We start from the raw sequence: 57,671 nt of genomic DNA, 5'->3' as shown, positions 1-57,671 counted from the left end.
CCGGCGCTCGCAAACGCGATGCGGGGCCGGCGATGATGCGCTGTTCCACGATTCCGGACGGCGGTCCCATCCGCTGGGAGGAGTGCAGCTTCGAGCGGATCGCGGCGATCCGCGACGCCGGCATCGACATGGCGATCCTGCCCGTCGGCGCCACCGAGCAGCATGGGCCGCACCTGCCGTGCGGGGTCGACAGCTTCTCGGCGGAAGCTGTGGCGGAGGGCGTTTCTGCCGCGACCGGCGTGCCGGTGCTGCCGACGCTGCGCTATGGCTGCTCGCCCGGCCATTCCCGCAAGTGGCCGGGCACCATCTCGCTCAGGCCCGAGACGCTGTCGAAGCTGGTGCTGGAGATCGCGGACTGGGTCGCCGCCGCCGGGTTCACGCGCCTTCTCATCCTCAATGGCCACGTCACCAACTGGGCGCCGCTGCGCTGCGCGCTGGAGAACATCCGTTCGGACCTGCCGTCGACGCGGGTCGCGCTCCGCTCGATCTGGGAGATCTCGGCCGGGATCCGGGCGATCTACGAATATGACGGCGGCACCAACTGGCACGCCAACGACGCCGAGACGTCGCTGATGCTGCACCTGAAGCCGGATCTCGTGGACATCGGCCAGGCCATTGATGAGCCCAACCGGGCGGCCTGCTGCTTCTTTTCCTACACCGTCGACAAGGAGAGCCGCACCGGCACCGTCGGGCGGCCGAGCACGGCGGATGCCGCGTTCGGCGAAGAGCTCCTGTCGCTCTGCATCGAAACCCTCGCGGACCAGGTCCGCGGCGCGCTTGCCGAACATACCCCCCTGGAAGATTGGGACGACCAGTCCCCCGACCTGCAATCAGCCGTCCGCCCGGCCATCCGCCGGCGGACGCTCGACGGAGATCTGTGATGGACATGAAGGCACCGGAAACCGCGTCGGCGGTGAACGACCTGAAGGCGCGCGTGGCGGCCGAGGACGTTCGATACCTGATGGCGAGCTATGTCGACATGCACGGCGTGTCGAAGACCAAGATGGTGCCGGCGCCCCATCTGGAGCACATGCTGGCCGGCTCCGAGATGTTCACCGGTGCCGCGCTCGACGGCGTGCCTCAGAAGGTGAGCGACGACGAGGTCGCGGCGCATCCCGACCCGGATTCGTTCATGATCCTGCCGTGGGATCCCTCGACGGCCTGGCTCGCGAGCGACCTGTGGCTGAAGGACGAGCCGTTCGAGGCGTGCAGCCGCGGCATTCTCAAGCGCCAGACCGCGAAGGCCGCTGAACTGGGCTTCCGCTTCAATCTCGGCATGGAAGCCGAGTTCTACGTGCTGAAGGACAATGCCGGGTTCGACCCGGTGTCGCCGCGCCAGCTTTCAAAGCCGTGCTATGACGCCTCGAGCGTGCTCGACAACATGGAGTGGCTGAAGGAACTCGTCGGGGCCATGAACGGGCTCGGCTGGGACGTCTATTCCTTCGACCAGGAGGACGGGCTCGGCCAGTTCGAGATCGACTTCACCTATGCCGACGCGGTGAAGATGTCCGACCGCTTCGTGTTCCTGCGCATGATGGCGAACCACATCGCCCGCAAGCACGGCCTGTTCGCGAGCTTCATGCCGAAGCCCTACGCCAACCGCACCGGCTCGGGCGCGCACTTCAACATGTCGCTCGCCGATCTCGCCACCGGCGGCAACCTGTTCGCCGACGAGGCCGATCCGCGCGGCTGCGGGCTGTCCAAGCTCGGCTACCAGTTCACCGCGGGCGTGGTGCGCCATCTGCCGGCGATCTGCGCGGTCGTCGCGCCGACGGTCAACAGCTACAAGCGGCTCGTCAAGCAGGGCAGCATGTCGGGCTTCACCTGGGCGCCGATCTTCGCCTGCTACGGCAACAACAACCGTACCAATGCGGTGCGCATCCCGCTCGGCGGCGGCCGCATCGAGCTGCGCTCGGCCGACAGCGCCTGCAATCCCTATCTGGGCGCGGCGATGGTGCTCGCGGCCGGGCTCGAAGGCATCGCCGAAGGCCTCGATCCGGGCGAGCCGAACCGCAACAACATGTACGAGGTCTCGCAGGAGGAACTCGACCGCCGCGGCATCCGCCAGCTGCCGCGCACGCTCGGCGAGGCGCTCGACGCCTTCGAGGCCGATCCGCTGTCGCGCAAGGTGATGGGCGACGGCATGGCGGATGCATGGCTCGCCTACAAGCGCGACGAATGGCTGTCCTACATGGCGCATGTTTCCGACTGGGAGACGAAGCGCTATCTGAAGTTCTTCTGATAGCCTTCGCCGCTCCGGGCACGGCGGCCTTGGCCGCCGGCCTGGAGCCTGTCCCCTTCAGATCGAACCGGACTGAAGGACGAGGATAGGCTCCAAGCATTGAAACTGGAGCGATTTCTGTCGGTCGGATAATCGACATCCGATCGGAAGGCGCTCTGTCGCTGCCCGCTGGCCGGATGTCGCTCCCGGCCGGCGGCCTCCACGTCGCTGGCTGCGGGGCCGCGACGGAAACCGATCAGATCTGGACCACTCCGATATGCAGCAGCCCCTCATCCTTGCCGAGAAGGTTTCCAAGCGCTACGGCGCCGTGGAGGTGCTCAAGGGCATCGATCTCAGCGTCGCGCGCGGCGAGGTGGTGTGCCTGATCGGGCCGTCCGGTTCGGGCAAGTCGACCTTTCTCAGGTGCATCAATCACCTGGAGAAGATCGATTCCGGCGCGCTCTATGTCGACGGCGAGCTGATCGGCTATCGCCGCGAAGGCAACAAGCTCTACGAACTCAAGGACGCCGAAGTCGCCGCGAAGCGCGCGGAGATCGGCATGGTGTTCCAGAACTTCGCGCTGTTCAGCCACATGACGGTGCTGGAGAACATCATCGAGGCACCGATCCACGTGAAGGGCGAGCGCCGGCAGGACGCTGTCGAGCGCGCCCGGACCCTGCTGGAGCGGGTGGGGCTCGACAGCAAGGTTTCGGCCTATCCGCGTGAGCTCTCGGGTGGCCAGAAGCAGCGCGTGGCCATCGCCCGCGCGCTCGCGATGCGCCCGAAGCTGATGCTGTTCGACGAGCCGACCTCGGCACTCGACCCGGAGCTGGTCGGCGAGGTCCTCGACGTGATGCGCGCCCTTGCGGCCGACGGCATGACGATGGTCGTGGTCACGCACGAAATGGGCTTCGCGCGGGAAGTCGGCAACGCGGTTGCGTTCATGGACGGCGGGCGGATCGTGGAATATGGCCCGCCGCGGGCGATCTTCGAGAACCCCCAGCAGGCCCGCACCCAGGCATTCCTGTCGAAGGTGCTGTAACGCGCGTTCAGGCTTCCGGCGGCGAAATCATGCCGACGGGATCGTGCCGGGCCCGATCGTCTCCGCCGGCCCGGACGCCGTTCAGGCCGCCTGTGAAGCGGGGTCGATGACGTGCTCCTCGCCCCAGGCCTTCAGTGCGAGGATGACGGGCTCGAGCGTGCGGCCGCGCGGCGTCAGGCTGTATTCCACCCGTGGGGGCACCTCGGGATAGATCTCCCGATGGATCAGCCCGTTCGCCTCCAGTTCCCGCAACTGATTGGTCAGCGTGCGCTGCGTGCAATGCTTCAGCTGCCGGCGAAGCTCGTTGAATCGCATCGGCCCCGCGAGAAGATGGAACAGCACGACGCCCTTCCACTTCCCGTCGATCAACTGGAGCGTTCCCTCCACCGGGCAGCCGGGACTGCAATCCAGGCTCGAATGACGGATGCGGGCCACGACGGTATCCTTATCTGCACCATGTGCATTTTATGTGCGTTCTTGTGGGGTCCAGCACAACGCCTATCTTCCCCGGCGAGCAACCCGAGCACCACAGGAGGCCATCATGCGGGCTGTCGGCTATCGCACGCCGGGAACGATCGATCGCGAGGATTCGCTGGTCGATATAGAGCTGGAAACGCCGCGCGCCAGCGGGCGCGATCTTCTCGTCGCGGTCAAGGCCGTGTCGGTCAACCCCGTGGACACCAAGGTGCGCACCGGCGCGGTGCCGGCCGAGGGGCAGTGGAAGGTGCTGGGCTGGGATGCCGCGGGTGTGGTCACCGCCGTCGGCGACGCGGCGCAGGGCTTCGCGCCGGGCGACGAGGTCTATTATGCCGGTGCCCTCGGGCGTCCGGGCACCAATGCGGAATATCATCTGGTGGACGAGCGCATCGTCGCCCGCAAGCCGGCGAGCCTTGGTTTCGCCGATGCCGCCGCATTGCCGCTGACCGCGATCACCGCCTGGGAAGCGCTGTTCGACCGGCTCGACGTGAAGACGCCCGTTCCCGGCGCGGCCCCGGCGCTCCTGATCGTCGGGGGTGCCGGCGGCGTCGGCTCGGCCGCGATCCAGATCGCGCGGGCCGTGACCGATCTCACGATCATCGCCACCGCGTCCAGGCCGGAGACGGCCGAGTGGTGCCGGTCGCTCGGCGCCCATTTCGTGGTCGATCACACCCGGCCCCTCGCGGCGGAAATCGCGGCGTTGCCGTTGAAGGCGGCGCCCGCGTTCGTGTTCTCCACCACCAACACCGATGCGCATCTGGCGGAGATCGTGGACCTGATCGCGCCGCAGGGCCGATTCGCCCTGATCGACGATCCCAAGGCCCTGGATATCAACCCGCTGAAGCGGAAGAGCGTCTCCACGCACTGGGAATTCATGTTCACGCGGTCGATGTTCGAGACGGCCGATATCGACGCGCAGGGCAAACTCCTCGCCGAGGTGGCGCGCCTGGTCGATTCCGGCGCGATCCGCACCACGCGCACGGAGACGTTCGGCGCCATCAATGCCGCCAACCTTAAGCGCGCCCACGCCCTGCTCGAAAGCGGCCGCGCGCGTGGAAAGATCGTGCTGGAGGGCTTCGGCGCCTGATCACGCGGGCTGGTCCGCAAGACATCGGAGGCGGTGGCGTAATTCACACAGGTCTCGCCTTGTGGGCTCCGTCACCCCTCGTGAAAACCTTGTCTTAAGTTCGCGTCCATATCCCTTGTGGGTGTCGAAGTCCCATCGGGTTATGCAGCCATGCCAGCTTCCAGCCAGCCTCCGAGATCGCTCGATACCTCGCGCCTGGTTCGTGACGGCGACGGTAGCCAGCCGGTCGGCCGAAGCGATGCCATGAGAGGCGGACAGCCGGAATCCGCATCGTCCGGTGACGCCGTGCCGAGCTGGCTGCGGCCTTTCACCTACGAGGGCAATGCCCGTTTCACCCGCACGCCCGACCGGCTGCTGCGGACGCAGGCCGAGCCGGTGGTGCGGGAGGCCCCGCAGCCGGACGCCGCGGCGGCGGACGAGGCCGAACTGCCGAGCTTCGGCTATCGCGCCTACATGACCGCGTTGCGGGCGGCGTTCTCCGGCCGTCCTTCCGAGGCCGGCGAATCGGCGGAAGCCGGTATCCGGTCCGATGAGCCGGACGCGGCCGAAAACAACCGTGACGATCTCGCGCCGCTGGATGAGGCGGCCGGGGTCTCCGGCATCGTGCTGCCGGCCGACATGCCCCACATCGAGGCGGACGGAGGTGAGGCATTGGACGTCGCCGATTCGCAGGACGTGGGCGACGCGGTATCGCACGACCATTCCGCCGCCACGTCCCTCCCGTCACACGCTGCCGACACCGTTCCGCCTCCGCGGACTGCGACCGAGCCGTCGAACGTTCCCGCCTCCGTGGCCCCCATGGGCGAAGAGGCTCCCGCCGCTGCAGCCGAGGCAAGCCCTGTGTTCCTCTCCGATGCCGAGAATGCGCCGCCGTCCCGTCTGGCGGCGCTGCGGCAGGTCTTTCTCCTCGGTGCGTCCCAGTTCGGACATGCGCCCGCGGTGGAGCAGGATCTGCTGCCGCCGTTTGTCGCCGGCGATCGCGCGATGGTGGCAGCGATGGGTGACGACGCCGACCTTGCCGAAGACGAGCTTGACCACGCCGATCCTGCCGACGACGAGATGACCGACGAAGGCTTTGCCGACGAGGACCTTGTCGACGACGACATGGGCTCTTCCGAGCGCGACGCCGTTTTCGAGAACGCGGACGTCGTGAGCCTCGATATCGACCACGGTGAAGACACGGCGGGGGACGTCACCGTCGCGGCCACGGCGGCGGGTGGCGAAACCCCGACAGCTGACGACGCCGCGGCTCTTGATCGGCCGTCCGATACCGCGCCGGACACCGTCCCGTCCGTTCCCGCGTTTACACCGGCCTTTGCGACCGCGTTTTCCTGGCGGCCTTATGCGCAGACGGTCGTCGTAGGCGGATTCTCCCTGTCGGGGGGCCTTGCGCCGGCTGTCCCGGCTCCGGTGGTCACCGCTGCTCTCTCGCAGCCCGAGGCTTCGGCGCAGGCGCCTTCCTCCGCCGAGGACGAGACCGCCGAGGACGAGACCGCCGGCCCGGCCGCTCACTACGAACTGCCCGATCTGTCGCTGCTCAACGATCCGCCAGAACAGGAACCGGACTTCGAGCTTTCCGAGGCGTTCCTCGACCAGAACTCCACGGCGCTGCAGCAGATCCTGCGGGATTTCGGCGTGCGCGGCGAGGTGATCGACGCCAATCCCGGCCCCGTGGTGACGCTCTACGAGTTCGAGCCCGCGCCGGGTGTTAAGTCGAGCCGCGTCATCGGGCTTGCCGGCGACATCGCCCGCTCCATGAGCGCCATTTCGGTGCGCGTGGCCATCGTGCCGGGCCGCAACGTCATCGGCATCGAGCTGCCGAACCGCCGCCGCAACACCGTCTGGCTCCGTGAACTGCTGGCGAGCCAGGAATATGCGGAGACGCGGACCAAGCTCGGCATCTGCCTCGGCAAGACCATCGGCGGCGAGCCGCTGGTCGCCGATCTCGCGCGGATGCCGCACCTGCTCGTCGCCGGCACCACCGGCTCCGGCAAGTCGGTCGCCATCAACACCATGATCCTGAGCCTGCTCTACCGGCACACGCCGGACCAGTGCCGCCTGATCATGATCGATCCGAAGATGCTGGAGCTCTCGGTCTACGAGGGCATCCCGCATCTGCTGACCCCGGTGGTCACCGATCCGCGCAAGGCCATCATCGCGCTGAAGTGGGCGGTGAAGGAAATGGAGGAGCGCTATCGCAAGATGGCCCGCCTCGCCGTGCGCAATATCGACGGCTACAATGTCCGCATGGCCGAGGCGCGGGCGAAGGGCGAGGTCATCACCCGCCAGGTGCAGGTCGGCTTCGACAAGGAGAGCGGCGAGATCCTCTACGAGGACCAGGAGATGGACCTCGCGCCGCTGCCCTACATCGTCATCATCGTCGACGAGATGGCCGACCTGATGATGGTGGCCGGCAAGGAGATCGAGGGCGCGATCCAGCGGCTGGCGCAGATGGCGCGCGCCGCCGGCATCCACCTCGTCATGGCGACCCAGCGCCCCTCGGTCGATGTCATCACCGGCACCATCAAGGCGAATTTCCCGACCCGGATCTCCTTCCAGGTCACCTCCAAGATCGACAGCCGCACCATTCTCGGCGAGATGGGCGCCGAGACGCTGCTCGGCCAGGGCGACATGCTGTTCATGGCGGGCGGCGGGCGCATCACCCGCATCCACGGCCCGTTCGTCTCGGATGCCGAGGTGGAGCACGTCGTCGCCTTCCTCAAAACCCAAGGCGGCCCGGAATATCTGGACGAAGTGGTGCTCGACGAGGAGGCGGACGGACCGCCGGAGGCGGACGAGCCGGTCTTCGACAAGACCGTGCAGGGAAGCGAGAGCACCGGATCGGGGGGCGACCTCTACGACCAGGCGGTGGCCATCGTCCTCCGCGACCGCAAGGCCTCGACGTCCTACATCCAGCGCCGGCTCCAGGTGGGCTACAACAAGGCCGCCAGCATCATGGAGCGCATGGAGGAGGAGGGCATCGTCGGCCCGGCCAACCATGCCGGCAAGCGCGAGATCCTCATGTCCTCGCGGCCTTACTGACGCGCGCGCGGAGGGCTGCCGGCACCCCCACGCCCTCCGCGCCGCCCAGCCGCTTTATCGAGTAAACCGGCCGCTTCATCGAACGTCGATTGATCCCGTCGGTCTGAAATCTACCCTCGCTGGCAGAATGCAGTTGCTCCCGACGTCCCCGTGGACCGGGAGCCGCGAGCCAGCAGGACATCGATGACCACCCTCACGCTCAATCTGACCAGCACCCTTCAGCAAAGCCTGACCGACACCACGCCGAACGGCGTCTGGGCCTATGCGGTCTATTTCGATGCCAACGGCCTTCCGCACTTCACCACGCTGGTCGACAACGGCTCCCTTGAAAGCGGGGGCGTCTACGATATCGAACTGCCCCAGATGGGCGGCGGCAAGATCTACTTCATCGTCCAGAGCCAGGACACCGCCAACACCAACGACCTGACGTCCCTCCTGACGGGGGAATCGACCATCAACTGGAACAACGCGGCTGCCTGGGATTTCCGCTACGACAGCTTCGAGTTCTCGCTGCTGGGCAGCCCGGGCGACGCCGGCAACCTGACCTCGGTGAACGGGTTCGGGCTGCCGATGGACCTCAGCATCGCCTATCCCGTGAGCAACGCCGCCACCCAGACCCGCGGCTACGGCATCAGCGGCAGCACCCTGTTCTCCGATCTCGGGCAGACGGCAAGCGGCGTGCTGACGACCTACACCTCCGGCGCCCTGAGCGGACAGACCCGGATGGCGATTTCGCCGACGACCTCGGTCGGCAACAACCTGACCACCTATCAGGCGAGCGACTGGAACGCCTATCTGCAAAGCCTCGAGGTCGCCTCTCCCGGCATCACCATCTCGGGTTTCTTCAACGGCGCGCCGGACGCCAACAACGTCTATCACAACGCCGCCTATTTCGCGTACGAGTTGAGCTGGGACGCGACCCACCAGAACATCGACGGCACGGTCGGAACGTTCTGGCTGTCCCCGACCGAAGACAGTCAGGTCAAGGGTTACATTCAGATCACACCGGATCAGCTCGCCAACAGCATCTATTCGACGCTGGGCGATGCCTACATCTACACCAACCAGGACGATGCGACGCCCTACACCATCGCGCACTCGGGCTCCGAGGCGATGAACACCGGTGCCAACACCCAGTGGGGCACCATCTTCACGCAATTCCTGACCGGCTTCTCCGCCGGCTACTTCAATGTCCAGGGCCAGTCGCCCAATGCCGGCGTGACGACGCCGGTCAATCTCAACACCAACATCAACTGGGATCCGACCTACGCGTTCGGCCACTCGCTCTCCGGAACGGCCACGCCGGTCTACATGGATCCCTATTCCGAGGTGTTCTTCTCCAATTCGAACTCCTACGGCTCGAACTATTCCGACAACCTGATGAGCCAGTACAGCCAGGGCGGACCGCTGATCTCGCTCTATGACGGGACGGGGAACGTCGGCAATATCAACATCACCATCTACGACGACAGCGAAACGCCGGCCGGCTACACGGTGCCGAGCATCGCCAACTACATCCCCAATGCGACGTTCGAGCCGGTGGCCGCCAACACCAACGGCCTCAATATCGGCCTTTCCTTCGCCAACCAGACCATGGTGCTGGACGAGAGCGAGGCGAGCATCACCTTCCGCTTCCAGACGGCGGAAGGCGTGTGGTCGGAGGTGGAGCTTTCCGCGTCCGCCAACACCATCACCGGATCGCTCTGGGACGTCTGGACCATCGTGAAGAACGGCGACGGCACCTATTCCGTGAGCGCCGCCGGTTCCGAACAGACAACGGGCTCGCTCCTGATCAACAACATGCCGACACCGCCGTCGGGAGCGGCCTGGTACCAGCTCGTCGTGCACGACACGTCCGACCCCGACGGAACCGCCGCCTCCGCCAAGACCTACAATCTCTACACGACCACCACCGATAGCTCCGGCACGGCGCAGTTCGTCAATCCGGCCTACAGCGCGGGCGCGCTCGCCATCGACGGCCTTGCGCTGATCAACGTCCCGTCTTCGGCGGCCGCGACCACCAACACGTTCTCGCTCGCCTTCCTCTACAGCGGCACCTCGACGGTCGATCCCTCTCTGCTGACGACCAACACCGATCTCGCCGACAGTGCCCCGCAGCCGACGTCGCCGATGGCCGGCGACATGTCGACCGGCACCTTCACGCTGCTCAGCGGACAGGACACGACGACCGACGTCGCCGCCAGCTCGAGTTCCGGCGTTCTGGCATTCGGCTGGACGGGCGTGAACCCCGATTTCTGGTGGCCGACCTCCGAGAACGGTACCAATGGCGGGCCGCCGCCGATCGCCAGCTACACCAATAAGGTCGGTGCCGAGAACATCGCGCGGATCTTCTTCTCCGGTGTGGACGGAGCCTTCGTGAAGCCGGTCGACGCCGTCGCGGATATCGACGGGCAGTGGACCACGCCGACCGTCCAGATGGGCAACGGTGTCTATACCGTCAACATGCGCGAGTACCTGCCGGAATCGCCAGGGCATGCGACCGCGCTGACGCCGCTGTCGAGCGCGCTGACGCTGACCGTCTCGATCCCGACACTGTCCCTGACCCAGGCCGGCCGGAGCGCACTCCTCGTCGACAATACCGGCCATTCCGACGTCCACGGGAACTGGATCCGCTTCGAGGCTTCGGACGCGGCCTCCGGTCTGCCCCATGATGCCACGCTTGTGCTCTACGCCACCGATGCCGACGGCAATCTCATCGGTCGCGACGGCAGCGTCGGCGCCGGCGTGACGCTTGCGGATGCGACGCTCGCGAAGGTCGGCTCGGTGTTCAGCGACACCGGCACCAATCTGCTGACCGGCGCGCAGCAGCTCTATCTCGCCGCCGGCCAGCAGCTTCACTTCGCCGTGCAGAGCGGTTCAGGCACGATCGACATGGCGCCGGACGTCCAGGTCACGACCGACGGTTCCAATGCCGCGACCGTCGATGTCGGTGGCTTCATGCTCACGGCCGAGACCCTGAACGACCTGTCGGCCGCCGCCAACGTCGCCGCCAGCCAGCGCGAAAGCGACCAGCCGCTGCTCTATCTCAGCCACGGCGACGAACTGAAGCTGGAGATCACGGGAAGCGGGGCCAACACCAACAGCCTCGGCTTCGTGCATCTCGACATGGACGCGGCGGGGGGCTGGAGCGTCGACGGCGTCGCCTATGGCGATACGCCGGAGTTCAAGGCGGCACTCACGTCGCATCTCGACGGCGATCTCACCATCGTGCGCGGCGGCGACACGGCGTTCGAGACCACGTGGACGGTCGCGGGCGATGACGGCTACTACGCGCCCGTTCTTTTGACCCAGAACGGCGATATCCTGTTCATTGGAAATGAAAATGTCGGCGGACACGAATACATCCGCATGTACGGCGAGAATACGTTCGCGTTCGAAGACTTGACGTCCGAACAGAACTCTGATTTCGACTATAACGACATGGTGATGAAGATAACCCCCGTTGATCACATTATCTAAGAGCGCTGCGTCGGCCACGGCGTCGGCATCACGATGAGCCCGGCGCGGAAACGAAGCGGGTCTCGGCCCGCGCGGCTGCCGCTTTCGGAGCGGGTTCTGACCGTCCGGTTCCGGGAGGCGAACATTGCCGCATGGCTGTTCATCGCCTCCCTCGGCATCATCACCCGGACCGCGTTCTTCGGAAACCTCTCGGACGCGGTCGTGGTCACCGTGGTGCTCGACACCATCGGCTTTCTGCTGACCTGCCTCGTGCACGTTCTGATCCGCAGTCGGGTGCCGCAACCGTTTCCGACGCTGAAGCTGCTTCCGCTGATCGTGATCGGGGCCGTGCTCGGCGGCATGATCCAGATGGGGGCGGCGGAGGGCCTGCGAAGCCTGTCGTTCGCGCACGGGGAGTTCCAGCGTGCCTTCGGCGGGCGCCATGTTCCGCTGCTCTACTACACCAGCATCTTCCTCGGCTGGGCGCTCGGCTACTTCTGGCTGACGGCCGATGTATCCGCCCGGCTGGAGCGGGTGCGGCGCAGCGAAGCGCAATCGGCCGCCGCGCGGGCGGAGCTGCAGCAACTGAAGGTCCAGCTCGATCCGCATTTCCTGTTCAATGCACTGAACACCGTCACCGCGGAGATTCCGGAGCGCCCCGATGTGGCGCTGGAAATGACCCGGCGCATCGCGGGCTACATGCGCTACTGCCTCGATCACAAGGAACGCTCGGTCTGCTGGCTCTGCGACGAGATCGACGCCGTCCGGTCGTATCTGCGCATCCAGGAACTGCGCTTCGACAGCCACCTGACGTGTACCGTCGACATGGATCCGCAGGCCGAGCACGTGCTCGTGCCGCACCTCATCCTCCAGGGTCTGGTGGAGAACGCGGTCAAGCACGGCCTGCGGCCGGCCACCGGAGCGCCGCTGCGGATCAACGTCTCGGTCCGCCTCGACGCGGACAGGCTCATGATCGTCGTCACCAATCCCGGGCGATACGCGCCCGGCGCGCGGCCGGCGGGGGGGCTCGGCCTCGCCAATCTCCGCCGGCGGCTCCAGCTGCACTATCCCGACGGGCACGATCTTGCGATCATGCAGGACGGCGATCTCGTGTCCGTACGGCTGGTTTTGCGGGGGGCGATATGTTTCGCGTGATGGTCGTCGACGACGAACCGCCGGCGCGCCGGAGCCTCAAACGCCTGCTCGCCGCCCACCCGGACCTCGCGGTGGTGGCCGAGGCGGACTGCCTCGCCGCGGCGACGGAGATGGTGGGCAAGGTCCGGCCCGACATCGTCTTCCTCGATGTCGAACTCGGAGACGGGAGGGGCTTCGAGATGCTCTCCCGCACCGACGACGGGCCCGACGTGGTGTTCGTCACGGCCTACAGCCGCTATGCGGTCGATGCCTTCGACGTCGCCGCGGCGGATTTCCTCGTCAAGCCGGTCGATCCCGAACGCCTCGCCGTCACGCTGAAGCGGCTGCGGGCGCGACGGGCGGAGACACAGCCGCCGCTCGCGGGCGATGAGCCCCGGCTGAGCATCAACATGCCCGGCGAGTATCTGGTGGTGCCGCATTCGCGCGTGCTGTCGCTGACCGCCGAAGGCGATTTCACACGCATTGCCGTGATCGAGCAGCGCGACCGCCTCATTTGCCGGCTCCTCGGCCATTTCGAGACGGAACTGCCGAGCCCACCGTTCTCGCGCCTGAGCCGGTCGCTGATCGTCAACCTCCGGCAACTGCGCAAGATCGATTGGGGCGAGGGCGGCCGCGCCCGCATCGCCCTCGGTCCGGAGGGCCGCGAGATCGCGCTCGGCCGCGCCGCGGCGCGGCGCCTGCGCGAGACGGGAATCGTCTCCTGACATTCGGCTCTTGCTTTACCCGATGCCGTTGTGGCGAGGCCTGAGAGGCGTCCCTTGCCCGCCGCGCGGACGGTGGCAAAGCACGGAGCGAACTGTCATAAGCCTGAAGCGGAGTAACGTGGCGGCCGGGCAAGATGACGGGCAGTGCGATGGAGAGGATCGAGGCCATCCTCGGATTTCATCCGTGGCTGGCGACGGCGCTGTGGGTGGTGGCGCTTGCGGTGACGGCGGCCCTCGTCGGGCTGATCGTCAATGTCGCGCTGGCGCGCTTCCTCAACCCGATGATCGCCGGGATCAGCTTCATCAAGGGCAAGGACGTCGCGGACGCCGGCATCGTCGCGCGGCTGGCCGATGCGGCGCCGGCCATCGTGATCTCGAACTGGATCACGGCGGTTCCGGGGCTGCATCCGGCCCTCGCCCAGATGGTGCGCAACGTCGCCGATGCCGTCACCATCCTGTTCGTCGCCATGGCGGCCGTGGCCGGCCTGCGGCTGGCGGGCAAGCTGTGGCAGAGCCGGCACGCCGCCACCGGCCACTCCATCAAGGGCTACGTCCAGATCGCGGCCATCGTCGTCTATGCCATGGCGACGGTGCTGATGGTCGCCGTCATCATCAACCGCTCGCCGCTGCTGCTGTTGTCCGGCCTCGGCGCCTTGACGGCGGTGCTTATCCTGGTGTTCCAGGACACGCTTCTCTCCCTCGTCGCCTCGGTTCAGCTTTCCTCGACGGATATCGTCAAGGTCGGCGACTGGATCGAGATGCCGTCGATGGACGCCAACGGCAACGTGATCGACCTGTCGCTCTATTCGGTGACGGTCCGCAACTGGGACAACACCTATTCCACCTTCCCGGTGCGCAAGCTCGTCTCCGATCCGTTCAAGAACTGGCGCGGCATGACCGAGGCGGGCGCCCGGCGCATCATGCGGTCCATCCCGATCGACCAGAGCACCGTGCGCTTCCTCGCCGATGCGGACGTCGAGCGGCTTTCCCATCTGCGCCGCATCACCGACTTCGTGGCGAACGAGACCCGCGAGATCGCCGACTGGAACGCCAAGCTCGGCCCGCCCGCCGACATCCCCGCCAACCGGCGGCGCATGACCAATCTCGGCCTGTTCCGGGCCTATATGGAAAGCTATCTCGCCGATCATCCCGGCATCCGCCAGGACATGATGACGATGGTCCGCTATCTGTCGCCCGGGCCCTACGGGATGCCGCTCGAGGTCTATTGCTTCACCGCCACGACGGATTGGAAGGCCTATGAGGCCATCCAGTCCGACATCTTCGATCACCTGACGGCGATGCTGCCGGAATTCGGGCTGAGCGTGTTCCAGTCCACCTGACCGGGGCGGCCGGCACCCCGTCGTTTCAACCGGTCGCCTGACGCGCCAGGCCGGCCATGCGGTGTTCACGCGGGCTCATGTCATAGGCCTTCTGGAACGCCCGGTAGAACACGGACAGGCTTTCGAAGCCGCAGTCGAAGGCGATGTCGGCAACCGACATGCGCGGCTCCGCCTGCAGCCGCCGCGCCGCCTCCCGCACTCGCATGGCCGTCAGCGTGCGCATGAAGGACAGGCCTGTCGGCTCGAACAGCACGTGGATCTGGCGGACCGAGATCCCCAGTTCCCGGGCGACCGCCTCCGGCGAAAGCGCCGGGCGATGCAGGTCGCGGGCCATGATCTCACGGGCGGCGTGGAAGAAGCCGGTGCGCAGCGCCGCCCGGCATTCCGGCATTCCGGCGGGCAGCCGGCCCCGGGCGAGAAGCACGAGCCGCGCGGCGTGCACGACGTCCCGCGCCGGGTCATCAAGGTCCGCTCCCGGGTTCACCAGCGCGGAAAACAGCGCCGTGAGTGGCCGCGCGAACGGAGCGCTCTGCGGCAACAGAGCGGCGTGCAGGTCATGCGCCGCCGCCCCCAGCACGATCTCGCTGTCGATCGGAATCTTCAGGAGCCGGAATTCGAACCCGTCGGACCGCTTCGGGACCGCCTGGAACGGCAGGTTGGAGTGCTGGAGGGTGAGCTGGCCTTCACCCACGCGCTGGTAAGGCTGCCGTCCGGCGTCCAGCCACCCTGGGCCGCGCACGGTCATGCCGATGGACAGGCTGTTCTCGGGCCGGCGGGCGATGTCCGCCGCGCTGCGGCCGATGCGATAGGACGAGGCCTGCATCTCCGAGACCACGGCAGCGCCGCGCTTCCACGCGGCGAATTGCCCGCGGAAGCCGGAACGCTGTTCGCGCTCCAGTTCGATGGTGACCCCGAACAGGGTCTTTCCGCGGACCTCGCACCAGTGATCGAATCGATCCTGGGGGCGCAGGTCGTCCGTGTTGAAGCTGAGCATGATCCGGGACGCGCAATCGAGCCGGCGCTCATTATGCCAGCATTCTTCGCCGGGATCATGTTCAATCCAGCGATCCGCACGCCTCAGGGCTTTGTGAACCGCCGGTCCGGCCCGGGGGCGCGTTCCGGACCGGCGGTTGCACGAAGGCGGACGAGCCGGCCCGACGATGCGGGGAGCCGAAGGGAAGGCGCCGTCGCGGTCATTCTAGCGATGCCCGTGCAGCCTTCTTCCCGCTGCGCGCACGCGCCCCAGCGATGGTTGGGAGAAGAAAAAGCGCCGTTCGGAGAAAAAACCGCGGCGCATGTCACAAGCGGTCCGGCCGCGCCGTCATGTCCGCGTTGGAGCGCTCTCCGATCTGATGGACTCATCAGATCGACGAGAAATCGCTCCAGATTCAAAAGCTTGAGCATATCCCTGCCGTTCAGATCGGTTCGGTCTGAACGGGTTGTGCTCAAGCCCGCTGAAACGGAGATCGGAATGACACCGCGCGTGACGGATCCCTTCAAACTGGCCCCCGCGCCCATCAAGGCCATGATGGACCTCGAGGCCACGCTCAGGGCGAGCGGCCTCGACCACAATCTGCTCGAACTCGTGAAGCTGCGCGCGTCGCAGATCAACGGCTGCGCCTTCTGCATCCACATGCACGCCACCGATCTGCGCAAGCGCGGTGAGAGCGAGATGCGGCTTTACATGCTGAACGGCTGGCGGGAATCTCCGCTCTACACCCAGCGTGAGCGCGCGGCGCTCGCCTGGACGGAAGCCCTCACCCGCGTGGCGGAAACGCACGCGCCCGACGAGGATTACGAGCTGTTGAAAGCCGCCTTCACGGAGGCCGAGCAGGTGAACCTCACCCTCGCGATCGGCGCGATCAATGTGTGGAACCGCCTTCAGGTCGGATTCCGGGTTTCCCATCCGGTGAGCGCGGCCGATGCGGCCGCCTGACGGCGCCACGGCGATCTTCGAGGCGCAGCGGCCGCGGCTGCTGCGCCTCGCCTATCGCATGCTCGGCTCCATGGCCGAGGCGGAGGACATCGTGCAGGACGCCTGGCTGCGCTGGCAGCGGGTGGATGTCGCAGAGGTGGAAACCCCCGCCGCCTATCTCAACCGCACCGTCACCCGCCTTTGCCTCGATGCCATGTCGTCGGCCCGCGCGCGGCGCGAAACCTATGTCGGCGCGTGGTTGCCCGAACCCGTGGCCGAACCGCCGGACGAGGCCATGCGGCCCGACGAACTGACGCTGACCCTGATGCTGGCGCTGGAGCGTCTCTCGCCGCTGGAGCGGGCCGCGTTCCTGCTGCACGATGTGTTCGACGTGCCGCTCGACGAGGTGGCCTCGACCCTCGGCCGCGACGCGGCCGCGGTGCGGCAGCTCGCCTCCCGCGCGCGCCGGCATGTGCGTGAGGCGCGCCCGCGCTACAAGGTCGAGCGGGGTGAGGGGGATCGTCTGGCCCGGGCCTTTTTCACCGCCGCCCAGAACGGCGATGTCGGCGCCCTGCAGGCGCTCCTGGCCGAAAACGTCGTGCTCAGGTCGGATGGCGGCGGCAAGGTGATCGCGTTCCTCAACCCCGTCTCCGGGCTCGCGCGGGTGCTGCGGCTCTATGCCGGCCTTCACCGCAAGCGCATCACCCGCGAAGCCGTCTTCCTGCGCCCGATGTGGATCGACGGGTTGCCCGGCTATGTCAGCCGCGAGCGCGGCGGCATTCTCCAGACCACCGCTTTCGAGATCGAGGACAGCCGCATCGTCGCGATCTACATCACGCGCAATCCCGACAAGCTCGGTCAGATCGTCGGTGTGCTGGACAACACGATACCTCCCGGCCCGTCGCACTGAACCGGCGGGACCTGCCGTCAGCGCCTCAGGCGGCCTGCGAGCAGCTGCCGCAGGGCCGAGAACGCGTCGCGGAAATCCCGCAGGTGGATGATGCCGAGCGAACCGATCAGCCGCGACACCCAGACCAGCATGACGAAATCGACCGCGACCATGGCGATCGCGACGCCCGTCAGTCCGAACGGCCGCGACAGCAGCAGGCAGAGACCGAGCCCGGCAAGCGAGGCGAACAGGAAGAAATAAGCGAAGCCCGCCTGCCGGTTGATCGAGGTCAGCAGGTTCGAAAGCGGCAGCCAGAGGCTGTTGAGCGCCATGCTGAGCGCCATCAGCATCAGGAACGTCAGGTCCGGCCGCACGTGGCCGTGCGTCCAGAGAGAGATGAGCTCCGGGCCGAACAGCGCCGCGCCGGCCATGATCGGCAGGCTGCAGGCGAGGGACAGCGCAACGCTGATCAGCGCGAAGCGCTTCATGCGCGCCCGGCCGTCGGTCGCGTTGGCGATGCTGAACGAGGGCATCATGGCCCGGTTCACCACGAGTACCGCCTGCAGCGCGACCCGTGTGAGCGTGCGGGCCGTCGTGAACACCGGAACGGCCATCGCGCCGTTGGCGAGGCCGACCACCATCGTGCCGCCCTCGATCGTCGCCGCCTGTCCGCCGGTCAAGGCGACCAGCGCGGCGGCGGGCCGCAGCAGGCGCCGGATGTGGGTCGGGGAGGCGCTCCATCCGCCCTCGGCGAGCCACGGTGCCCGCCGTCGCAGGCCGATCATCATGATCACCGACGTCACGCCGCGCACGACGAGGTAGGAAAGCGCCGCGTGGACGATCGATCCGCCGAGGCCGACCACGATCCACGACGCCACCGTCTCGGCAAGATACATCGTGCCGATGATGTAGCTGTTGAGGGCATATCCACCGGTGGCGATGTAGCCGCTGCTGGTGACGCCGTTCTGGATGGTGATGGTGCCGTAGAGCGTCAGGATCATCAGCACGAGTGCGACGCTGCCGCCGGCCCGTTCGTCGTAGGGCGCAAGCACACCGGAGAGGAGGCCGAATGCCAGCACCGCCGCAAGCAGGAGGCACGCAGCATTGATGGCCAGCACCAGGATGCGCACCGCGCGGTAGGTCGCGACCGCGTCGGCGCGTCGGCCCTTGGCGACATGGGCCAGCATCTCGGCGGTCGCGGCCTGGGCGAGGCCGAAATCAGCCACCACCAGATAGCCGGGCACGCTGAACAGCAGCAGCCAGAGGCCGTAGGTATCGACGCCCCAGTACTTGATCAGGATCGGCACGGAGACCAGCTGGCCTATGGCGCGGACGATCTGGACATAGATGTTGGCGCCGGCCCCCCGCAACACCGGAGAGCCGCGCAGGCGGCGAAGACTGACCCCCATTCCCGTGCCTTCCACCCTCCGTGCCGTTCGCCGATATCGTTCCTGTTCCGCCCGGGGATGACGAGGGCGGCAACGGGATCCAGCACTAATTCGTTCGCCGGGGAGGAGCAACGGCGGAAAACGGGCGCCGCGGAAGAACGCCGACGGCCGCGTGAACCCTTCGGGCCGGCCGGGCTTTCCGCGCCGGTCTGCGAGGGAGGTCGTCGATCTTGTCCACGTTCATCACGTGGCTTCTCGCGATCGAGGATTGGATTGGCGAACGGCCGCACGCTACCATGCGGGGGCTTTGCCCGCCGTTGGAGGCTTCCCGGTAGATGTCCGTTTCCAGTTCTCTGAAGTCGCTTCTGACGGTCCTCGTCGGCATCAGGGGCAAGAAGCGGCTCAAGTTCTACCGGTTGCGGCTCCTCGAATTCTTCGGCGGCGAACCCTATACGGGGCTGGCGGGTCTCGACCGCAAGCTGATCGACCACCTGCCCAAGGACAGGCCCGGTTTCTTTATCGAGGCCGGCGCCAATGACGGGGTCGACCAGTCCAACACCTATTATCTCGAGCGGAAGCTCGGCTGGACCGGTCTGCTGATCGAGCCGAGCGAGCACCTGGCCGGCCTCGCCCGGGCTGCCCGCAAGGCGACCGTCGTGCAGGCCGCGCTAGGCGCGCCGGAGGATTCCGGGACCGTGATCTCCTTTCCGTTCGGCGACCTCGTCTCGAGCATCGGCCGCGGATCGGCGACCGCTTCCTGGGGCGGGCTGTTCGGCGAGAATCCGAAGACCGTGACCGCGACAATCCGGACGATGTCGGAAATCCTCGATGAAGCGGGCAGCCCCGCCGTCGACCTGTTGTCCCTCGATGTTGAGGGATACGAGATCCCCGTGCTCAAGGGGCTCGATCTCGAACGCCACCGGCCGCGCCGCATCCTGATCGAGACGGCGGATATCGATGCCGTGCTCGATGTGGTCGGGCATCGTTACGACATGGTCGCCAAGCTGTCCCGCCACGACTACCTGCTGCAAGCGCGCGACTGAGGCCGCCCGAGGAGGGCATCCGGGCAGGATCGCTCCGTGCCGTCGCCCTCCGCCGTGGGGGCGGCGTGCCGCTATGCCTCTCGCCGCGAGACGCCGTCGAGCAGGCGGTAGGCTTCCCGCTCGAACCCGTCGATGATGGCCGACTGCACCCAGCGCTGTTCCGCACGCGCTCGCGCCGCCGCACCGAGCGCGGTCCGCTCCCCGGGATCGTCGATAAGGTGCTCGACGGCCACGGCGAAGGCTGCGGGATCGCCCGGGGGCACCACGAGGCCGCAGCCGTCCACTTCCTCCGCGAGGCCCGTGCCCGGATGGGCCGTGGCCACGACCGGCCGACCCGACGCCAGCATGTTGGTGAGCTTCGACGGCAGCACCAGATCGGCCGCATCCGCGAGCTGCGGCAGCAGGTGCACGGTTGCAAGGCCGAGGAGGTCGCCGAGACGCTCGCGCGGCTGCAGATCCCGGAAGACGACGTTCGGCAGGCCCGCCGCCCTTGATTCGAGGCGGGCGCGGTTCGGGCCTTCGCCGCAGATGACGAAGGTCAGATCCCGGCGGTGGCGCAGGCGCTCGGCCGCCTCGACCACGAGGTCGATGCCCTGCTTGTTGGCGATGTTGCCCGAGTAGAGCGCGACAGAGGGCGTCGACACGCCCCATTCCGCCCGATAGGACGAAAGGCCTTCCAGCGGGCGCACGCCGTCGATGTCGGCCCAGTTGCGGAACTCGACCACGCGATCCGGCGGCACGCCCTTGGCGACGCATTTGCGGCACATCGCGGGCGAGATCGAACTGACACGGTCGAAACGCCCAAGCATGGCCGTCTCGATGCGCAGCGCGAGCCCGAGCAGGCCCTGCCGCTTTACCAGCCCCGTCGCCGCCGCCGCCTCCACCTCGAAGTCCTGGACGTGGATCCAGGTCTTCGCCCCGCATGCCCAGCCTGCGACCTTGGCGACCGGTGCGGAGAGCAGGGAAGGGGCGATCGTCACCACGAGGTCGGGGCGGCGGGCAACAGCGGCGCTCACGGCCGGCAGCAGGGCCGACAGCGCGAAGCTCAGGTGGTGCAGGATGCGCCGCGCGCCGCTCGGCCGGGACGGAACGTAGTGTGCGACGCGGGTGAGATCGACGCCGTTCTCGACGCTCCTGCGCCACCAGCCGTCATGAAATCCCGTCGGCACCGACCAGGACGGATAGTAGGGCTTGCCGGCTACGACCCGGATTCGGTGGCCGCGTGCGGCCAGGGTTTCGGCCAGCCCCGCCGTATAGACGGCGATCCCGACCTTTTCCGGGGCGTAGTTGAGGCCGAGGATGAGGATGTCCAGCGGTCGGGCGGGCGAGACCATGCGGAAACCGTTTATCGAGGGGCCGGGACGCCCATGAAGGGTCGGGACGGCCACGGGCGTCGACTGGAGGCGTCGGCGCTTGCGCCGTCCGGCGGCACCGCTCGCTTCGCTGTAAACACGTCGTAGGGGATCGACAAGCCGGATAAGTTTGCCTCGTCCGGGTTTGCGGGAACGCGTGCTGCGGGTCGTCCGGGTTCGATCCCGGAAATGGTTCACGACGAAGGGCGACGGTTCAGAAACTTTTAACGAAACTTGGCCGCTATTCTCCTATTGGGCATCGGGCGTTCGTCCGTTCGGTGACGCCACGGGTCGTCGCTTCTGAAGTCAGGGATGCCGGGTGAGTGAAGGATCGCTGGCTCCGATCGCCGTGTTCGCATACCGGCGTACGGACCATCTCACGAAGACGCTGGATGCGCTCGAGCGCTGCGCCGAATTCTCGCGGAGCCCGGTCTTCGTATTCTCAGACGGGGCGAAGTCGGAATCCGGCGCGGCCGATGTCGCGGCGGTGCGCGCGCTCGTGCGCGCCCGGCTGCGGCCCAACATGACGCTTGTGGAGGCGCCGGCGAACCGGGGGCTCGCCAACTCGATCTCGCAGGCGGTGACGCAGCTCTGCGACCGCTACGGCCGCGTCATCGTGATCGAGGACGACCTCGTCGTCTCGCCCCACGCGCTTGCGTGGCTGAACGGGGGGCTGGACCGCTACCGCGACGACGAACGCGTCTTCCAGATATCGGCGCATCAGTTCGATGTTCCGGACTTCGCCGCGCGCAAGGAAGGCCTGTTCCTGCATCTGACGACGTCGTGGGGCTGGGCGACCTGGAAGCGGGCGTGGGACCGGTTCGATCCGAATGCCGAGGGCTGGGAGAAGCTGAAAACCGACCGCGCCCTGCGGCAGCGGTTCGATGTCGGCGGGCAGCCCTATTCCGAGATGCTCCGCCGCCAGATGGAAGGCCGGCTGGACAGCTGGGCGATCCGCTGGTGGTGGTCCGTCTTCAAGGCGGACGGCATCTGCCTGTTTCCCCCGCGATCCCTCGTGCAGAATATCGGCTTCGACGAGACCGCGACGCATTACAAGCTCGGGCGATTGCGGCGGATCGGGCCGAAGAGCCCGGACGCCAACGATTTGGCCATGCCCGACCTGCCCGAAAACGCTCTGGTTGCCTCGTCTGATGAGGCCGCACTTTACGCCGCGTTGGCAACGCGTGGCGGACGCCGCCTATGGCAGGCTATAGTGCGGCTTATAAATCTGATCGGCCGTTGAGGCGGGAATTTTGAACCGGTTTCGCCAAATATCAAGACGAGTTCTATCGGATATTTTTATCCTTCCCTTCATAGCGGGCCGCCGTCTATGGCAGGCTGCGGCCATGCAACGCCATCGTCGAAAAGCGCAAATCGGTCATTCTTCGAAAATTCTGTTCGACGGATGGATCGAGAATCCGGAAGGCAGCCCGGATCGCGTCGTCATTGGGAACAACACCATCATACGTGGAAATATATTTGTATTTCCACATGGCGGACGGATCTCCATTGGAGACTGGTGTTTCGTTGGGCAAAATTCATATATATGGTCATCTTCCAATATAGAAATTGGAAACAGGTGCTTGATATCGCATGATGTCAATATCCATGACACCAATGGACATTCCATCAATGCGAATATCAGACATGAGCAATACAAGGAAATAGTGTATCGGGGGCATCCTCATGACGCGCCAGATATTGTCGCCTCCCCTATAAAGATCGAAGACGACGCCTGGATCGGATTCGGGGCGACGCTGCTCAAGGGCGTGCACATCGGCAGGGGTGCCATCGTTGCCTCACGATCCGTCGTGACGGAGGATGTCGAAGCGTGGACGATCGTGGCGGGCAATCCGGCTCGTCTCGTCAGGCGCATAGATCCCGTCGATCCCGCTGGTTAAGGACCTGGAACGACATTGTATATTCGCGGCTGTTTTACAGATCCGCCGACGAGAGTGCCTTCCAATCTGATGGAATCATCAGATCGGTTCGATCTGAACGACGAGGATATGCTCTAGGAAAAGGGGTGTTGGAGACGTGACTGTTCCCCAAAAGACGACTTGGGAAGAGGCGGTGCGTTCGCTGGTCGACGACCCGGCCAAAGCCGAGTTGGTCAGGGACTGCTATTTTGATCTTCCTGTCGAGCGCGCCGCCGAACGTTTTCACGCGAGCGCCGAATGGGGCGCTGTGCGCAACATCCTCGGTCCCGCCCGTGGCCGGGCGCTCGATATCGGCGCCGGCAACGGCATCGTCTCCTACGCTCTGGCCTCTGACGGCTGGCAAGCGACGGCGCTCGAGCCCGATCCGTCGGACCTCGTCGGCAGCGGCGCGATTCGCCGGCTCTCCGCGCATTTCAACGCCAACATCGAGATCCTGGAGGGGTTCGGTGAGGCCATTCCGATGCCGGATGCGTCCTTCGACCTCGTGCTGGCACGGCAGGTGCTGCACCATGCCGGCGACCTGAACGCCTTCTGCGCCGAAGTCGCACGGGTGCTGAAGCCGGGCGGGGTCTTCTTTGCCTATCGCGACCACGTCGTTAATGGTCCCGAACAACTTCAAATGTTCTTCGACCGCCATCCCTTGCACAGCCTCTACGGCGGAGAGAATGCCTTTCCGGAAGGGACTTACAGGGACGCGATCGCGAAGGCCGGTCTGGACGTTCGCCGCCGCTGGCGCCAGTTCGAGGCGGCGTTCAATTTCGCGCCGAAATCGCCTTACGACATCGCTTTCGAGGCCGCTTCCCGGGCGCTGCCGGTTCCGCTCGCGCGACCGCTCGCCGCGGTTGCGGGCTCTCGTCGTCTCTACCCGCTGCTGGGCAAGGCGCTTTCCACCGTTGACCGCAGACCGGGGCGTATTGTGGCGTTTCTCGCGGTGAAGCCGTGACAGCGGCCGGGCTTGCTCTCGTTACCGGGGCGAGCGGCGCCATCGGGCACCATGTGGTTCGCACCCTGGCGGCGCGGGGCTGGAAGGTGCTCGGGCTCGGCCATGGGGCGGAGCAGGAGCGGCTGCCGCTCGTCGGCTGGATCAACGGCGAGATCGACGCGGCCAACCTGTCGAGCCTCGCCCGCCGGTGGGGCACGCCCCAGGCGGTCATCCATCTCGCCGGCGGCTCGTCGGTCGGGCCTTCGCTCACCGCGCCGCTGGAGGATTTCTCCCGCACCGTCGCCGCGAGTGTGCGGCTGTTCGAATGGGTGCGGCAGGAGGCGCCGTCTGCGCGCGTCGTGCTCGCCTCGAGCGCCGCGGTCTACGGCAATGCGCGGGAGTTGCCGATTTCCGAGGCCGCTCCGCGGGCGCCGTTATCGCCCTACGGCTATCACAAGGCGATGATGGAACAGGCCGCCGAGTGCTGGGGGCGCAATTTCGGCCTGAACGCGGCGATCGTTCGGCTGTTCTCGGTGTATGGGCCGGATCTTCACAAGCAATTGGTCTGGGAACTCTGCCTGCGCCTCTCGCGCGGCGAGCGCGACATCGTGCTCGGCGGCACGGGGGCGGAGATGCGGGACTGGCTCCACATCGAGGATGCCGCGGCCGTGCTCGTCGCCGCGCTCGACAGCGCGTCGCCGCAGGTGCCGGTCTTCAACGGCTGCACCGGGGTGGGAACCACCGTCGCGGCCACTGCGCGCTTCATCGCGGACGGCTTCGGGGCCGATGTCCGCTTCTCGTTCAATGGCGAAGTCCGGCCGGGCGATCCCGTGCACCTCGTCGGCTGTCCCGGTCATGCCGCGACGGCCGGCCTTGCCGCCGCGGTTCCCGTCGCGACGGGCATGGTCGCGACCGCGCGCGAGGCCAGGGGGAAGCTATCGCCGGGACGGTAGACCGGCGGCGAGGGTGCGCCCCCCGGATGGACTCGTCTCGATGCCGGGAAAACACGCTCCGCCGCCCACCGGCGGCTTCGAGAGTTGTTTCCATCCGGCCGCAAATGTGCTCCAGCGGTCAGGGCGGGACGCACGAGGCACGGGTTCGCTTCGTGTGGCAATGGGTGGTCGAAGGTGGCGGCCGGGGGTGTCCCGTCTGCCGGGCAGATCGGAAGGCGGAGTCACGATGAACCATACCCTGCTCCGCATCGGCAAGCTGTGGGCCGGCTTGACGACGCCGGCCTACCGCCGCGCCCTGAAGTCGGGGGTCGGTGCGACGGTGGAGCATCGGGCGGCCCTCGAACGGTTCTCGTTCGACACGGTCGTCGACATCGGTGCCAATCGCGGCCAGTTCGCGACATTCGCGCGGGCGACGTTTCCTCAGGCGCGTATCGTCAGCTTCGAGCCTCTGAGGGAGCCGGGCGACACGTTTTCCAAGCTGTTCGCCGACGATCCGCAGGTGACGCTCGTCCGGGCCGCCGTCGGCGCAACCGCCGCCGACCTCGTGATGCACGTCACGGAAAAGGAGGACTCCTCCTCCTTCCTGGAGGTGGGCGAACTCCAGAACGCCACGTTCGGGTCGGTCGTGGTGGAGACCCGCGTGGTCCGCTGCGCGCCGCTCGATCAGTTGCTGGCGCCCGACAGTCTCGGGGCGAGCAACCTCCTGAAGATCGATACCCAGGGCTACGAGCTGGAGGTGCTGAAGGGTTCCGAGGCCTATCTGGCGCGCTTCTCCGCCATCTATTGCGAACTCTCCTTCGTCGAGCTCTACAAGGGGCAGCCGACCGCCTCGCCGGTCATCCGGTTTCTGCACGAGCGCGGCTTCGAGCTTCGCGGCGTCTACAATCAGGCCTCGTCGTCGAAGATGGCCCTGCAAGCAGACTTCCTGTTCGAACGCAGTCCGTCCTGACGCAGCGGCCCTGGGGATTGAAACGGCGGTCGACAGGAGACGCCCGCGAATTCATAAGCTGGCGGATCGCTTCCGTTTGGACTCGGTGCGTTCGGGCCGCAACGCCGGGCGAACGGCAAGTCCGGACGCTTGCGAGGGAAAGAACTGAGGACAAGCTGCATGCGCGTTGCGGTCATGGCCTGGTACGGCCCGAAGTTCCGGGGCGTCTGGAATTACTACCTGAACATGGCGCGCGTCCTCAGGGCCCACGCGCCGGGCTGTCAGGTCTGCATCTTCCACGCGCCGGATCTCGAACCCAGATATCGCGCCGAAGTCGAAGAGGCGACGGGGGAGCCGGGCCGCGAGATGCCGGTCGCCTCGCGCCTCGCCGATGCTGCTGCCCTGTTCGGCCTTCGCGACCGGCAGTTCGCGCGCTGCTGCGAGGCCGCCGGCATCGACGTCGTGTTCGAGCAGGCGCGCTTTCTCGGCCGGAACTATCCCCTTCCCGTGCTGCCCTGGATCGGCGACCTGCAGCACCGGGCGCTGCCGCATTATTTCACGCGCCGTCACCGCCTGCAGCGCGATATCGGCTTTCGCGCGCAGGTCACCTTCCGTAAGCATGCCGTGGTTTCGAGCCAATCGGCGCGGAGCGACCTTCTTCGCTTCATCCCCGAGCCGCGGGCGAAGATCCATGTCGTGCCGTTCGCACTCCGGCTGACGGAGGAGGTCACGCCCGGGAAGATCGAGCGGGCGCGGCGGGACCACGGCATCGAGGGGCGATACCTGTTCCTGCCCAACCAGCTCTGGCGGCACAAGAACCACATGGTGGCGTTGCGCGCCTTCGCGCTGCTCGCCGCGCGCGGTTTCGACCGCACGCTCGTGCTGTCCGGCGGGCGGGATGATTTCCGGCATCCGCATTATCCCGGCGAGGTGGCGGCGCTGGAGGCCTCCCTCGGAGTTTCAGAGCGGCTGCGCTGGCTCGGCCTCGTCCCTTATGCGGACCTGCTCAGCCTCGTTGCTGATGCCGATGCGCTTTTGAATCCCTCCCTGTTCGAGGGCTGGAGCACGACGGTCGAGGAAGCCAAGACCCTCGGCGCGCCGATGGTGCTGTCGGATATCGACGTTCATCGCGAGCAGGCCGGTCATGTGGCTAAGCTGTTCGACCCCGCCGATCCCGAGGCGATGGCCGGACAGATCGAGGCTGCGGTGGCCGCCGCGCCGACGGACCGCGAAGCCGCTCGCGCCGCGGCGCGGCTTCGCAATCTCGACGACCAGAAGACCTACGCGGGACGTCTCAGCACCGCCCTTGAGGAAGCGGTACGGGATTTCCGCTGATGCAGCGCTTGTCGGCCCGCCGCTCTTCCACGACTACCGATCCCGCAAGCCCGTGCGTGCGGGAATTCTGACAGGAACGTCCATGCTGTTCTCGATGGGAGTGATGATCTTATCGCTGATCGTTTCGATCGCGTGCTGGCTGCGTGGGCGACCGAAGATCTGGTGCTTTCCATCGGACTTTCTGTTTATCGGATGCGTCATATTGGTGGGGCTGGCGCCTCTTGCCAATATATATGCAACCACCGAATATGAAATTTATCCCTTCAGCGACGACACCGTCTCCAACGCGATGTACGGCATCGCGATCATGTTCACGTCGTTTTCGTTCGTCTGGCTGTTTCGGAAGAAGTTGTACGTGCAGCATCTCGTTCCGCGCGAAGGTGCCTATAACGATCGTACACTCGGCGTGATCGCCTACAGCGTCATCGGGGCGACATCCGTCCTGCTCCTCGTCGACCCCGTCTCTCTTGCATACAAGATGAGCATCCTGAAATTCATCTCGGGCGGAATGTCAGGCTCGGATTACCAGCTTATCAGGCGCGGTGGATATTATACATCTGCGATCTTGAGCATACAGGCCTATTTCCGCTTCTCTATCATTGCCTTTTTTTTCGTCCTGTGCGCTACCAGAATTATGCTTCGCTTCAATATAGTAATTGCGGCGGCAATTTTATTTTTGCTTTATATTCTATGCGCCGCATCGATATCAAAGCAGCCGTTTTTTATTTTCCTGGCATACGTTCTGATCGCCAACAGGCTGTCTCTGTCCGACGGCACTATGTTCTCTGCGCGCAGGGTGATTTTCATCCTGGTTGCGGTGTTGCTGATCGTAACGGTTCTCCTGACGGCACTATACTGCGCGCAATATCCAGAGGTATACAGTCTCACGTTTGATGGCATATATGGCGCATTAAATCTCGCTATATATCGCGTATACATGGCTATATATCATACCGTTCTTATGTACTTCGAGGTATATCCGAACATACTGCCATTTTCCTATTTTTCGGACTCGTCCGTCGTGTCCGCCCTGTTCGGCCTTCAGGCCCGTGACCTGGCTCTGGAGGTTCCGACGATCTTTCTTGGGACGGATGCGGCCGCACTCACCTCGTTTCCGACGATCTTCATGGCCTCGGCCTATGCTTCCATCGGCTTCGCGGGTGTCGCGCTGTTCTCGGTGGCCGTTGCTCTCTGGGTCTATGTGATCGACATCATCTTCACCAGGATCAGGCATCCGCAACTTCGCGTCGCCTATTACGCCACCATGTCGGTGAACATGATGTTCTTCACCACCCAGTCGGCCTTGACCGCCATCCTGACATATGGCTGCGGCCTCATCCCCATCCTCGCCTTGCTGCTGGACAGGTTCCTCGTCCGCAGGAGAGCGAGATGGTCGCGAGATGCTCAAGCCTTTGAATCCGGCGCGATTTCCCGTCGATCAGATGTTCCATCCGGTCGGAAAGCGCATTAGCGTAGCGCGTCCCCGAACCGGCCGAGGCCAAGGCATCCCATGCGCTTCGTTCTAGCCCTCGCCGCCTGCCTCGCCCTTGCCTTCGCGGGGGCGGTCCCGGCCCGTGCCGACGACATGAAGCAGGACATGGACAGCCTGTCGGACGCCCAGGTGGACGCGGTCGTCGAGTTCACCTTCGACAATGCGCTGTTCTTCCTGTTCCACGAGATGGGCCACATGCTGATCTCGGAGTTCGACCTGCCGGTGCTGGGGCGCGAGGAGGATGCCGCCGACATGCTGTCGACGCTGATCCTGCTCGAAATGGACGACCCCATGTTCGACAAGGCGCTGGTCGACTCCGTCGAGGGCTGGCAGCTGTCGTCGGCCGCCGGCGGCGATCCGGACCTGTGGGACACCCACTCGCTGGACCAGCAGCGCGCGTACAACATGGTCTGCATGATGGTCGGCAAGGACGCCAAGCGCTTCCGGGAGGCTGCGCAGGACGTCGGGATGCCCGAGGACCGCCGCGAGGAATGTGCCGACGAATATGGCAAGGCGCACGACAGCTGGTTCAAGCTGCTCGATTCCCACGTCCGGCGGGATGGGAAGGAATCGTCCATCAAGGTCCGCTACCTCGATCCGAAAAGCCACGATCTCGCCGATTATGCGGAGATGGTGAAGCTCTCGGGCCTGCTCGATATCGTGCAGAAGGTCGTCGCCATCTACAGGCTCGATGACGGGATCAAGCTCACCGCGGACGAGTGCGGCGAGGCCAACAGCTACTGGTCCCCGGCGGACCGGGAACTCACGTTCTGCTACGAACTCTCGCGGTGGTATCTCCAGGCGAAGGTCGAAGCCCTGAGCGGCAATGGCGGCCAGCACTCCGCCGCGGTTGACGACGGCGGCGGGGACACGGGAGGCGACACCGGCGGGGATACCGGTGGCGACACCGGGGGATCCGAGTAGGGCGTTTCGCACGCCCATCGCCTGCAGCGCCGGCCGTCGTGTCGGCCCGCCGTGAAGCGTCCGGCCCGCCGATCAGCGGGCGCCGACGACCATTTCCCGGATCCAGCGCACCAGCATGCCGGTGAACGCGCGGCGGGCCGCCGGATCGGAAAGGGCGTGGTCCGCGCCCTCCACGATGCGGTAGGTCAGCGAACGGGCGCGGCGGAACGAGGCGAGATAGTTGGCGACGGTCGCGTGGGGAATGCGGTCGTCGACTTCCGATTCCACCAGCAGCACGTCGCCCTCGAACCGGGTGCACGCCTTGAGTGCTCGGTTGTCGGCCGGGTCCACGCGCTCCTGCCGGTAATGGGCGAGCGCGAGACGGTCGTGCCGGCCTTTCGGGATCGTCCAGTCGTCATCCCGATAGAGCGCCGGAACGCGCAGCGACAGCCATCGCACCGGCCGCTCCTCCGTCAGCAGCGCGGCCAGATAGGCGCCGTAGCTGCTTCCGATCACCGCGATGGACGATTTGTCGATGATCGGGTGGGCGGCCAGCGTGTCATAGGCGGCGAGCACGTCGTTCATGTTGTCGGCGGGCGCCACGCTCTGGCGGATCGATTCCGTGCCCGCGTGCCCGCGCAGGTCGAAGGTCAGGCACACGCAGCCGAGGCTGGCGATCTCCTGCGAGCGTCCGAGATCCGTCTCCTGACTGCCGGTCCAGCCATGGACGAACAGCACGCCGGGTACCCCGGTCTTCGGAACGGCCACGGTCCCGGCGAGGACCTGGCCGTCCACATGGATGCTGACGGGATCACTGTGCATCCGGTCTCGCCTCGATGGTTTCGGTATCGATCAGGGCATATTTCATCAGCGGACCCTCCTGCGGGTCGTCACCGTCGAAATAGACCATGGCGCCGACCGGCGGCTCGCTCTCGGTGCCGTAGTGCTCGACGCACACTGCGCGAACGGCGGTGAGGCTCTCATCCCCGGCGAAGGCCTCGAGGGCGGCGATCTCCGCGCCGCTCGCGCCGCCGAGGCGCCAGGATTGTTCGAGCACACCGATCTTCTCGCGCCCGGCCGCGTCACGGCCGCAGGCGACGTCGTAATTGCGCCGCGAGGCGATGAAACCGCGGAAATGGGTGTCTGCAGCCGCGTCGTAGACGAGCGCATATTCGAGCGCGCGGCGCGCGGCAGCGGCGGACACGGGCCGGCCGGCCAGATGGGTCACCCCGTCGTCCCAGCTGCCCAGAAGCGCATCAAAATCGCCCCTGACCACCTGCAGCGCCGAGCCGCCATAGGCGATTCCGCACTTGTTGTCGGGTGTCGCGGTCTGCAGGCCCCAGTAGGCGCCGGCGATGTCGCCCGCCCGGAAGCGGCCGATGCTGAACGTGATGACGTCGGTCAGTTCCTCTTCCAGCACCAGACCGTAGCGGGCGAGATCGTCGTTCTCGAACGCCGCCAGCGCACGGTCGATCTCGTCTTCGTCTCGTATCACCACCTGACCAAGGCCGCCGTCGCCGAGCGGCGCCTTGATCCGCACCGGTCCGTTCGCGATCAGCTTGCGGGCGGCCGCGCGCGCGTCGGCGATATGGAAGGCCGTGTAGCCTTCGAGCGTCACCCCGCGCACGGCGTCCGCAAAGCCCGGCACCCAACCCTCCGGCGCCGCGGCGTCCGGGCTCACCAGCGGATGAGTGATGGCCTTCGTGGCGACGAAGGCGTGGGGAACGACCCCTCCGAACAGGTCGTGCTCGTCGCGGATAAGGCCCGTCGCCACATCGGCCCCGACGAGCAGCGTCTGCTCCGGCACCAGATAGAGCTTGTCGCGATAGGGCGCGGTGGCGTCGAACGTGCCGGCGAAGGCATCGCCCTTGAGGCGTGCGAGCCGCCGCGCCAGTTCGATGCTCGTCTCCCGGCGATGCCCGGAAAAGGGCTGCGAAGCCGGATAGTGCACCGCCGTGCTCCCCCCGGCTTCCCGGGCGGGGCCCGCGCCCGCGATCTCCGGCATTCCCTCGACGTCCGGCATCATCATGGAAGGCATCGTCATCGATGTCGCCATATTCGGCTTCTCCCGTTGGTCTGCAGGGCAACGCCGATGCGCGGTCGCAGTTCCTGAGACGGCGTCGCCAGCAGGTCCGGACAGTCGCGGAACGAACCAGATGCTCGTCGGTTGCCCCAGCGAGTCCGGCGAAAATGCGGCGCCGGGCGGTTGCCGAGGGGGAGAGCGACGGCGGCTGTTGCTCCCGAGCGTCCCGCCGCCCGCCCGAGCCGGGTCGGTGTGGCAGAGGGTTTCAGGGGCTGCGGAAGGCATGAGCAGGAAACAGAACAGGCTGAAATTCGGGGCGCTTGACGGTGGGTGCGCGCACGTCTGCGTCGACATGCAGCGAATGTTCGCCGAGGAAACCGACTGGAAGACGCCGTGGATGTCCCGCGTGCTCCCGAACGTCACCGCCGTCGCGGCGCACCGGCCGGCGGACACGGTGTTCACCCGCTTCATTCCGCCCCGCCATGCGGAGGACGCGCGCGGCACCTGGCGGCGCTATTACGAGCGATGGTCCTCGATGACGCTTGAGCATCTTGACCCCACCATGGTCGGCCTCGTCGAGCCGCTGGCTGCGCTCGTGCCCCCCGCGGCGGTGGTCGACAAGTCGGTCTATTCGCCCTGGATGACCGGTACGCTGCACCACCGGCTGAGGCGGATGGAGGCCACGACGGTCATCATCACCGGATGCGAGACCGATGTGTGCGTTCTCGCGACGGTGCTCGGCGCGGTCGATCGGGGATATCGCGTCGTCATCGTGACCGACGCGCTGTGCAGTTCCTCCGACGAGACCCACGATGCGCTGATGACGCTCTACGACCGGCGCTATGGCGCCCAGGTCGAAGCGGTGACGACCGACATCATCCTCGACGTCTGGAACTGAGGCAGGCGGAGCCGATTCAGCGGCGCGGCCGCCGGTTTCCGTCGGTTCGCTTCCGCTCAGTCGCGCGGCCGGCGGGAACGGCCGCGGCGTGGCGCCGGTTCAGCGGGACCCCCCGCAGCAGGGACCGTCAGCAGGAGCAGCCCGATGACCAGCCCGAACGCCCCCGAAAACCATCCGACGCCGCCCTTTCCGAAGCAGCACCAGCCGATGCCCGGCCGGACGGCGGAAATGACCCCGCAGCCCGATCACGGCGAGACGAGCTATCGCGGATCGGGCCGCCTCGTCGGCAAGAAGGCCGTCATCACGGGCGGCGACAGCGGCATCGGCCGCGCCGTCGCCATCGCCTTCGCGCGAGAGGGGGCGGACGTCCTCATCGCCTATTTGAACGAGGACGACGACGCCGAGGATACCGCCCGCCTCGTGGAAGAGGCCGGCCGCAAGGCCGTGCTCGTCCCCGGCGACATCCAGGACCCGGCCCACTGCCGTGCCATCATCGACCGCGCCGTGTCGGAGCTCGGTGGCATCGACATCCTCGTCAACAACGCGGCCCATCAGGCGACCTTCGCCGACATCGCCGATATCGACGACGAGGAGTGGGATCTCACCTTCCGGGTGAACATCCATGCCATGTTCTATCTGACCAAGGCGGCGGTTGCGCACATGAAGCCCGGCAGCGCCATCATCAACACCGCCTCTATCAATGCGGATGCGCCCAATCCGGGCCTGCTCGCCTATGCCACCACCAAGGGCGCGATCCAGAACTTCACGGCAGGCCTCGCGCAGATGCTGGCCGAGAAGGGCATTCGCGCCAATGCCGTTGCACCGGGCCCGATCTGGACACCGCTGATCCCCTCCACGATGCCGGAAGAAGCGGTCGCCGAATTCGGCTCCCAGGTGCCGATGAAGCGCGCAGGCCAGCCGGCCGAACTCGCCACCACCTACGTCATGCTCGCCGACCCGCTGTCGAGCTACGTTTCCGGCGCGACGGTCGCGGTCACCGGCGGAAAGCCGATCCTGTGAGTCTCGAGGCCGACGACGGCCCCCGGCGCCCCCGCGCCGCCGAGACGAAACCGGCGGGCGGAATTCTCGCCCGCCTCGGCCCCGGTTTGATCACCGGGGCCGCCGACGACGATCCGAGCGGCATCGCCACCTACTCGCAGGCCGGGGCGCAGTTCGGCTTCGGCATGCTGTGGACCATGGCGCTGACGTATCCGCTGATGGCGGCCGTGCAGCTCGTCAGCGCGCGGATCGGCCGCGTGACCGGGGCCGGCCTCGCCGCCAATCTCGCGGCTGTGCTGCCGCGGCCGGCGGTGCTCGGGCTCTTGGCGCTGCTGTTCTGCGCCAACACCATCAACATCGGTGCCAACCTTGCCGCGATGGGGGCGGCCTCGCACCTCGCGCTCGGCGGCAACGGCCATATCTACACGCTGGCCTTTGCGGTTGTGTCGCTCGGCCTGCAGCTCTTCGTGCCCTATCGCCGCTATGCCTCCTATCTCAAATGGCTCACCTTCGTGCTGCTGGCCTATGTGGCGCTGCTGATGGTGGTTCACGTCGATTGGAAGGCCGCGCTCGCCGGGCTCCTGATCCCGCGCGTCGCCCTCGACGGCGACAGCCTCACCATGATCGTCGCGATCTTCGGCACCACCATCAGCCCCTACCTGCTGTTCTGGCAGAGCAGCCAGGAGGTGGAGGAACTGCGGCAGCACCGCCGCGAACGGCCGCTGGGTGCGGCACCGGAACAGGCGCCGGTGCAGCTCGCGCGTATCCGCCTCGACACCTGCGTCGGCATGGCCGTTTCCAACCTCGTCGCCATCGCGATCATGATCGGCACGGCCGCGACGCTCAACGCCAAGGGTCCGACGCACATCACTAGCGCGGCCGATGCAGCGGCGGCGCTGAAGCCGGTCGCGGGCAACGGCGCGTTCGTGCTGTTCTGCGTCGGCATCGTCGGCACCGGCCTGCTGTCGATCCCCGTCCTTGCCGGCTCGGCCGCCTACGCGCTCGGCGAATGCCAGGGCTGGAAGTGCGGCCTCGAACACAAGCCGTGGGAGGCGGTGCCGTTCTACGGCATCATCGTGGCCGCGACGGTGGTCGGGATCGCCGTCGATTTCTCGCCCCTCGACCCCATGGTGGCCCTGTTCTGGAGTGCCGTCGTCAACGGCATCGTCGCCGTGCCCGTTCTGGCGGCGATGATGTGGCTGGCCGGACGCAAGGACCGGATGCAGGGCTTCATTCCGCCGCCCGTCACCCGCGCCCTCGGCTGGGCGACCACCCTCGTCATGGCTGCTGCCGCCATCGCGATGGCGGTCCTGTAACGCCGCCGCAGCGCGCAGGCGATCGCTCCCAATTCAAGAGCTTGAGCATAACCTTGGCGTTCAGATCGGTCCGATCTGAACGGCTTATGCTCTAAGGACGAGGAAACGGCCGGCTGAGGAAGGGGGAGCCGGCAAGGCCGAATCGCAGCGGCATGTCCGCCGCGCGGGTGATGCCGATCCGTGGGCCGATCACGATCTCCGGCCGCTCCGCACGTTCGAGGAACCGGAATGGCGGCAGGCGCAGGTCGAGGCCATCGTGGCGACCCTCGATGCCGAGCGCCTGGGTCAGTCGCCCCGGTCCGGAGCAGAGCCGGGACGTCCCGCCGCGCCGCGTCGCCATCGCCTCCAGCCCCGTTTCCGGGGCGAGCGCCCGCAGCAACACGGCGCCATGGCCGGCGCACACCACGTTGAAGCACCAGTGCAGGCCGTAGGAACGGTAGACGTAGGCATGGCCCGGCGGACCGAACATCGCAGCATTGGCGCGCGTCGGTCCGCGGAAGCTGTGGGATGCGGGATCGTCCCGCAGATAGGCCTCGGTCTCGACGATGATGCCGCCGGCGCCGTCGAACAGGAACCGCGCCCCGATCAGCCTTTCGGCCGTCACCACGGCGTCCCCGTCGTCGAACGGGAAGGCCGCGGGGGCGGGAGAGGCTGCAGGAACGGGGAAGGCTGCGGGAACGGGGAAGGCTGGAAGCGTTTCGAGCCGGTCCGTGGCCGCTCCGGCGCCAAGCGCTTCCGGCGAGGTCCGATCAGACCGTCCGGTCGACAACAAACGGCTCCCTGTTCAAGAGCTTGAGCGAGCGCCCCGATCCCTCGGATCGTCTCGCCTGAATGGGATAGGGTCTAACGCAAACGAGCCCCGCACGAAAGGCGCGGGGCTCGTCCGGGTTATTCCGGCCGGCGGATCGCATCCGGCGCTGGATCGGCATGTCGCCGCCTGCCCCATCTCCAGGCGGGCGGCGCAGGTTCCCCGGTCGGGCGCGCACGTTCAAGCGCGTCGGCTCGGCGCGGAGCGGGCTGGTTGAGCCCTCAGTGCTGGCCGCCCTTGCGGCCCGCCTCGGAGGCCCGCTCGCGGTCCTCGGCGAAGTTGCCGGAGCCGCCGCGATGGCCACCCTGCTGCCTGTGGTCGCCGCCGGAGGCCGATTGCTGGCTGCCGCCGCTCCGGCTCTGGTCGCCCTGCTGGCGATTGCCTTGCTGGCGATCGTCCGGGTTGGACGCCGACTGCTGACGGCTGCCGTGGCTGTTCTCGCCACCCTTGCGGCCGGCCTCAGCCGCCAGGTCGTGATCCTTGGAGAAGCTGCGCTTCTCGTCGGGCACGCTCGCGCCGCCCTTGGCCGCGATCTCGCGCTGCTTGTCCTGGTCCATCGAAGCGAAGCCACGATTCTGAGTATTTGCCATTTGTCTTCTCCATCGTCGCACGTTGAGCGTGCGATTCTAGTGAGTTTGAAATGGCCCGGTCCATTGATCGTCCCGGACATCGCAAAAACCGCTGATCACGTCTGGTCGTTCCTGTGTCGTCGGGATGTGTGCGTGACCGAACGGTCGCCCTCGCTTTCTTCAGTCTCCCGCGAATGCGCCCTCATGTCGCCGTTTTCACTGACAACTGGCGGGAAAGAGATCGGATCTGCTTCAGATCCGCCACGAACGCGCCATAGGCCTCATCGCGTGCCATCGGGTCGGGAATGCGCAGAAGATAGGACGGATGCACGGTGATATAGCCGGCTCGGCCGTCGAAGGTGGCCGGTCCCCGGGCCCGGGTCACCGGCACGGCCCTGCCGGCGAGCGCCAGTGCCGCCGTCGCGCCGAGGGCGACCACGATGGCAGGGTGGACAAGGTCCAGCTCTTTCTCCAGCCACCAGCGGTAATGCGCCACCTCGCCGGCGGTTGGCTTGCGGTGGATGCGGCGCTTGCCGCGCGGCTCGAACTTGAAATGCTTCACCGCATTGGTGACGTAGACCTTCCCCCTCGCAATGCCGGCGTCCCGCAGGGCGCGGTCGAGAAGCCGTCCCGCCGGGCCGACGAAGGGGCGTCCTGCGAGGTCCTCCTGGTCTCCGGGCTGTTCGCCGACGAAGGCGATGGCCGCGCCCGGCGGGCCTTCGCCGGGCACGGCCCGTCGCGATCCGGTCACGCCCGGCTCTGCCGCGGCGATGGCGGCATTCAAAGTGGCGAGGTTGGCGAAGTCCCGCGCTGGCGTCGCTGCCGTCGCGGCGGCACGGTCAGGCTCCGATGGGGCTGACGGGTCTCCGGTGCCCATGGCTCGGTCCTCCCTCTGCGGTGCCCGGCGCCTGAGCGCCGTTGCTCGATCAACGCACGGGCGGCCGGTTCGGATCGCGCCCCGTCCGCAACGGCCTGGGAACCGCTGGTGCGCCCGGGCATTCAGGAGAAGGGCAGGGCCGGCCGCACGGACAGAACGAGAGCCGCACATGGGAACGGGCGATATCGAAAAGGGCGACACCAGGGGAACGGGCGATATCAGGATCGGGATCTCCGGGTGGACCTACGCGCCCTGGCGCGGCGCCTTCTATCCCCGGGGACTGCCGCGGAAGCGCGAACTCGCCCACGCCGCCCGGACATTTCGCGCGATCGAGATCAACGGAACGTTCTATGGGCTGCAGACACCCGACATCTTCGCGCGCTGGGTGGACGAGACGCCGGACGACTTCATGTTCGCCGTCAAGGCGCCCCGATTCATGACGCACATAAAGCGCCTGCGCGAGCCGGAGGTGCCGCTGGCGAACTTCCTCGCCTCGGGCGTGCTGCGGCTCGGCGGCAAACTCGGCCCGATCCTGTGGCAGCTCCCGCCGAGCCTTGCCTTCGAGCCGGATGTGCTGGAGGCCTTTCTCGCGGCTCTGCCGCACGACGGCGCCGCCGCCGCCGAACGTGCGAAGAGACACGACGATCATCTCAAGGCGCGCGCGTGGCTGCAGGCGGATTCGGGCTTGCGGCTGCGTCACGCGCTCGAAATCCGCCACGACAGCTTCGTCGTTCCGGCCTTCGTGGAGATGCTGCGCCGGCACGGCGTGGCACTGGTCTGTGCCGATACCGTCGAATGGCCCCGTCTGATGGATGTGACGGCGGACTTCGTCTATTGCCGCCTCCACGGGTCTGAAGAGCTCTATCGAAGCGGCTACAAGGGGGAGGCGCTCGACCGGTGGGCGAAGCGGGTCAGGGCCTGGTCGGAAGGCGCGCCTCCCGAGGATGGCCGCTTCGCGGCCCCCGATCCTGCAAAGCCGGGGCCGCGCGACGTGTTCTTCTTCTTCGACAACACCGACAAGCTCCGCGCGCCGGAGGATGCCCGGGCGCTGATGGAGCGGCTCGGCCAGCCGGTGGTGCCGCAGGAGGCCTGATGGCACGTCCGATCGCGCCCGATCGCCCGTTCCCGCCGCCTTGGGCGGGCCTTCGTCCGTTTCCGACCACGCAACCTGAAGTGTCCGAAATGAACGAATCCGCCGCCTCCGCGTTTTCAGCCTGCCCCCTGCGTTCCGCCGGATGATTGGCGGAACCCGGATTTTCGGGGCAAAGATCGGAGGTTGACATGGATGCAGCCCAATGGGAGCGAACGCTTCGCCAACACAGCCGCGCGGAGGGTCTCGCCGAAACCGTCCGTCTCAAGGCCGGTGAGTCGGTCACCCACGACGACGGCGTTTATTTCCCGATGGATGCCGTGGCAAACCTGACCTTGTGCAAGGAAGCCGCCCACTTTCAGGTGGGTTTTGCCGGCAATGGCGACGTGATCGGCATTCATCGCCTGCTGCTGCCGGATTTCCCGCCTCTCGGCGCCACGGTGATGCGGGGCGGTCAGGCGCTTCGGATCGCGCAGCCGGTTCTGGATGCGCTTCTGGAGTCCGACGCCGTCCTGCGGCAGCGGATGAAGGACTACGCGCTGCGCTCGACCGCGCGGTTCCTGGCGGAGGCGGCGAACGCCGCGACACTCAGCCTCGAGAAGCGGGTGGCGCGGTGGATCTCGCTCTGCCGGGAGGCCGTGGGCTCTGACGAGATCGCCGTCACCCATCAATATATCGCGACCGCGCTCGGCGTTCGCCGTTCCGGCGTGACCGTGGCGCTCCATATCCTGGAGGGCGAGCATATCATCCGCTCCCGCCGCGGGCGCATCGAGGTGCTCGATCCGGAGGCGCTCATCGCCTACTCGGCCGCGGACGAGCAGTCGAACCCCTCGCACCCGGCCTGCCCGTGATGGCGCCGCCCGACGCCCTTCCGGGGCGCCGCGGCGGCCCGGCGGTGGTCGGTCAGCGACCCATCGGAACCGCGCGCGGCGACCATCCGTTCAACGGTGGGAACCGGGAGTTTGATCGATGGCACAGCGCGTCTTCTGGAAGGGCTACCTGAAGCTTTCACTGGTGACTTGTCCAGTCGCGATGACACCGGCGACGTCCGAGAGCAACAAGGTCCGGTTCCACACCCTCAACCGCAGGACCGGCAACCGCGTCGTCAGCCGCTATCTCGATGCAGGCACCGGCAAGCCCGTCGACGAGGACGACGAGGTGAAGGGCTATCCTCGCGGCGAGGACGACTATGTCATGCTGGAGGACGAGGAACTGGAGGCCGTCGCGCTCGAGAGCACGCGCACGATCGATATCGAGCGGTTCGCCCCGGCCGACAGCATCGGCTGGATCTGGTACGACACGCCGCATTACCTCTCCCCGAGCGACAAGGTCGGGACCGAGGCATTTTCCGTCATCCGCGACGCCATGGCCGCGACGGGCACGGTCGGCATCTCGCGTCTCGTGCTCTATCGCCGCGAGCACGCCGTCCTGATCGAGCCGAGAGATCGCGGCATGGTGCTTTGGACGCTGCGCGCGGGCGACGAGGTGCGTGACGAGGCCGTCTATTTCGACCGCCTCGATGCGGATCAGCCCGACGAGGACGGCATCGATCTCGTGACCGCGCTGATCGACGCGCGAACCCGGCTGTGGGATCCGAAGATGGTGCACGATCCGGTGCAGGACCGGCTGCTCGATATCATCGCCGCGAAGCGGGACGTCGGCAAACGCCGCGCCGCTCCGCGTGAAGCCGCACCCGAGCGCCCGGCAGGCGACGTCAACATCATGGAAGCGCTGCGCCGCAGCCTGGCGGCCGAGACCGGGTCGAACAAGCCCGGCGCCGCTGCGCCGGCGAAGAAGGCCGCCCGGGGCGGCGACCGCCGCGCAGCCGGGCGTCGGCGCTGAGGCCGCCTACCCGCGCGGCTCGACCGGCGCCGCCGCCGCCCTGAATCCCTCCCATGGATCGCTGCCGCGCGCGGTGAGCCGCGTCGGGGTGTTGGCGACGGTGAAGTAGGCCGGGCCGACATTGGGATCGAGCTCTTCCCACGTCAGCGGCATCGAGACCGGTGCCCCGGGCCGGGCGCGAGTGGAGTAGGGCGCGACCGCCGTCATGCCGCGCTGGTTGCGGAGATAGTCGACCAGGATCTTGCCCCGCCGCTTCGACTTGGTGATGGTCGCGACATACCGGTCGGGGCTGTCGGCCGCCATCGCGTCGGCAAGCCCCTTGGCGAACGCCTTGATCGCCGGCCATTCGGCCTTCGGCTTCAGGGGCGAGACGACGTGCAGGCCCTTGCCGCCGGAGGTCTTCACGAACGCCGCGAGGCCCGCCTGCTCCAGCCGCGCCTTCGTCTCGCGCGCCGCCTCGATCACCGCGTCCCACGGCACGCCTTCCCCGGGATCGAGGTCCATGGTCAGGGTGTCCGGCCGCTCCCAGTCCGCAAGGGTCGAGCCCCAGGGATGGATTTCCAGCACCGCGGACTGCACGAGCCCGATCAGGCCGTCGAGGTCGTCGATGGCGAGGAAGCTCTGACCGTTCTTGTCCTTGGGGTCCTGCACCTGCCGGATCGCGGCGCCGATGCCCTTCCAGGCGTGCTTCTGGAAGAAGGACGGGCCGGTGATGCCTTCGGGACAGCGCAGCAGGGCCAGCGGCCGGCCGACGATGAAGGGCGCGATGGAGCGCCAGACGGCCGTGTAATAATCGGCGAGCCCTTCCTTGGTGACGCCGGCATCCGGCCAGTAGAGGCGGTCCGGATGGGTGAGGCGCACGGACCGGCGCGGCGGCTTCGCCGGTGCCGCCTCCACCGTCGCGGCTTTCCCGGGCGCGCTCTCCCCCGCGGCTCCCGCCGGCTTCTCCTCCACGATCTCGCGCGCGGGCTTGTCGTCGCGAAGGCCGCGGAACGAGGCGTGGCGCAGGTGGTGGTCGGCGGTCCACGCCCGGAATTCCACTTCGGCCACGAGCTCGGGCTCGACGAAGCGGGCGTGACGGCTCTCCTCGGCTGTGAGCCGGCCCGCGAACGGGCTCGTTTTGCGCGCCATCGGTTCGAGGCGGCGAAACAGGTCCTCCGCGACCGCCGCGCTGAAGCCGGTGCCGACACGGCCGACATGACGCAGTTCGCCATCGTCATAGACGCCGAGCACGAGCGAGCCGATCGCCCGCCGCGAGGTCGAGGACGGCACATAGCCGCCGATGACGAATTCCTGCCGTGCCGAGCACTTGGACTTGACCCAGGTCGCCTTGTCGCCGGCGCGGCCGCGCCCGGAGCGGTAGGGCGCGTCGCGATCCTTGGAGACGACGCCTTCGAGGCTCAGCCGGCAGGCGTGTTGCAGCACCAGCGCGCCGCTTTCCTCGAAATGCTGGCTATAGCGCAGCTTGCCTCCGTCCGCCGGCAGCAGGCGGGCCAGCACGTCCTTGCGCGCCGACAGCGGTGCTCCCGTCAGGTCGTAGCCGTCGAGATGGAGAAGGTCGAAGGCATAGAACACGAAGCGGTCGTTCCGCCCGGCACTCAGGTCCGCCTGCAGCGCCGAGAAGTCCGAGGCACCGGCATCGTTCTCGACCACCATCTCGCCGTCGATCAGCGCGGTCTTCGCCGGCAGCGCCTTGAGGGCGGCAACCACGTCCGCGCCGAACTTCTCGGTCCAGTCGAGCCCGCTGCGGGTCAGGAGCGAGACCTTGCCGTTCTCGATCCGCGCCTCCAGCCGATAGCCGTCGAACTTGATCTCGTGCAGCCAGCGGGCGCCGCTTGGCGCCTTCGCCACCAGCGTCGCCAGTGCGGGCGGGACGAAGTCGGGCAGGGTGGCCTCGCGCGCGCCCTTGAGGGCGGACGAATCGGGTCTTTTCGAGGCCGCCGCGTCGGCTCCGGCCCCGCCATCCGGCGCGGCCGCCTTCCGGCGCGTCTTCTTGGCAGGTGCCTTTGCGGCAGACGCCTTCGAGGCAGAGGTCTTGGTGGTAGCGGTCTTGGTGGTAGCGGTTTTGGCGGCAGAGGTTTTTCCGGCAGAAGTCCTGGCAGGCTCGGCGGAGGTCTTCCCCGGCGCCTTCCGCCGGGTCTTCGGCGCGCCTTCCGCTGCGTCCGCCACCTCGGCGATCGTCCGGCCCGTCTTCACGGACTCGGGGCGTTCTTCCAGCACGTCCACCTGTTCGGCGGTGCGGGCGAACGCGTCCTCCCCCTTGATCAGGAGCCAGTTCTCGCGGGTTTCGCCGGGCTTGCCGTGCATGCGCACGAGGTGCCAGCGCCCGGCGAGCTTGTCGCCGTGCAGTTCGAATTCGAGATGGCCTTTCTTGTAGGCCTTGTGCGGATCGCCGATCGGCGTCCATGTCCCGCGATCCCACACGATCACGGTGCCGCCGCCATACTGGCCCTTGGGGATCGTGCCCTCGAAGCCGCCATAATCGAGCGGGTGATCCTCGACGTGCACCGCCAGCCGCTTCTCTCCCGGAACGAGGCTTGGCCCCCGCGTGACGGCCCAGCTCTTCAGGACGCCGTCCATCTCCAGGCGGAAATCGTAGTGCAGCCGCCGCGCGTCGTGCTTCTGCACGACGAAGCTGCCGCCGGCCCCGGAGGCGGCTCCCTTCGTGCGGGATCTCTGTGTCCGGCCACCGCGTGGTTCCGGCGTGGCGTCGAAGTCGCGCTTGCGGCGATATCGCTCCAGCGGTGCGGGCGTCTCGGCCATGATCTTCCCCCGGGTCCGTTTCCCCTCGCGACGATGTCTTTCGTGCCGGGCGGATCCTGCGCGGCCACGCCTGCCCCGGGTCCCGGGCGCGACCGAGACCTTAGCGTGCCTTGCGCCGTTGCGCGCCCGCTGCCGCCTTCGGCGCGGACCTGGAAGCCCCTCCGGCGCCCCGGCCGTGCCGGGCCCCGGCAGCGGAACTCCTGCGCTCGCCCTTGCCTGCGCCAACGCCGGCGCTCTGGCGCAGGGCGGTCAGCAGATCCGAGGTCGGCGCGGCCTTGGGCCGTGGCGCGGGCTTGATCTTGCGCCCTTCGATCTTGGCCTTGACCAGGTCAGCCAGAGCCGCCTCGTAGCGGTCGGTGAACGTCGAGGGGTCGAACGACCCCGCTTTGGTATCTATGATATGGCGGGCGAGATCGAGCATCTCGCCCTCGATCTTCAGGTCGGGGATGTCGGCGAACGCTTCGGCGGCCGGCCGCACCTCGTAGTCGAAGTTCAGCGTGGTCGCGATCAGGCCGTCGTTGTGCGCGCGGATCATCAGCGTGCGCACCCGCCGGAACAGCACGGTGCGCGCGAGCGCCGCCACCTTGCGCGCCCGCAGACCGTCGCGGATCAGCGCGTAGGCCTCGTTGTCGCGCGCGTCCGCCGGCGCGAGATAATAGGGGCGATCCAGATAGACGTCGTCGATCTCGCCGCACGGGATGAAAGCGGAGATCGAAAGCGTCTTGTCGCTCTCCGGCACAGCGTCTGCGACTTCGTCGGGTTCGAGGATGATGTGCTCGCCGCCGCCGATGTCGAACCCCTTCACCTGGTCGTCGCGTTCCACCGGGGCGCCGTTCTCGCTGTCGACGAAGGCGCGGTGGACGCGGTTTCCGGTCTGCCGGTTGAGGGTGTGGAAGGCGATGCGGTCCGAGGTCGAGGCGGCCGTATAGAGTGCCACGGGGCAGGTCACCTCCGCGACCTTGAGAAAGCCTTTCCAGTTCGCTCTCGGGGCCATGGTCCGCTTCCTGTTCAGGCGCCGGATTGAGGCGCGGGCATGATCGCTGGCAACGGCAGCACGGCCGTTTGGTTCCCGCCGGAGCCGCGTCGGTCTCCAGGGCGCCTTGCGACCGCATCCGACCGGCCTCGACGCGATATGCGCAAGCTTTTGAATCTGGAGCGATTTCTGGTCGATCTGATGATTCCATCCGATCGGAAGGCGCTCTAGCCGGCCGGCGCGCCTGGGCGCGGCCCGGCGACGAGGCGATGCGCCAGCATCCTTAGCGTGTCGGCGTCGCCGAGCACCGCCCGCTGCTCGCGCGTATCGAGCCCGTCGAGCGCCGTGGCCATGTCCCGCGAAAGGCCGATCTTGCCGAGCGCGACCGTGAGCGTGCCGTCGAAGACATCGTTGGCCGGCCGGTCGCGTTCGAGCATGGCACAGTGCGCGGCGAGCAGCGCCGGCTCGGACAGCAGCGCCCGCACGGGATTGTCGCCCGGCGACGCGGCCGCGGCGCCGGCCGTCATGATGGTGCGCAGGTGTTCCGCCGCACGGCGCGCCCGAACCACGATATCGGGCGGCTCCCGCTCCTCCGGCGTCGCGAGCAGTCCTACGCGGGCGAGCCCGGCGCCCGCGCGCCGTGAGCCCGCCGCAGCGGCCACCGGCGCGGCCCCGACGAGGCCGAAGATCACCGGCGACATCCACCAGAACAGCGGCGGCGACACCGCCAGCGCGACGGCGGCGAACACGAGGCCGAGCAGGGTATGGGGCAGGAAGGTCCTGAAGATGGTGCCGAAGCTTTCCCCGCCGTCCTCCCGGCGCTGCGGGTTCCAGCCGGAATCCCGTCCGGCGAGCACTTCCGCCACGGCGCGGGACTGGAACAGCATCATCAGCGGCGCGACCAGTGCCATCAGCACGGTCTCGGCGATAAAGCCGGCGATGAGCCGCAGGCCTCCGCCGAAGCGGCGCCGCACGCGGGGAACGGCGAGCGATACGGCGAGGCTCATCAGCTTCGGCGCCAGCAGCACGGCAAGCGTGCCGAGAAACACGCCGAGCGAGCGCACCGGATCGATCTGCGGCCAGACCGGGAACAGCGTGAAACCTTCGGGAAAATAATCCGGCCGCACGAAGCGGGCCTGAAGCGCCAGCAGAACACCCGCCACGAGGAACATCAGCCACAGCGGCGCCGCGACATAGGAGGCGATTCCCATGCCGAAATGGAGCCGGCTCAGCCAGTGCAGGCCGCGTGTGCCGAGCAGCCGGCCGTGCTGCAGGTTGCCCTGGCACCAGCGCCGGTCGCGCACGGCCGCATCCACCACGGTCGGTGGCCCTTCCTCGTAGCTTCCGGAAACCGCCGGCACCATCACGACGGCCCATCCGCAGCGCCGCATCAGCGCGGCCTCCACGAAATCGTGGCTGAGGATGTCCCCGCCGAGCGGCTTGCGGCCCGGTAGCCGGGGCAGCCCGGCCGCCCGCGCGAAGGCCTCGGTGCGGATGATGGCGTTGTGGCCCCAGTAGTTGCCCTCGCTGCCGTGCCACCACGCGATTCCATGAGCGATCATGGGACCGTAAAGCCCGCCCGCGAACTGTTGCGCGCGCGCCAGCAGGGTGCGTCCCTCCACCAGCACGGGCAGGGTCTGGATCAGCCCGGCGTCGGGGCGGCGTTCCATGGCCGCGGCGAGCGCGACGATGGTCTCGCCGCTCATCAGGCTGTCGGCGTCGAACACGAGCATGTGGTCGTAGCCGCTGCCGAAGCGGCGGACCCACTCGGCGACGTTGCCAGCCTTGCGCTCGGTGTTCTCCCGCCGGCGGCGATAATAGAGCCCGACTTCGCGGCCGCCGTGCCGTTCGGCTGCGATCCGCCGGGCCGCGAGAAAGGCGGTCTCCTCGGCGATCCAGATCGCGCAGTCCGTCGTGTCGCTCAGCACGAAGATGTCGAACGCCGCTTCCTGCCCCGTCTCCGCCAGCGCGTCGCAGGTGGCGAGCACCGTGGCGAAGACCCGGTCCGGCGCTTCGTTGTAGGTCGGAATCAGAATGGCGGTCCGGGAAGACAGCGGCGGTACGGGCGAGGGCAGTGCGGCGACCTCGGCGAGGGTCCCGCTGCCGGACACGATCGAGACGAGCCCCGCGATGGCATTGGCGAATGACAGCGCGATCCAGCCGAACAGCACCGCGAACAGGCCGAGCACGGCGGCCTCCAGCGCCGTCAGCCCGTTCACCGAAAGGGCGAGATAGGTCTCATGGATGCCGAATGCGGTGAGCGCGAGCGCCACCGCGAAAACGAACGCGCGCCTGATCATCATGTGGCGTCCCGCAGCGCGGGGCGCGGCCTCTTCCGGCACGTCGGGGAAGGGCGGCGCCTGCCGTTCCGGGCGCGCGGAAAGGTCCTGCACCGGCATGGGCAGCGGATGGTCCTCCGGCAGCGGCCGGAAGGTCTCCGCGCCGGCCTTGCGACGGGGAGCGGCCGCTACCGGCCGGGGCCATCCCGGGGACGCTTTCAGGAGGTCCATCGGTAGAGCCATGTTTCGGACAGGGGGGAGCCGTCGGCGCGGCGCAGGCCGGCGCGAAGTTCGACCAGGCCCGCGTCCTCGGGCGCGAGCTCGAAGCTGGCACGCCACCCGCCCACGGCGGACTTGTGCACCACGGGATTGAACACCCGGCCGGCCGAGTTCTCGACGACGAGATGGACCGCGGCCTCATCGGTGAGGCCGTCGAGCGCCTTGCCGGTGAAGTCGAGCACGAAGCGGCGGGCACCTTCCACGGTGCCATGACCTGACCGGGTCGCCGCGACGGCGGCAAGCGCGGCGTCGTCCGGCAGTCCGGCCCCCCAGTGAAGACGATAGGTGAGGGGATATTCGCTGCCGGCTTTGATCGGCGCCTTCGGCCGCCAGAACGCGGCGATGTTGTCGTGGATCTCTTCCTTCGTCGGGATCTCGACGAGGATGACGCTACCGTCGCCCCAGTCGCCGATCGGCTCGACCCACAGGCTCGGGCGCGTGTCGTAGCGGGCTTCCAGGTCCTCGAAGTCGGCGAAGTCGCGGGCGCGCTGCATCAAGCCGAAGCCGCGCGGATTGATGTCGGCGAACACCGAGATCTGCAGGTCCTGCGGGTTGGCGAGCGGCCGCCAGATGCGCTCGCCGCGGCCGGTGAGCATGGCGAGGCCGTCGGAATCGTGCACCGCCGGGCGAAAGTCGTCGACGTCCGCCCGGTCGCTCGGCCCGAACAGGAACATGCTCGTCAGCGGCGCGAGGCCGACCTTGTCGATGTCGACACGGGGATAGAGCACCATCTCGACATCGAACACGGTCTCGTCGCCGGGCCGGATCGTGAAGCGGTAGGCCGCCGTCGCGCTCTCGCTGTCGAGCAGCGCGTGCACCACGATGGAGGAGGTGCCCGCCGCGGGCCGTTCCAGCCAGAACGCCACGAAGCGCGGAAATTCCTCCCCTTCCGGCGCCGCCGTCTTCAGCGCGAGACCGCGGGCGGAGAGGCCGTAGTTCTCACCCTTGCCGACCGCGCGGAAATAGCTCGCGCCGAGGAAAACGCAGATCTCATCGAAATAATCTGGCCGGTTGATCGGCGCGTGAAGGCGGAAGCCGGCGAAACCGATATCGCCCACGGCCCCGTTCTTGTCGGGGGAAGCGGCGGCGAGCGGGTTCGGCCCGCCATCGAACAGGAACATCTCCGGGCGGTATCTGACGCTGCTCGCCTTGCCGTCGACCACCTCGAAGATGTCCACGCCGGACTTGTAGAGCCAGCCGCGATGGAAGAACTGGGCCTGGAAGGGCAGGCCGTCGGCGCGCCAGAGCGCCTTGTTAGGATCGAACCGGATCTTGCGATAGCCGTCATAATCGAGGTCGCCGATCCCGGCCGGCATGTCCTCCGCCGGCTTCTGATAGGGTTTCGCCGCACGCTCGCGGGCGAGCTTGCGGACGAACGACCGGTCGAACGGCGTCGCGTCTGCGCCCGCATCGGTGGCCGGTGCCTGTTCGTCGGCTTCCGCTTCCCGCAGCAACGTGCTGCCTCCCCCGGCGAGGGCGGCCGCGGCAAGGCTTCCCAACAGAAAGTCACGACGGCGCACGGCATGGCCTCCTTCGAGAACGGTGATGCGAGAACGTTGACGTTGATGGCGGTGTTCTTGCTGGGATCGGACGGCATCTCCGGCCGGGCGGGCCACGACCACCCCGCGGGGAAAATGCACGGCCGTGCCGATGGTTCCCCGCCGCCGCCGGATCGCGGCCTTCGGGTCGGAAGCGGGGCCAGAACGGGCGCGGCACCGGGGCTACCCCCGCCGTCAGCCCCATCCCGTACGCTGCAAAAGCAGCCGGGCCCGCTGCCGTTGCGCGGAAGCGCGCACGGCAACGGGCCCGGCCGTCGCTCCGGCAGGCCCCGCGTCCGTCACAACCGCGGGCCGGCCGGGCGAGGGGACGCCGACCGCATCAGGCGGCGGCCTGGTTGACCGTGCCTTCCGCCAGCGTCGTCAGCTTCTGGTCGGTCGCCTTCTCCTCCTCGAGCGTGCGCTCCAGAAGGTCGGCGCAGTCGTTGCGGCCGAGCCGGCGCGCCCAGGCGACGAGGCTGCCGTAGCGCGTGATCTCATAGTGTTCGACCGCCTGCGCGGCGGCGATTAGGGCGGCGTCGAGCACCTGCTTGTCGGCGACATCGCCGGCCACTTCCTCGGCTTCCTTGATGATGCCGTCGATGGCCGGGCAGGTCACCGCGTCAGGCGTGACCCCGTGCATCGAGAACACCTGCTCGAGCCGGCCGACATGCCCCTCGGTCTGCTGCAGATGGGCGTTGAAGCCGGCCTTCAGGTTGGTGTTCGTCGCCTTGTCGATCATCTTCGGCAGCGCCTTCAGGATACGCTTCTCGGCGTAATAGATATCCTTCAGCTGGTGCACGAAGAGATCGTCGAATGTCTGAATGTCCTTGGTGAAGAGACCCATGTTTCCCTCCTCGGGAAAAGTGTTCGTGAGAAATCGGGTCCGGCCGCGTGCCGGTTCCGGACCTCCGGGCGGGCGTTTCGGCCGACGAAGCGGCGGCGGCCCCCGGCTCAGCGGTGCATTGGCTCAGCGGTGCATGCGGCTCTGGAGCACGCCGATCGCGTAGCCCGCGACGGTGGCCGCCAGCAGAGCGAGGATGCTGTTCTCGCCGATCCGGCGGGTCACGGCCTCGTTGCCCTCGCGATAGAGCTCGCGGCCCTGTACGAGGCCTTCCTCCGCCGCGTTCACCGCGTGCCGGCCATGCTCGCGCACCGTCTCGCCGGTGTCCCTGAGGCCCGCCTTCGCCCGGCGCGTGGTGTCGCCGATGCGGTCCTCCATGTCGTTGGCCCAGTCGCGGAAGTTGCCGCTCGCGGCTCCGACCGCCGAAACGGCCTCTTCCGCCGCCTTGGACGCCTTGTTCGCCACGCTCTCGTTGTCTTTCATCGGATGTCCCTCCTGTTGTCGCCGCGGTCAGCGGTCGGATCGGCCGCTGGCGCGCAAGGATCGTTGTCGGTCAGGGTCGCGGCCGGCCGGCAGACGGCGCGGGCGCGCCCGAAAGCGGCCAGGTCCAGAAGGCCGTCGCCGCCGCCATGGCGTGGAGCGACAGCGCCATCATCGCCGGCATCACCGCCCACGGACCCATCGCCCAGGGCGTGGCCTGCATCGCCAGCGGCGTGGCCTGCAACGCCATCCGCGGAGCCGCGCCGGCCATCGCCGGCATCATCTCCGCCGCCGCCCGCGGCAGGGTGGCCGCGGCCGACATCATCGTGCTGGCGGCCGCCGCTGCCGGTTCCGTCACACCCTGGAGGTGGTCCGGCAGCGCGGACGACGCAGCCGCCGACATGGTTTCCGACATGGCATCCGACATGGCGTCGGCCGTGCGCTCCTGCCCGTCGCGCGCCGCGGCGGCGACGTCCTCGGCCGCCTTGCGAACGGTGTCGCCGGTGGCGCCGGCCGCCTTGCGGGTTTCGGCTCCTGCCTCCACTGCGGCGTCGGCGGTGTCCTTGATCGCTTTCGCGGCTCTCGCCATGGTCTGCTCTCCGTTCTGTTCCGATCCGCCGGTCCGATCGCGGATCCGGTCGGAAACGCCGGCCGGCCGGCGGTGGCGTCGAATGAGGCGTCACGGTGACGTCCATCGTCGTGACGTTCTGGCCGGCTGCGTTCTGCCTGATGCGGTCCGCCCGGCTTGCAAATCGCTGGGTAAACGGGCGGCGAGCCACGGCCGTTCCCTAACCGGCTCGCTTGCGGTCGGTGGCGGACCCAGCCCGGCCCTCGGGGAACGGAATCCGCACACCCGCGTTCGGAACCGGCGCAGCCTGCGGCCGGTCCGCCTGCGCGGAGGGCGCGCGACATGATCGATCTTCCCCTGGAATGGGAGCGGCTGGAGGCGGTGCTGCGGCTCGCCGTGGCCGCGGCGATCGGCATGATCGTCGGCCTGAACCGCGATATGCACGGCAAGCCGACGGGCATGCGCACGCTCGGCCTCGTCTCCCTCGCCGCTGCGCTGGTCTCTCTCGCCGGCCTCAGCGTCGGCGGGATGGACGGTCACCCGGATGCCACGAGCCGCGTCGTGCAGGGCATTATCCAGGGCGTTCTCACCGGCATCGGCTTCATCGGCGCGGGCGTGGTGCTGCGCAATCCGAAGGCGCTGGAGGTCTACGGCCTCACCACAGCCGCGACCGTGCTGGTGACGGCGGCGCTCGGCATCGCCGCCGCGCTGGCGAACTGGGAACTCGTGCTCGCGGCCCTGCTTCTCGCAATCGGCCTCCTGATCGCTCCCTCTCCGACGGAGAACGAACACGGTTACGGCGATTCCGACGACGACGACACGCTGCCCGAAGACGGCGATGCGACGGCTGCCGTTTCCCCAGGCCGAGGACCGGAACGGACGCGGCCGCCCGCGGTTGTCCGGCTGGCTGGCGGCACATCCAACGGCGGCGCTTCCAAGGGCCGCGCATCCAAGGGCGGCAACACCATCAAGGGCGGCGACACCATGGAACGCATCGATTTCGAGATCACGGGCCATGAAGGCGCGTGGCAGGTGACCGGCCCCGACGGCGCCGGCATGTCCTATCCGACCCGCGAGGCGGCGTTCGAGAGCGCGGTGATCGCGGCCTCCACCGCCATCAAGGAAGGCGCCGAGATCTCCATCGTCGTCCGCGGCCGCCCCGGTCAGGCACTCGGCGAACGCCGCAACTGACGCGAACGGCTAGGCGACACGCTTCCAGCGACCGGAGCCCGTCGGTCCCGACTTCGCCTGCGATCCCGGCTCACCCTGTCCGGCTCCCCCTGTCTTGCGCACCTTGCACCGGCGGGGCGCAGAGGGCACCCTGCCGCGGCCGCGGATCGGTGGCCGCCGCCGCGTCCTGTGCGCGGCCACGATCTCGCGGCGCCGAAATCGGAAAAACGCGCGCGGCGGTACGCCCCGGCAAACGGGGCGCGCGACGGCCGCGCCAGAGGCGGCGCCCGGAATGAACGAATACGAACTGCAACGCGTCATCACCTTTCTGGAGAAGACGCGCGCGCCCTATCTCGATCTGGTGCCCGCGGCCGAGCCCGATCCGGCCTGGAACATCATCACCCACCTGATGAAGGAGCGGATCGCCGGGCGCGTCGTCACCATGTCGTCGCTGATCGACGTGGCCGGCGTGCCCTACTCGACCGCGCTGCGGCGCATCCACCGCATGATCGAAGAGGGGCTGATCCAGAAGGTGGCGCGCAGCACCTCCGGCAAGTCGTTCGCGCTGGTTGCGGGGCCGCGGCTCGTCGCCGGCTACGAGGCCCACGCGCGCCGAGTGAAGGCGGTGCTGGCGCGCACCTACGGCCACCGCGCCACCGGCGACGATGCCGACGACGACTATTATTTCGGCGGCGCGCTGCCCCGGGAGGATCCCCCCGCCGCCATCATCGAGCAGCGCCGCAACAAGCCGATCGACCTGCGCTTCCTGCTCAACGACGACAACTACTTCGCCTCGATGCGGAACATGTGGATCGACTTCCGCAGCAACCTCGCCTCGCGCCGGAATTTCGAGCTGCAGGAGCTTCCCGAGCTCTACGACCGGCTATTGTGGAACGGCGGTCGCGAGCAGTCCTTCTTCGATGTGGTCACCGTCAACATGCCGTGGCTCGGCGAGATGGCCTCCAAGGGCCTGTTGCGTCCGCTCGACGACTTCATCGCCGCCAGCAACATCAACCCCGATGCCTTCCAGCCGGTGGTGTGGGGCACCGGCTCATGGGGCGGCCGGCAATACGGCATCCCGATCTACGTCACCATCGAATGCCTCACCGCCCAGCGGCCGATGCTGGAAGCGGCGAAGCTGCAGATGCCGCGCACCTTCGACGAGGTGATCGCGGTCGGCCGCGCGCTTCACGCGCCGGAGGCGGGGCGCTGGGGCATCGTGTGGAACGCCGCGCGCGGCATGCCCATCGCCCACGCCTTCATGTTCTTCCTCGGCTGCTGCGGCGGGGCGGTGCTCGATCTGAAGCGCGCCGGCTCGGGCTACACGCTGGAGGGCATCGACCGGCGCACGCCGCCGCCGCGGGTCAACGATGCCGCGGCCCGCGCCGCGCTCGACTACATGCACCGGCTCGTCGAGATCTCGCCGCCCGGCATTCTCGACATGCGCTGGAAGGAAGCGCTGATGACCTTCATGAGCGGCGATGCCGCCATGTGCTACATCTGGTCGATGCGCGCGGCACGGTTCGAATATGACGTGCAGTCGGCCGTCAAGCGGCGGGTGGAATATGCCGCCCATCCGGCCGGCCCCGGCGGCACGAACCTTTCGCCCATCGGCGGCTTCCTGCTCGCCATCCCGTCCAACCTGCCGGAAGACCGCGCGCGGCTCGCCTTCGAGGCGATCTCGTGGATGGCCTCGGCCGAGGCGATGCGCGCCCACGTCAAGAACGGCTTCCCGGTCGCGCCGGGTTTCAGCATCGTGGCCGATCCCGAGGCCGCCGCCGGCTCGCCCATCGTCCGCCTCGCCGACCGGCTGGCCCGGCGCAACCAGCTTCACAACTGGCAGCGCCCCCCGGTGCCGCATTATACCGGCATCGAGCGCATCCTCGGCGAGGAGATCCACGCCGCCCTGCGGCGCGAGAAGTCCGACGCCGCCGCGCTCGTCGACGCGGAAGCCGCCATCGCCCGCCTGATCCGCACCGCCGACGAAGACGCCGCCGTGCCGGTGGGCCGGGACCTCTGATCCGTTTTCCTCGACCGTCTTGCGATACCGGCGGCGGTCGCGTTATAGGGGGTGAAAGGTGGTCACCCTCCGGTCAGCAAACGAGCTGCCGCGATCTGAAATGCGCGGGGGAGGATGCACGGGGCAGCACGGCATCCCGGCCGCCTTTTTCGCGGCCATTTGCTCGGCCCGGCCATGATGCGGCGCCCTGCGTTACCCCGCTTGGCACAGCCCGGAAGTGAACCCTATGCCGCAGCCGGTGCGGGGATCACGCGATTGCGGCCCTGGGCCTTGGCGGCGTACATCGCCAGATCCGCCGCGCGCAGCACGGCGTCGGCGCTGGCATGGGGCGGCCGGGACGGTGCCACGCCGACGGAGACGGTGACGCTCGTGATCTCGCCTGCGATCGTCACCGCCGTCGCCTGGACGGTGGCGCGCAACCGTTCCGCGACGACCATCGCCGTCGCGATGTCCGTCGCCGGCAGCAGCACCGCGAATTCCTCTCCGCCGATGCGGGCGACGGTATCACCGGCGCGTATCGCCCCTCTGAGCGCTCCTGCGACGGCCACCAGCACCGCGTCGCCCTCGGCATGGCCATACCGGTCGTTGATCGTCTTGAAGAAATCCACGTCGACGAAGGCGATGGCGAGCGGAGCCCCCCCGTTCGGCGCCGTGGTCTCTGCTTCCACCGCATTCCGGAACGCACGCAGGTTCGGCAGGCTCGTCAGCGGGTCGCGCCGGGCAGCCTCGTCGAGCGCCTCGTTCTGCGCGGCGATGGTCTCCAGCGCCCTGACCGACTGGACGCGGAACGTGTGGAAGAACAGGCCGGTGAAGAACAGCGAAATGATGAACGTGCTCACGCCGGTTGCCGTCGTTGCGATGTAGCCGCCCGCGACAGCCGTGCAGAACGCGACGATGGCGACGGCGGTCGCGACCCATGCGGCGCGGGCGCCAAGCGTGAGAAAGATCACACCGATTCCGGGGAAGAAAAGCAGCATCCGCAGCGGATCCTCCGGCACCAGGAACAGCGCGGCGACGATCAGGAAAAGGCCGCCGGTGCAGAATGCGATGGCAGCGGGCCGGGTTGTTCCGGGCCAACGCCAGACCATGACCAGTAGTACCAGGGCCATGAAGAAGAACGCGATGTTGTTGTAGGTCTGAAGCGGTCCGACCGAGAGCCAGCCCATTGTGCTTGCCGCGACCATGGCGGCAGTCCACACGGTGGCCGCCCCCAGCACCGTGATCAGAAAGCGGCGCCTGAAGCCGGCGAACTCGTGCCGGGAAGCGGACGATCCCCTTGCAGAGTCGAGCATGATAGCCGGTCGTCCCGCGTCTTGACTGTGCCCCGGCCGCGGGTCCACCCCACCTGCGGTCCTTGCGGAGGACGGCATCGATACGCCCTCCGGTGGCACGATACGCCGCGTCGCCATGGCGCGGAAGTGCATTCTCTCCGATGTCAGCGCCGGGTTGGCCGGCGCAGGTCCACAGTCCGTCGCCGAAAGCTCGGAACACTGTCTCAGTTTTGGGGCTCAAACCATTCCTAGTCGAAGCCTCTATACTTTCTGAGTGCAGTCACTATTTTCGGTTGCTGAGGGCAGCGTAACAGGCGGCCCTCAGCTTTTTGCAGGTCAACGCTTAATCGTTTCGACGATATGCGTCTTGGGGCTGTTGGTCGCGGTTTTAACCGTGGTGAACTGCCCATTTCCAGCATTGCGACCGATCTTCACGGGCTTCTTACTCATAAAATCACCTCTCGACAGCTATGAGGGCCGTTGCATCCGGCACCGAAGCGAGCAGCATCGGCATCTACATATAGTGCATGATTCTAATTTTTACGCAACATATAGATATTCATGATATGTTCGTTTTTGAAAGGAGGCCCGTATGAAGGGCCATCGGGCAGAGTGAGAAGTGCGAATATCCATTTGGAAAGAAAAGCACTTTTTGCCTGTGTGCCCGAAAGCGTCCCACGAGGTGCTAATTAGAGGCTGTCGTGGCGAGTCCACCACGCGCCTGGCCTTGGCCGTCAGCCGGTCTCCGGCAGGGTGTCGTCGGCCTCGTCGGGTGCCTCGGGGGCAAGGCCCGCCATCCGCTCGAACTGCTCCAGCAGGGCGAAATAGTCGCGCTCGCCGTCGCCGGCGGCCCGGGCGAGTTCGAACTGCTGGCGGATCAGGCCTGCGATCATCATCGGCGCGCGGATTGCGCGTGCGGTGTCGGCCACGAGGTCGAAATCGGTGATCATCTGCTGGATCGAGAACGCCGGGTCGAAGTCTCGCGCCAGCAGCATGTCGCGCTTTCCTTCGATCAGCGGCGACGCGACGATGCTGTCTGCGATCACGTCGAGCATGGCGCGGGTGGAAAGGCCGCCCTTGCGCCCGAACATCAGCGCCTCCGACAGCACCGCCGCCGTCGAGCCCGCCAGAATATTCAAAACGAACTTCATATAGCGCGCTTCCTCGCCGGCGCCGAGATAGAGCCGGCGCGTGGAGAGCGTGGCGAGCAGCGGCTCCACGGCGCGCACCGCCTCCGGCGGGCCGGAAAGCAGGATCGTCAGTTGGCCGTCGCTCGCGAGCTGGGTGCTGCCCGAAACCGGTGCGCGCACGAATGCCGCGCCTGTCCTTGCCAGAACATCGGCCGCTTCCGCCGAGAGGTGGGGCGACACCGTGCTCATGTCGACCACGATGTCGCCGGGCGCGACGTGGGCGCAGAGGCCGTCCGGTCCGAGCACGACCTCCCGCAGCACAGAATCGTCGGGAATCGTCAGCACGATCACCCGCGCCCGGTCGCAGAGTTCGGCGGCGGTGGAGACGAACCCGGCGCCGCGCGCGACCACGATCGCGCGGTTCTCCACCACGGGCTCCAGAACGGTCAGCCGGTAGCCGGCCGCCAGCGCGCGCCGGCACATCCGCGCGCCCATCTTGCCGACGCCGATCCAGCCGATATGTCGATCGGGCAGCCGCCTTGTCGCGACCCGGGTGGTTGCACGCTTCACGCCAAGTCTCCGCGCCAAGTCTCCGAACCAAGTCTCCGGCCTTCCGTCGGCCCACGGGCCGGCGGGACGGTTCTGGTCCGGAGACTAGGGGGCCGCGGCGCCGAGGCGACATGGCAACTTGTTCAAAATGAATATTTTCGCGATTGCGGCGAGGGCCGGCATCGCTAGGCTTCGCGACCAGAGCCCACAAGAGGCTCCCGAGAGGAAATGCTGCGAGAGGGGCTGACGGCCGTGTATCCACGGGCCGAACCTTCATGCGCGATTTCCTCCTTGCTGATTTCAAGGGAGGAATAGATGCGGACTAAACTGTCCATTATTTCGTGCGCCGCCGTCGCTCTCGCCATGGGAACGAGCATTGCTTCAGCGGATTGGTACAAGGGAGCGCCGCGCACGTTCCTGTTCAATCCCTCCGCCGACGTCTGTTTCAAGGATACCAGCCAGTACAAGAAGGCGGGTCCCTACACCATCGGCTTCTCGAACGCCGGCCTCGGCGACAGCTGGCGCGTCGTGGCGCTGCATTCGCTCGAGAAGGCCGCTGCCGAGCACAAGGACAAGATCGGCAAGCTGCTCATCACCGATGCCGGCCATGACGACGCCAAGCAGATCGCCGACATTCAGGATCTGGTCTCCCGCGGTGTCGATCTCCTGATCGTCTCCGCCAACACCGAGAAGGCGCTCGATCCCGCCGTCAGCCGCGTGATGAAGCAGGGCATTCCGGTCGTCATGGTCGACCGCCGCATCGCCTCCGACAACTTCGTCACCTTCGTCACCGCCTCCGACAACATGGAAGGCCGGTTGTGGGCGCAGTGGCTGGTTGAGAAGCTCAACGGCAAGGGCAACATCGTCATTCTCGGCGGTCAGGCCGGATCGAGCCCGAACGAGGCGCGCGTGCGTGCCGGCATGCAGGTGTTTGACCAGTATCCGAACATCAAGATCCTCGACACCGTCTATTCCGACTGGAGCCCGGTGAAGGGCAAGCAGGCGATGCAGGCCGTGATCGCCAAGTACGGCAAGGACATCAACGGCGTGTTCTCCACGCACGGCCTGCAGACGCCCGGCTCCATCGAGGCGTTCCTCGAGGCCGGCTTCAAGCCCGGCGAGATCCCGCCCCACACCACCGCCGACGTGAACGGCCCGCTGCAGATGGCGCTGAAATACAAGGTGCCGATGCTGGAGGTCGGCTATCCGCCGGCCATGGGCGGCCAGGCCATCGAGACCGCGCTCAAGGTGCTCGACGGTGCCAAGGTGCCGTGCATCACCGAGATCAATTCCCAGATCGCCGTCACCCGCGGCGACGAGACCCCCTCGATCCGCCCCGACGTCTACATCGACGAGATGGTGGTGAAGGACGGTCCCGCCGACATGCTCGTCACCGGCGGCATGGGGCCGGGCTACGACCCCAAGACCTTCTCCGTCGACTATCCGAAGTAACGGGCCGGCGGAGCCGACGGCTCCGCGACGACGGCCGCCCGGACCCTCCCGGGCGGCCGCCCACGAGCGCGAAACCGACGACGAGACGAGGCGTTGCCATGCTGACGCTCACAGGCATTTCCAAGGGGTTCCCCGGCGTCCAGGCGCTGCAGGGCGTGTCGTTCGACGTCGCGGCCGGCGAGATCCACGCGCTCGCCGGCGAGAACGGCGCCGGCAAGTCGACGCTGACCAAGGTCATCGCCGGCGTCTACCGGCCTGACGAGGGCGCGATGACGCTCGACGGCAAGCCCGTGGCCTGGGCCTCGCCGGGCGAGGCCAAGGCCGCCGGCATCCACGTCATCTACCAGGA

Annotated in this window: 47 protein-coding genes and 1 pseudogene (1 of these 48 only partly in view); 30 read left to right on the top strand and 18 right to left on the bottom strand. The window is 67.4% G+C overall.

Going from position 1 to position 57,671, the window contains the following annotated elements:
* The first annotated feature begins 35 nt into the window (after positions 1-35).
* The 3 genes from BUF17_RS17630 (at position 36) to BUF17_RS17620 (ending at position 3,263) form a co-directional block, all read left to right on the top strand.
* Positions 36-881 carry a creatininase family protein gene (locus tag BUF17_RS17630; RefSeq protein WP_210215465.1) on the top strand — a complete coding sequence of 282 codons (846 nt, stop codon included), beginning with the start codon at positions 36-38 and terminating at the stop codon, positions 879-881.
* A complete protein-coding gene (gene glnT, locus BUF17_RS17625; RefSeq protein WP_244530938.1) occupies positions 881-2,242 on the top strand; it encodes a type III glutamate--ammonia ligase in 1,362 nt (453 codons plus the stop codon). The genes BUF17_RS17630 and glnT overlap by 1 nt, the downstream gene beginning before the upstream one ends.
* A 256-nt stretch (positions 2,243-2,498) precedes the next feature.
* Entirely contained in the window at positions 2,499-3,263 is a 765-nt protein-coding gene (locus tag BUF17_RS17620) for an amino acid ABC transporter ATP-binding protein (protein ID WP_073631153.1), read from the top strand.
* A gap of 81 nt (positions 3,264-3,344) precedes the next feature.
* Here BUF17_RS17620 and BUF17_RS17615 read toward each other — a convergent pair whose 3' ends face one another.
* Positions 3,345-3,698 carry a winged helix-turn-helix transcriptional regulator gene (locus BUF17_RS17615; RefSeq protein WP_073631151.1) on the bottom strand — a complete coding sequence of 118 codons (354 nt, stop codon included), beginning with the start codon at positions 3,696-3,698 and terminating at the stop codon, positions 3,345-3,347.
* A gap of 106 nt (positions 3,699-3,804) precedes the next feature.
* Between BUF17_RS17615 and BUF17_RS17610 the strand changes: the two genes are divergently transcribed.
* From BUF17_RS17610 to BUF17_RS17585, 6 genes are all read left to right on the top strand, one after another.
* Positions 3,805-4,827, top strand: a complete 1,023-nt coding sequence (locus BUF17_RS17610) for a zinc-binding alcohol dehydrogenase family protein (RefSeq protein WP_073631149.1) — start codon at positions 3,805-3,807, stop codon at positions 4,825-4,827.
* 243 nt (positions 4,828-5,070) lie between these two features.
* Positions 5,071-7,869, top strand: a complete 2,799-nt coding sequence (locus BUF17_RS23305; protein WP_244530937.1) for a DNA translocase FtsK — start codon at positions 5,071-5,073, stop codon at positions 7,867-7,869.
* Positions 7,870-8,052: 183 nt separating this feature from the next.
* Positions 8,053-11,349 (top strand): hypothetical protein, encoded by a 3,297-nt coding sequence (locus BUF17_RS17600; protein WP_073631146.1) that lies wholly within the window; start codon positions 8,053-8,055, stop codon positions 11,347-11,349.
* Between the two features lie 33 nt (positions 11,350-11,382).
* On the top strand, positions 11,383-12,483 hold the full coding sequence (locus tag BUF17_RS17595) for a sensor histidine kinase (protein ID WP_073631144.1): 1,101 nt from the start codon (positions 11,383-11,385) through the stop codon (positions 12,481-12,483).
* A complete protein-coding gene (locus BUF17_RS17590) occupies positions 12,483-13,187 on the top strand; it encodes a LytR/AlgR family response regulator transcription factor (RefSeq protein WP_244530941.1) in 705 nt (234 codons plus the stop codon). The genes BUF17_RS17595 and BUF17_RS17590 overlap by 1 nt, the downstream gene beginning before the upstream one ends.
* 134 nt (positions 13,188-13,321) lie before the next feature.
* The gene (locus tag BUF17_RS17585) at positions 13,322-14,527 is read left to right on the top strand and encodes a mechanosensitive ion channel family protein (RefSeq protein WP_084564850.1); all 1,206 of its coding nucleotides are present in this window, start codon (positions 13,322-13,324) and stop codon (positions 14,525-14,527) included.
* A 25-nt stretch (positions 14,528-14,552) separates the two neighbouring features.
* Here the strand turns inward: BUF17_RS17585 and BUF17_RS17580 are convergent, their stop codons facing one another.
* A complete protein-coding gene (locus BUF17_RS17580; RefSeq protein WP_073631136.1) occupies positions 14,553-15,521 on the bottom strand; it encodes a helix-turn-helix transcriptional regulator in 969 nt (322 codons plus the stop codon).
* A gap of 477 nt (positions 15,522-15,998) precedes the next feature.
* Between BUF17_RS17580 and BUF17_RS17575 the strand changes: the two genes are divergently transcribed.
* A complete protein-coding gene (locus tag BUF17_RS17575; protein ID WP_073631134.1) occupies positions 15,999-16,463 on the top strand; it encodes a carboxymuconolactone decarboxylase family protein in 465 nt (154 codons plus the stop codon).
* Positions 16,450-17,352, top strand: a complete 903-nt coding sequence (locus BUF17_RS17570; RefSeq protein ID WP_073631132.1) for a sigma-70 family RNA polymerase sigma factor — start codon at positions 16,450-16,452, stop codon at positions 17,350-17,352. Before BUF17_RS17575 ends, BUF17_RS17570 begins: the two co-directional genes overlap by 14 nt.
* 17 nt (positions 17,353-17,369) lie before the next feature.
* Here BUF17_RS17570 and BUF17_RS17565 read toward each other — a convergent pair whose 3' ends face one another.
* Complete coding sequence (locus tag BUF17_RS17565; protein WP_073631130.1) at positions 17,370-18,740, bottom strand: MATE family efflux transporter; 1,371 nt, start codon at positions 18,738-18,740, stop codon at positions 17,370-17,372.
* A gap of 314 nt (positions 18,741-19,054) precedes the next feature.
* Here BUF17_RS17565 and BUF17_RS17560 point away from each other — a divergent pair, with 314 nt between their 5' ends.
* Positions 19,055-19,762, top strand: a complete 708-nt coding sequence (locus BUF17_RS17560) for an FkbM family methyltransferase (protein ID WP_073631128.1) — start codon at positions 19,055-19,057, stop codon at positions 19,760-19,762.
* A gap of 71 nt (positions 19,763-19,833) precedes the next feature.
* Here BUF17_RS17560 and BUF17_RS17555 read toward each other — a convergent pair whose 3' ends face one another.
* Positions 19,834-21,096 carry a WcaI family glycosyltransferase gene (locus BUF17_RS17555; RefSeq protein WP_073631126.1) on the bottom strand — a complete coding sequence of 421 codons (1,263 nt, stop codon included), beginning with the start codon at positions 21,094-21,096 and terminating at the stop codon, positions 19,834-19,836.
* A 337-nt stretch (positions 21,097-21,433) separates the two neighbouring features.
* Between BUF17_RS17555 and BUF17_RS17550 the strand changes: the two genes are divergently transcribed.
* The 8 genes from BUF17_RS17550 (at position 21,434) to BUF17_RS17515 (ending at position 29,608) form a co-directional block, all read left to right on the top strand.
* Positions 21,434-22,357, top strand: a complete 924-nt coding sequence (locus BUF17_RS17550; RefSeq protein WP_073631124.1) for a glycosyltransferase family protein — start codon at positions 21,434-21,436, stop codon at positions 22,355-22,357.
* A 103-nt stretch (positions 22,358-22,460) separates the two neighbouring features.
* Positions 22,461-23,015, top strand: coding sequence for an acyltransferase (locus BUF17_RS17545; RefSeq protein WP_084564848.1), 555 nt, complete (start codon positions 22,461-22,463; stop codon positions 23,013-23,015).
* A gap of 172 nt (positions 23,016-23,187) precedes the next feature.
* Entirely contained in the window at positions 23,188-23,997 is an 810-nt protein-coding gene (locus BUF17_RS17540; RefSeq protein ID WP_244530936.1) for a class I SAM-dependent methyltransferase, read from the top strand.
* Positions 23,994-24,929 carry an NAD-dependent epimerase/dehydratase family protein gene (locus BUF17_RS17535; protein ID WP_073631120.1) on the top strand — a complete coding sequence of 312 codons (936 nt, stop codon included), beginning with the start codon at positions 23,994-23,996 and terminating at the stop codon, positions 24,927-24,929. Before BUF17_RS17540 ends, BUF17_RS17535 begins: the two co-directional genes overlap by 4 nt.
* A gap of 226 nt (positions 24,930-25,155) precedes the next feature.
* The gene (locus BUF17_RS23010) at positions 25,156-25,878 is read left to right on the top strand and encodes an FkbM family methyltransferase (protein ID WP_175563730.1); all 723 of its coding nucleotides are present in this window, start codon (positions 25,156-25,158) and stop codon (positions 25,876-25,878) included.
* A 159-nt stretch (positions 25,879-26,037) separates the two neighbouring features.
* The gene (locus BUF17_RS17525) at positions 26,038-27,192 is read left to right on the top strand and encodes a glycosyltransferase family 4 protein (protein WP_073631117.1); all 1,155 of its coding nucleotides are present in this window, start codon (positions 26,038-26,040) and stop codon (positions 27,190-27,192) included.
* Between the two features lie 82 nt (positions 27,193-27,274).
* Positions 27,275-28,663, top strand: a complete 1,389-nt coding sequence (locus BUF17_RS17520; RefSeq protein ID WP_073631115.1) for a hypothetical protein — start codon at positions 27,275-27,277, stop codon at positions 28,661-28,663.
* A gap of 39 nt (positions 28,664-28,702) precedes the next feature.
* Complete coding sequence (locus BUF17_RS17515; RefSeq protein ID WP_073631112.1) at positions 28,703-29,608, top strand: DUF4344 domain-containing metallopeptidase; 906 nt, start codon at positions 28,703-28,705, stop codon at positions 29,606-29,608.
* 72 nt (positions 29,609-29,680) lie between these two features.
* Here BUF17_RS17515 and BUF17_RS17510 read toward each other — a convergent pair whose 3' ends face one another.
* Together BUF17_RS17510 and BUF17_RS17505 are read right to left on the bottom strand one after the other, a co-directional pair.
* On the bottom strand, positions 29,681-30,409 hold the full coding sequence (locus BUF17_RS17510; RefSeq protein ID WP_073631110.1) for an alpha/beta hydrolase family protein: 729 nt from the start codon (positions 30,407-30,409) through the stop codon (positions 29,681-29,683).
* Positions 30,399-31,643, bottom strand: coding sequence for a DUF3182 family protein (locus BUF17_RS17505; RefSeq protein WP_175563729.1), 1,245 nt, complete (start codon positions 31,641-31,643; stop codon positions 30,399-30,401). Before BUF17_RS17505 ends, BUF17_RS17510 begins: the two co-directional genes overlap by 11 nt.
* Positions 31,644-31,893: 250 nt before the next feature.
* On the opposite strand from BUF17_RS17505, the gene BUF17_RS17500 reads away from it, so the two are divergent.
* The 3 genes from BUF17_RS17500 to BUF17_RS17490 all read left to right on the top strand — a co-directional run bounded on the left by BUF17_RS17500 (position 31,894) and on the right by BUF17_RS17490 (position 34,823).
* Positions 31,894-32,508, top strand: coding sequence for a cysteine hydrolase family protein (locus BUF17_RS17500; RefSeq protein ID WP_073631107.1), 615 nt, complete (start codon positions 31,894-31,896; stop codon positions 32,506-32,508).
* Positions 32,509-32,652: 144 nt separating this feature from the next.
* On the top strand, positions 32,653-33,528 hold the full coding sequence (locus BUF17_RS17495) for an SDR family oxidoreductase (RefSeq protein ID WP_073631104.1): 876 nt from the start codon (positions 32,653-32,655) through the stop codon (positions 33,526-33,528).
* Positions 33,525-34,823: an NRAMP family divalent metal transporter gene (locus BUF17_RS17490; RefSeq protein WP_244530935.1), complete on the top strand. Its 1,299-nt coding sequence runs from the start codon at positions 33,525-33,527 to the stop codon at positions 34,821-34,823. Before BUF17_RS17495 ends, BUF17_RS17490 begins: the two co-directional genes overlap by 4 nt.
* 91 nt (positions 34,824-34,914) lie before the next feature.
* Here BUF17_RS17490 and BUF17_RS17485 read toward each other — a convergent pair whose 3' ends face one another.
* The 3 genes and pseudogenes from BUF17_RS17485 to BUF17_RS17475 form a co-directional block, all read right to left on the bottom strand.
* On the bottom strand, positions 34,915-35,430 hold the full coding sequence (locus BUF17_RS17485; RefSeq protein ID WP_073631102.1) for a DNA-3-methyladenine glycosylase: 516 nt from the start codon (positions 35,428-35,430) through the stop codon (positions 34,915-34,917).
* 422 nt (positions 35,431-35,852) lie between these two features.
* Positions 35,853-36,221, bottom strand: coding sequence for a KGG domain-containing protein (locus BUF17_RS23520; protein ID WP_073631100.1), 369 nt, complete (start codon positions 36,219-36,221; stop codon positions 35,853-35,855).
* Between the two features lie 181 nt (positions 36,222-36,402).
* A pseudogene (locus tag BUF17_RS17475) lies at positions 36,403-37,104 on the bottom strand (UdgX family uracil-DNA binding protein); the annotation flags it as partial.
* A gap of 142 nt (positions 37,105-37,246) precedes the next feature.
* Between BUF17_RS17475 and BUF17_RS17470 the strand changes: the two are divergent.
* The 3 genes from BUF17_RS17470 to ku (BUF17_RS17460) all read left to right on the top strand — a co-directional run bounded on the left by BUF17_RS17470 (position 37,247) and on the right by ku (BUF17_RS17460) (position 40,009).
* Complete coding sequence (locus tag BUF17_RS17470; protein WP_073631096.1) at positions 37,247-38,170, top strand: DUF72 domain-containing protein; 924 nt, start codon at positions 37,247-37,249, stop codon at positions 38,168-38,170.
* Between the two features lie 188 nt (positions 38,171-38,358).
* Positions 38,359-39,018, top strand: coding sequence for a Crp/Fnr family transcriptional regulator (locus BUF17_RS17465; RefSeq protein ID WP_073631094.1), 660 nt, complete (start codon positions 38,359-38,361; stop codon positions 39,016-39,018).
* A gap of 118 nt (positions 39,019-39,136) precedes the next feature.
* Positions 39,137-40,009, top strand: a complete 873-nt coding sequence (gene ku, locus BUF17_RS17460; RefSeq protein WP_073631091.1) for a non-homologous end joining protein Ku — start codon at positions 39,137-39,139, stop codon at positions 40,007-40,009.
* Positions 40,010-40,015: 6 nt separating this feature from the next.
* On the opposite strand, the gene ligD is transcribed toward ku (BUF17_RS17460), so the two are convergent.
* The 7 genes from ligD to BUF17_RS17425 form a co-directional block, all read right to left on the bottom strand.
* Positions 40,016-42,772, bottom strand: coding sequence for a DNA ligase D (ligD, locus tag BUF17_RS17455; RefSeq protein ID WP_073631089.1), 2,757 nt, complete (start codon positions 42,770-42,772; stop codon positions 40,016-40,018).
* 100 nt (positions 42,773-42,872) lie between these two features.
* Complete coding sequence (gene ku, locus BUF17_RS17450) at positions 42,873-43,766, bottom strand: non-homologous end joining protein Ku (protein WP_073631087.1); 894 nt, start codon at positions 43,764-43,766, stop codon at positions 42,873-42,875.
* 206 nt (positions 43,767-43,972) lie between these two features.
* Positions 43,973-46,255 (bottom strand): glucans biosynthesis glucosyltransferase MdoH, encoded by a 2,283-nt coding sequence (gene mdoH, locus BUF17_RS17445; protein WP_073631085.1) that lies wholly within the window; start codon positions 46,253-46,255, stop codon positions 43,973-43,975.
* On the bottom strand, positions 46,243-47,823 hold the full coding sequence (locus BUF17_RS17440; RefSeq protein WP_073631083.1) for an OpgD/OpgG family glucan biosynthesis protein: 1,581 nt from the start codon (positions 47,821-47,823) through the stop codon (positions 46,243-46,245). Before BUF17_RS17440 ends, mdoH begins: the two co-directional genes overlap by 13 nt.
* A gap of 358 nt (positions 47,824-48,181) precedes the next feature.
* Entirely contained in the window at positions 48,182-48,685 is a 504-nt protein-coding gene (locus tag BUF17_RS17435; protein WP_073631081.1) for a YciE/YciF ferroxidase family protein, read from the bottom strand.
* 123 nt (positions 48,686-48,808) lie between these two features.
* Positions 48,809-49,165 (bottom strand): hypothetical protein, encoded by a 357-nt coding sequence (locus BUF17_RS17430; protein WP_073631079.1) that lies wholly within the window; start codon positions 49,163-49,165, stop codon positions 48,809-48,811.
* Positions 49,166-49,235: 70 nt separating this feature from the next.
* Positions 49,236-49,751 (bottom strand): hypothetical protein, encoded by a 516-nt coding sequence (locus BUF17_RS17425; protein WP_073631077.1) that lies wholly within the window; start codon positions 49,749-49,751, stop codon positions 49,236-49,238.
* A 321-nt stretch (positions 49,752-50,072) separates the two neighbouring features.
* Here BUF17_RS17425 and BUF17_RS23115 point away from each other — a divergent pair, with 321 nt between their 5' ends.
* Together BUF17_RS23115 and BUF17_RS17415 are read left to right on the top strand one after the other, a co-directional pair.
* The gene (locus tag BUF17_RS23115) at positions 50,073-50,921 is read left to right on the top strand and encodes an MgtC/SapB family protein (RefSeq protein WP_073631075.1); all 849 of its coding nucleotides are present in this window, start codon (positions 50,073-50,075) and stop codon (positions 50,919-50,921) included.
* Positions 50,922-51,192: 271 nt separating this feature from the next.
* Complete coding sequence (locus tag BUF17_RS17415) at positions 51,193-52,920, top strand: extracellular solute-binding protein (protein ID WP_073631073.1); 1,728 nt, start codon at positions 51,193-51,195, stop codon at positions 52,918-52,920.
* Between the two features lie 224 nt (positions 52,921-53,144).
* Here BUF17_RS17415 and BUF17_RS17410 read toward each other — a convergent pair whose 3' ends face one another.
* Together BUF17_RS17410 and BUF17_RS17405 are read right to left on the bottom strand one after the other, a co-directional pair.
* Positions 53,145-54,212, bottom strand: coding sequence for a GGDEF domain-containing protein (locus BUF17_RS17410; protein WP_073631070.1), 1,068 nt, complete (start codon positions 54,210-54,212; stop codon positions 53,145-53,147).
* Positions 54,213-54,925: 713 nt separating this feature from the next.
* The gene (locus tag BUF17_RS17405) at positions 54,926-55,891 is read right to left on the bottom strand and encodes an NAD(P)-dependent oxidoreductase (protein WP_084564844.1); all 966 of its coding nucleotides are present in this window, start codon (positions 55,889-55,891) and stop codon (positions 54,926-54,928) included.
* 294 nt (positions 55,892-56,185) lie between these two features.
* Between BUF17_RS17405 and BUF17_RS17400 the strand changes: the two genes are divergently transcribed.
* Both BUF17_RS17400 and BUF17_RS17395 read left to right on the top strand, forming a co-directional pair.
* Positions 56,186-57,322, top strand: a complete 1,137-nt coding sequence (locus tag BUF17_RS17400; RefSeq protein ID WP_073631069.1) for an ABC transporter substrate-binding protein — start codon at positions 56,186-56,188, stop codon at positions 57,320-57,322.
* Between the two features lie 98 nt (positions 57,323-57,420).
* Positions 57,421-57,671 carry the 5' portion of a sugar ABC transporter ATP-binding protein gene (locus tag BUF17_RS17395; protein ID WP_073631067.1) on the top strand. It continues 1,243 nt past the right edge of the window, so only the first 251 of its 1,494 coding nucleotides appear in the window; it begins with the start codon at positions 57,421-57,423; its stop codon lies off the right edge, out of view.

Origin of the sequence: Pseudoxanthobacter soli DSM 19599 (genome assembly GCF_900148505.1) — a bacterium.
Lineage (GTDB): Bacteria > Pseudomonadota > Alphaproteobacteria > Rhizobiales > Segnochrobactraceae > Pseudoxanthobacter > Pseudoxanthobacter soli.
Note: the sequence above shows the minus strand (reverse complement) of the source record. Positions and strands in the feature narration are given on the sequence as shown.

Excerpts from the sequence above, each read along its gene's own strand:
- BUF17_RS17630 (WP_210215465.1), top strand. The coding sequence starts at position 36 with ATGCGCTGTTCCACGATTCCGGACGGCGGTCCCATCCGCTGGGAGGAG.
- glnT (WP_244530938.1), top strand. The coding sequence starts at position 881 with ATGGACATGAAGGCACCGGAAACCGCGTCGGCGGTGAACGACCTGAAG.
- BUF17_RS17620 (WP_073631153.1), top strand. The coding sequence starts at position 2,499 with ATGCAGCAGCCCCTCATCCTTGCCGAGAAGGTTTCCAAGCGCTACGGC.
- BUF17_RS17610 (WP_073631149.1), top strand. The coding sequence starts at position 3,805 with ATGCGGGCTGTCGGCTATCGCACGCCGGGAACGATCGATCGCGAGGAT.
- BUF17_RS23305 (WP_244530937.1), top strand. The coding sequence starts at position 5,071 with ATGAGAGGCGGACAGCCGGAATCCGCATCGTCCGGTGACGCCGTGCCG.
- BUF17_RS17600 (WP_073631146.1), top strand. The coding sequence starts at position 8,053 with ATGACCACCCTCACGCTCAATCTGACCAGCACCCTTCAGCAAAGCCTG.
- BUF17_RS17595 (WP_073631144.1), top strand. The coding sequence starts at position 11,383 with ATGAGCCCGGCGCGGAAACGAAGCGGGTCTCGGCCCGCGCGGCTGCCG.
- BUF17_RS17590 (WP_244530941.1), top strand. The coding sequence starts at position 12,483 with ATGGTCGTCGACGACGAACCGCCGGCGCGCCGGAGCCTCAAACGCCTG.
- BUF17_RS17585 (WP_084564850.1), top strand. The coding sequence starts at position 13,322 with ATGACGGGCAGTGCGATGGAGAGGATCGAGGCCATCCTCGGATTTCAT.
- BUF17_RS17580 (WP_073631136.1), bottom strand. The coding sequence starts at position 15,521 with ATGCTCAGCTTCAACACGGACGACCTGCGCCCCCAGGATCGATTCGAT.
- BUF17_RS17575 (WP_073631134.1), top strand. The coding sequence starts at position 15,999 with ATGACACCGCGCGTGACGGATCCCTTCAAACTGGCCCCCGCGCCCATC.
- BUF17_RS17570 (WP_073631132.1), top strand. The coding sequence starts at position 16,450 with ATGCGGCCGCCTGACGGCGCCACGGCGATCTTCGAGGCGCAGCGGCCG.
- BUF17_RS17565 (WP_073631130.1), bottom strand. The coding sequence starts at position 18,740 with ATGGGGGTCAGTCTTCGCCGCCTGCGCGGCTCTCCGGTGTTGCGGGGG.
- BUF17_RS17560 (WP_073631128.1), top strand. The coding sequence starts at position 19,055 with ATGTCCGTTTCCAGTTCTCTGAAGTCGCTTCTGACGGTCCTCGTCGGC.
- BUF17_RS17555 (WP_073631126.1), bottom strand. The coding sequence starts at position 21,096 with ATGGTCTCGCCCGCCCGACCGCTGGACATCCTCATCCTCGGCCTCAAC.
- BUF17_RS17545 (WP_084564848.1), top strand. The coding sequence starts at position 22,461 with ATGCAACGCCATCGTCGAAAAGCGCAAATCGGTCATTCTTCGAAAATT.
- BUF17_RS23010 (WP_175563730.1), top strand. The coding sequence starts at position 25,156 with ATGAACCATACCCTGCTCCGCATCGGCAAGCTGTGGGCCGGCTTGACG.
- BUF17_RS17525 (WP_073631117.1), top strand. The coding sequence starts at position 26,038 with ATGCGCGTTGCGGTCATGGCCTGGTACGGCCCGAAGTTCCGGGGCGTC.
- BUF17_RS17520 (WP_073631115.1), top strand. The coding sequence starts at position 27,275 with ATGCTGTTCTCGATGGGAGTGATGATCTTATCGCTGATCGTTTCGATC.
- BUF17_RS17515 (WP_073631112.1), top strand. The coding sequence starts at position 28,703 with ATGCGCTTCGTTCTAGCCCTCGCCGCCTGCCTCGCCCTTGCCTTCGCG.
- BUF17_RS17510 (WP_073631110.1), bottom strand. The coding sequence starts at position 30,409 with ATGCACAGTGATCCCGTCAGCATCCATGTGGACGGCCAGGTCCTCGCC.
- BUF17_RS17505 (WP_175563729.1), bottom strand. The coding sequence starts at position 31,643 with ATGGCGACATCGATGACGATGCCTTCCATGATGATGCCGGACGTCGAG.
- BUF17_RS17500 (WP_073631107.1), top strand. The coding sequence starts at position 31,894 with ATGAGCAGGAAACAGAACAGGCTGAAATTCGGGGCGCTTGACGGTGGG.
- BUF17_RS17495 (WP_073631104.1), top strand. The coding sequence starts at position 32,653 with ATGACCAGCCCGAACGCCCCCGAAAACCATCCGACGCCGCCCTTTCCG.
- BUF17_RS23520 (WP_073631100.1), bottom strand. The coding sequence starts at position 36,221 with ATGGCAAATACTCAGAATCGTGGCTTCGCTTCGATGGACCAGGACAAG.
- BUF17_RS17470 (WP_073631096.1), top strand. The coding sequence starts at position 37,247 with ATGGGAACGGGCGATATCGAAAAGGGCGACACCAGGGGAACGGGCGAT.
- BUF17_RS17465 (WP_073631094.1), top strand. The coding sequence starts at position 38,359 with ATGGATGCAGCCCAATGGGAGCGAACGCTTCGCCAACACAGCCGCGCG.
- ku (WP_073631091.1), top strand. The coding sequence starts at position 39,137 with ATGGCACAGCGCGTCTTCTGGAAGGGCTACCTGAAGCTTTCACTGGTG.
- ligD (WP_073631089.1), bottom strand. The coding sequence starts at position 42,772 with ATGGCCGAGACGCCCGCACCGCTGGAGCGATATCGCCGCAAGCGCGAC.
- ku (WP_073631087.1), bottom strand. The coding sequence starts at position 43,766 with ATGGCCCCGAGAGCGAACTGGAAAGGCTTTCTCAAGGTCGCGGAGGTG.
- mdoH (WP_073631085.1), bottom strand. The coding sequence starts at position 46,255 with ATGGACCTCCTGAAAGCGTCCCCGGGATGGCCCCGGCCGGTAGCGGCC.
- BUF17_RS17435 (WP_073631081.1), bottom strand. The coding sequence starts at position 48,685 with ATGGGTCTCTTCACCAAGGACATTCAGACATTCGACGATCTCTTCGTG.
- BUF17_RS17430 (WP_073631079.1), bottom strand. The coding sequence starts at position 49,165 with ATGAAAGACAACGAGAGCGTGGCGAACAAGGCGTCCAAGGCGGCGGAA.
- BUF17_RS17425 (WP_073631077.1), bottom strand. The coding sequence starts at position 49,751 with ATGGCGAGAGCCGCGAAAGCGATCAAGGACACCGCCGACGCCGCAGTG.
- BUF17_RS23115 (WP_073631075.1), top strand. The coding sequence starts at position 50,073 with ATGATCGATCTTCCCCTGGAATGGGAGCGGCTGGAGGCGGTGCTGCGG.
- BUF17_RS17415 (WP_073631073.1), top strand. The coding sequence starts at position 51,193 with ATGAACGAATACGAACTGCAACGCGTCATCACCTTTCTGGAGAAGACG.
- BUF17_RS17410 (WP_073631070.1), bottom strand. The coding sequence starts at position 54,212 with ATGCTCGACTCTGCAAGGGGATCGTCCGCTTCCCGGCACGAGTTCGCC.
- BUF17_RS17400 (WP_073631069.1), top strand. The coding sequence starts at position 56,186 with ATGCGGACTAAACTGTCCATTATTTCGTGCGCCGCCGTCGCTCTCGCC.